The organism is Bacteroides sp. AR29, assembly GCF_900217715.1.
In the GTDB taxonomy this organism is placed as follows: Bacteria; Bacteroidota; Bacteroidia; order Bacteroidales; family Bacteroidaceae; genus Bacteroides; species Bacteroides uniformis.
Genome location: NZ_OBMS01000006.1, coordinates 1 through 57671 on the forward strand (window position 1 = coordinate 1; position 57671 = coordinate 57671).

Genomic DNA, 57671 nt, shown 5'->3' on the forward strand with positions numbered 1-57671 from the left:
CATGAAGCAAACATTCATGATAGTAAAGGGGCTGTGCCCACAATGGAAAAGCTTGCCTTCAAATTCCCAAGACTCTGCAAGATACTTGCTGACGGAGGTTATCAAGGGGATTTGGCTATGTGGACAAAACAAAAGTTCGGATGGGACTTGGAGGTTGTACTCAGACCCAAAGAAAACCCCAGAAAATTCAATGTAGTACCTAAACGATGGATTGTTGAAAGGACTTTCTCATGGTTGGAAAACTATAGAAGGCTCACTATTGATTACGAATTCCTGACGGAAACGGCAGAAGCAATGGTAACGGTGGCATTTATACAAATACTCCTTAAGAGATTTTTCTAAGCATTTCAAAACAAATTCTCAGTTCATCCTGCAACTTCTGGCGTGTAAAGAAGATGCGGCTTTTCACCGTTCCGAGCGGAAGGCCGAGGCGTTCGGCAATCTCACGGTACTTGAAACCGGACACGTGCATGGAGAAAGGGACTTTATAGTCGCGTGGAAGGGCATTGACGATGCGGTGCATTTCTTTCAGGTCGTAGGCACCTTCGGTACTGGCAAAACCGGAATCCTGGGGCATACTGAGGTGATACTGATTGTCCGTCTGGTCCACAAAAGTCTGTTCGCGAACTATTTTCCGGTAATTATTGATAAAGATGTTGCGCATAATGGTATACATCCAACCTCTGAAATTGGTGTCGGGTTCAAATTTGTCTTCGTTATCCAAAGCCTTGAGAGATGTCTCTTGCAACAAATCATTCGCTTCTTCCCGGTCGGCTGTCAACTTGTATGCAAAGCGAAGCAGTTCTTCTTGCACTGCAAGCAAATCTTTTCTAAAACTGTAAGTATTCATACTTTGCTCAATTTTTAAATAGTTAATAATGGTTTAGGTTTTATGATTGCAAGTATAAGGAAGATTTGAAGCCCCGGGGGACGGAATACGGTTTTTATTAGGGGTGAAAACTATCATTTGACAGTTTACACCCCCCTCTCTGATAGTTTACGGGTGATATTATATACTGAAAACTATCATTTTTCCGAAGATTTCGTAAATGTTACGTGATTTTTTTATAGCTTTGCCTACATATAGGAAAACACTTTTATTACATAAAAACACTTTATTTTATGAAATCATTTCAATTTAAGTCACTTCTTCTGCTGACTACCCTTATCATTTCCCTGCCCTCCTTCGGACAAGGACTGAAGGCGTTCAAGCTGAAGAACGGTCTTTCCGTATATATATGGGAAGATGAATCCAAATCGGACGTGTTCGGACTGGTAGGCGTACGTGCCGGTTCCATCAACGACCCCGAAGAGTACACGGGACTTGCACACTACCTGGAGCACGTCATGTTTAAAGGAACAGACAAGATAGGCGCGCTGAACTGGACGGAAGAAGAACCGATCTACAAGGAAATCATCGCCAAGTACGACCAGATGGCCGAAGAAGCCGACCCGGCAAAAAAAGAAGCCATCAGCAAGGAAATCAATGAGCTGACCGTCAAAGCTGGAAAATTGGGACTTCCCAACGAATACTCCAACCTGATGGAAAGCATGGGTGCCAAAGGGGTGAATGCAGGCACCTACTATGACTGGACCTTCTATCACAGCTCCTTCCCTGCCTATCAGATAAACAAATGGCTGGAAATCTCCTCACAACGTTTCCTGCATCCCGTATTCCGTTCCTTCCAGTCGGAGCTGGAAAACGTGTACGAAGAATATAACCGTTCACAAGATGACCAGGGACGTGCACAGAACCAGTTCGTGATGGAGAAAGCTTTTGAGGGACATCCTTACTCCCGTTCCATCATCGGCCTGCCCGAACATTTGAAGAATCCCCGCCTGAGCAAGCTGATTGAATTTTACGAACAATGGTATGTCCCCGAAAACATGGTACTGGTACTCGTAGGAAACATCAAAGCCCAACAAATCAGCGGACGCATCAATGCCGCCTTCGGACGTCTGGCTGCTAAACCCTCACCCGAGCGCAAGGTCTACCAGAACCTCGAAATAAAGGGCCGCAAACAGTATTCGGCTAAAGTAGGATTCTACCCGCAAGTGGCAATGGTATTCAATGGAGTACCTGCCGGACATCCCGACGAAGACGCTCTGGACATCGCCCTGGCACTGCTGAACAACAACAGTCAGACCGGAACTATGGACAAGCTGGTACTGGACGGTGAACTGACCAGCGCCGGAGCCTACACCCGTACTTTCCGCGAACAAGGACGCGCCATCGTAGCGGCCATTCCCCTCTACGACGAAAACCAGCGCCGTTTCGAGTCGACCAAGAGCGCCGAAAAGAAAGCCTTGAAAGCCATCCAGCAAATCGCCAACGGAGAATTCGAGGACTGGAAAATTGATGCCATCAAAGCCGAGAAATGCCGCCAGTTCGACCTGGAAATGGAGTCGAACGAGGACAAGGCCATGATACTGATGAACGCCTTCTACAACGAGCAGGACTTGGGCGACATACTCAATTACAAGGACAAGATTATGGCCATCACCACTGACGACATCAAGCGAGTAGCCAAGAAATATCTGTCAGACAATTACCTGGCCCTATATATCGAAAAAGGAAAGCCTGACAAGAACGCCAAGATTGAGAAGCCGGGTTACAAACCCGTAGAACCTCCGATAGGAAAAGAATCGCTCTATGCAACACAATTCAAAAACCTGCCCATCGGACAGATGGAGGAGAAATTCGCAGACTACGGCGAAGTGCAAATCAAGCAACTGAACGACCGTTCAAAGATGTACTACACACCCAACAAGGAGAATAACGTATTCCAGTTGGTTGTACAATACGGAGCCGGTGAACGCGAATTCCCAAAACTTGGCTATGCCGCCCAGTTGATGAACAACGCAGGCATCATGGGGGCCTACGAACCGCAAGAGTTGAAAGAAGAACTCAGCAAGCTGAACGCAACCTGCCACGTGACAGCCGATGATGACAACCTCTACATCATCATGGAGGGCTACGAAGCCACCCTGCCGCAAGCCTGCCAGCTACTTTCACGCCAGATTTTGATGCCAAAACTGGACGAAAAGCAACTGGCACGTCTGAAAGGTTCGGCAATGGGTATGCGCCAGCAGCGCAAAGACAACGTCAGCATCCTGAACGAAGCACTGCGGCAGTACATGCTCTACGGAGAGAAATCAGACTACATCAAGGAACTGACCGACAAGGAGATTTACGAATTACAGATTTCAGAACTGACGGGCGACATCAACCGCGCCTCCAACTACGAGGCAAAGGTGTTCTTCACCGGAACACTCCCCTTCGACCAAGTATACGATATCCTGAGCAAGAACCTCCCATTGGTGGCCAACGAACGCCCGTCCAACTCCCCACAGGCAAAGGACATGATGCCGGTGACCGAAAACACCGTCTACTTCCTGCCTAACAACGATGCAGAACAAGCCCAAATCCACCTCTACATCCCGATGCAGAAGGCTGACAAAAAGGACGACGTGCTGCGTAGCGCATTCAACCAATACTTCGGTCTTGACTTCACCGGCATCGTTCTGAACGAAATCCGCGAAAAACGCTCCATGGCCTATACAGCCTATGCATTCGTCGGCACGCAAGGCATAGCCGGAAAAGCAAGCTATCTGCGCGGCTACATCGGTACCCAGAACGACAAGGCAAACGATGCATTGGACGTACTGATGGGTCTCGTCAACGACATGCCGAAAAATCCGGAACGTATCGACAACATCAAGAGCTACCTCCGCCAAGCCATGCTGACCAGTCACCCCAGCTTCCGCAACAAAGCCATGGAACTGGTAGACTTGGGCTACAGAGGCTACACAGACGACCCAGCAAAGGAAAACCTGCCGAAAGTAGATGCACTGACCTTTGACGACATCGTGAAATTCTACGAAGAGAACATCAAAGACAAACCTTACTGCATTTCCATCATGGGCAACCCAAAGAACATTGACCTGAAGCGACTGGAAAAATTCGGCAAGGTAGTGAAACTGAACGAACGCAAACTTTTCAACACGAAGGATGCATTGTTCTAACCTTGTTTTATCCCTTTAGCAATCCCATCCTCCTTCCCCCTTATCAGGGGAACGAGGAATATGAAAGATTCCCCGACATTTCGGTTGCAAATGCCGGGGAATCTTATTTTTAACACCTGGAGTTCTTTTGCACATTGCCCGGAATTTCACCGGAAAATCCCTGAGATTCTCAGACAGCAGACAATGGACTACATTTCCCGCTCCTCCTCATTGCCCGAAAGGATAGGCAGGCAAATCCTATACTTCACCGCCAGTATGCGAGTAACGAACACCGTCACACCGCCCACAATCTGACACACGAAAGACTCCATCCCCAGAAGATGGCACATCCAGTAGAAGGTCCCTCCTACCACACAAGCCATCGCATAAATCTCCTTCCGGAATATCAGCGGAATTTCGTTGATGAATACGTCACGTATCACACCTCCCGCAGCCCCGGTGATGCTGCCCATAATGATGGCCACCCAAAAGGGATAGCCCAGCGCGATGCTCTTGCCCACGCCGACCACCGTGAACAGTGCCAGGCCAATACTGTCGAATATGAAGAACGTATTGTGCAGATGGATGAGATGTTTACCGAAGAGGATGACCCACAACAAGGCCAGTCCGGTACAAATCAAGTAAATGGGATCCGTCATCCAGCCCGGGGTGACGTCCAGCAACAGGTCGCGTATCGTACCGCCGCCAATGGCCGTCACAAAACCCACCACATACGCTCCAAACCAGTCGAACCGCTTGGCCGAGGCCAGGCGTATGCCACTGATGGCAAAGGCAAATGTGCCAATGAAATCGAGTATCTGAACAAATGTTGGCATTATCACTTTGAGAATTAAAAATTATAAATTAAACATTGAATAAGTGTGTATTTTCAACAGACACTCTGAAAATAATAGGCAAAGTAACAAATAATTTCCCTAAGAAAACGTATTTTTGTCGTATCATTTTTCACCAACTACGACAATGAGAATAACAATCGTATCGGGCGCACGCCCCAACTTCATGAAAATAGCCCCCATCTGCCGCGCCATCGACGCCGCCAGAGAGGCAGGAAAGAACATCTCCTACCGCATCGTCTACACCGGTCCGCAGGATGACACCAGCCTGGATGCCTCGCTCTTCTCCGACCTTTCCATGAGGAAACCGGATGCCTACCTCGGTGTCACCGGACACAACCACTCGCAGGTGGCAGCCTCCATCATGCTCGCCTTCGAGCGGGAGTTGGACGGGCATCCGGCACAAGTCGTACTGGTGGTAGATGACATGACCGCCACTATGAGCTGCTCCATCGTCGCCAAGAAGCGCGGACTGAAGGTGGCGCACGTCATAGCCGGCACACGCTCTTTCGACATGAACATGCCCCGCGAGGTGAACCGCACCATCGTGGACGCCATTTCCGACTATCTCTTCACCGCCAGCATGGTGGCCAACCGCAACCTCAACCAGGAGGGCATGATACCCGAATATATCCACTACGTGGGCAACATACTGATTGACACCATCCGTTTCAACCGCCACCGCCTGGTGCAGCCCATGTGGTTCTCCAGCCTCGGCCTGCGGAAAGGGAACTACCTGCTGCTCACCCTCAACCGCCGTGACCTGCTGGAGAAGAAGGCCGTACTGCACTCCCTGCTCCAGACCGTTATCGAAAAGGCCGGCGGCATGCCTATCGTCGCCCCGCTACACCCCTACGTGCAAAAGGCGGTGAAGTCGCTGGAAGTGAATGCTACCAACCTGCACATCCTGCCTCCGCAGAGTTACCTGCACTTCGGATTCCTCATCAACCAGGCACGGGGCATCGTCACCGACTCGGGAAACATCGCCGAAGAAGCTACCTTCCTCGACGTCCCCTGCATCACCCTCAATACCTATGCCGAGCATCCCGAAACCTGGCGCATCGGTACCAACGAGCTGGTAGGCGAAAATTCCTTCGCTCTCTCCGCCTCGCTCGACAAGCTGCTGCACGGAGAATGGAAGCACACCACCCTGCCCGACCGCTGGGACGGACGAACGGCGGAACGCATCGTACAGACACTACTGAACGGCAACAATTCATAATCCTCCATAAATTCTATCCCAAGCTTGCAAACGTCTATCCCAAACCTACGGACGCTTATCCCAAGCTTGGGTCTTTCTATCCCAAGGCTTGGGATAGAACTTTCTCCATACGTTGTGCAACTTTATCCTTTATATCCGGCAACTTTTCTATAAGGATTCTGTACGTTTTTTATCTGTATCCGGCAAACAAGACATACGACTTTCACGTTCATTTAACCATATCTCCCGTTTCTTTAGTCTATATTTGCTTCTTGATTAACCTTAATTTGTTAACTTTGCGCCCGAATTATCTGTAACTTATGAAGCAAAGATATACAATTTACGCCCTTTTCCTGCTGTCACTGTTCGTCTCCATCAGCGCATCCGCCCAGATAAAGGGTGTCATCACAGACTCCCTCACGAACGAACCGCTGATGTATATCACCGTACAGTATGAAGGGAAAGGTGTAGGCGGCATCTCCAACGCAAACGGTGAATACCAGGTTGAAACCCACAAAGGCTGGGATGAGCTGACATTCTCCGCTGTAGGTTATATCACCAAGAAAGTGAAACTGAATCCCGGTACCCGGGTGCTGAACGTCAAGTTGCAACCGGACGACATCATGCTCTCCGAGGTCGTCGTGAAGCCCAAGAAGGAGAAATATTCCCGCAAGAACAACCCCGCCGTGGAGTTTATGAAGAAGGTCATCGAGAACAAGAAGGCCCTGAAACTGGAAGAGAACGACTACTATCAGTATCAGAAATATGAAAAGATGAAGATGTCGCTCAACGATGTCACCCCCGACAAAATGGAGAAAGGTATTTACAAGAAATTCTCCTTCTTCAAAGACCAGGTGGAGGTATCGCCCAAGACCAACAAGATGATTCTACCCATCTCCATCAAGGAGACGGCGAGCAAGACCATTTTCCGTAAAAGCCCCAAGAGCGAAAAGACCATCATCGAAGGCATGAACTCCACTGGTATCGAAGAGTTCTTCAACACCGGAGACATGCTGGGGACCATCCTTACGGACGTATTCTCCGACATCAACATCTACGACGACGACATCCGGCTGCTGCAACGCCGCTTCGTCAGCCCCATCGGTCGCGGAGCCATCAGCTTCTACAAGTACTATCTGATGGACACACTCATGGTGGACAAGCAGGAGTGCGTGCATCTGACTTTCGTTCCGCAGAACCCGCAGGACTTCGGTTTCACGGGGCACCTCTACGTGGTGAAGGACTCCACCTATGCCGTGAAGAAATGTACCATGAACCTACCCAAGAAGACGGGTGTCAACTTCGTGGAAAACCTCGACATCGTGCAGCAGTTCGAACAACTGCCCGACAGCAACTGGGTGTTGACCGACGACGACATGACCGTGGAACTGCACTTCGTGAAAGGTATCCAAGGCCTGGAAGTACAGCGGACCACCAAGTACAGCGACTATCAGTTCACAGAGATAGAACCCCGCCTCTTCCGCCTGAAAGGAAATGTCATCAAGGAGGCGAACATGCTTGCCAAGAGCGACGAATATTGGGCGAAAGTGCGCCAAGTGCCTCTCACCAAGAAGGAGAGCACGATGGACGTATTCATGAACCGTATCGAACAGATTCCCGGCTTCAAGTACGTCATCTTCGGAGCGAAAGCCTTGATTGAGAACTTCGTGGAAACGGGCAGCAAGAAGCATCCCAGTAAGTTCGACTTCGGTCCTATCAATACAATGATAACCAGCAACTACGTCAACGGCACCCGTTTCCGTCTGAGCGGTATGACAACCGGTAACCTCGACCCGCATTGGAGCCTGAGCGGTTACGGCGCCTACGGAACCAAGGACAAGAAATGGTTCTACTCCGGGCAGGTGGCCTACTCCTTCAACAAACGCGAATACGTATTGTGGGAGTTCCCGAAGCACTACATCGCCTTCAAGTACACCTACGACGTGATGTCTCCCATGGACAAGTACCTCGCCACGGACAAGGACAACTTGTTTGTCGGCTGGAAATGGACCACGGTAGACCAGATGTCCTACATGCGCGACGCCACGCTGACCTACGAGCTGGAGACCAATACCGGCTTCTCCATCCAGGCCATGGCACGCCACCGCAACGACCAGCCTGCGGGGCAACTGCAATACTGGAAGAACAACGGAGAAACACCCGGACAGTGGGATGAAAAGAATACGCTGGTGCACGACATCACCACTACCGAGCTGGGTGTGACCCTGCGTTACGCTCCCGGCGAAACCTTCGTCAACACCAAGCAGCGCCGCGTGCCCGTATCGTTGGATGCGCCCACCTTCACCCTCTCCCACACCGCCGGATTCAAGGGTGTGCTGGGTGGAGAGTACAACTTCAACCTGACGGAAGCCAGCATCCGGAAGCGCTTCTGGCTCGGCTCATGGGGCAAGCTGGACGTAACGGCACGTGCCGGTGCGCAATGGAACACCGTTCCCTTCCCCCTGCTGAACCTACCGATGGCAAACCTCTCGTACATCACGCAGAACAACGAGTCCTTCAACCTCATCAACAACATGGAGTTCCTGAACGACCGTTACGCCTCCCTCAACCTAAGCTACGACATGAACGGAAAACTCTTCAACCGCATCCCGCTCATCAAGAAGCTGAAGTGGCGTGAGATGTTCCGCATCCGTGGTCTGTGGGGCACGCTGACGGACAAGAACAACCCATACAAGAGCAACAATCCCGACTTGTTCCTCTTCCCCATGCGCGACGGTGTACCCACCAGCCACGTCATGGGCAAGACTCCCTATGTGGAAGCCAGTGTAGGTATCTACAATATCTTCAAGCTGCTCCACATAGAATATGTACGTAGGCTGACCTATACGGACATACCGGGAGTGAAGAAGGGCGGTATACGCTTCATGATATTAATGATATTTTAAGAGTTACATACTATGCAACCATTAGCAGAACGGCTTAGACCAAGAACATTAGATGAATATATCGGTCAGAAACATTTAGTGGGACCGGGTGCAGTGCTGCGTAAGATGATTGATGCAGGACGTATCTCTTCGTTTATCTTATGGGGCCCTCCGGGAGTGGGAAAGACAACCCTGGCACAGATTATCGCCAACAAGCTGGAAACCCCTTTCTATACACTTAGTGCCGTGACCAGCGGTGTGAAGGATGTACGCGACGTGATAGAGCGTGCCAAGAGCAACCGCTTCTTCTCGCAAGCCAGTCCCATCCTCTTCATCGACGAGATACACCGTTTCAGCAAGTCGCAGCAAGACTCGCTGTTGGGAGCCGTGGAGCAAGGCACCGTGACGCTGATAGGCGCCACCACGGAGAACCCTTCGTTCGAGGTCATCCGCCCGCTACTATCCCGCTGCCAGCTCTATACCCTGAAGTCACTGGAGAAGGACGACCTGCTGGAACTGCTGCAACGCGCCATCACCACGGACACCGTGCTGAAGGAACGGAAAATAGAACTGAAAGAAACCACTGCCATGCTCCGCTTCAGCGGAGGAGACGCCCGCAAGCTGCTCAACATCCTCGAACTGGTGATAGATTCCGAAGCCACCGACCCTGTCCTCATCACGGATGACATGGTGACCGAACGCCTTCAACAGAACCCTCTTGCTTACGACAAGGACGGCGAGATGCACTACGACATCATCTCCGCTTTCATCAAATCCATTCGCGGCAGCGACCCGGATGGCGCCATCTACTGGCTGGCACGCATGGTAGAAGGCGGTGAAGACCCTGCCTTCATAGCCCGCCGCCTCGTCATCTCTGCCTCCGAAGACATCGGACTGGCCAACCCCAACGCGCTGCTGCTTGCCAACGCCTGCTTCGACACGCTGATGAAAGTGGGATGGCCCGAAGGACGTATCCCCCTGGCAGAAGCCACCATATACCTCGCCACCAGTCCTAAGAGCAATTCAGCCCATATGGCCATCAACAATGCCCTGGAACTGGTACGCGAAACAGGCAACCTCCCCGTCCCCCTGCACCTACGCAATGCGCCCACCAAGCTGATGAAGCAGTTGGGCTACGGCGAGAAGTATAAGTACGCCCACGACTACCCCGGCAACTTCGTCAAGCAGCAATTCCTGCCCGACGAACTGAAAGACCGCCGCATCTGGGAACCACAACTCAACCCTGCCGAGCAAAAGCATAAGGAACGGATGCAGCAACTCTGGGGAGAGGAAAAGAAATGGTAAACTATCAATTCAAATTAAAAATTGAAAATTAGAGATTAAAAGTCGGATACAGAAAATCCCCACAACAAATAACTCATAACTCATAACTCCATGAATATAGTAGTATTAGACGGCTATGCCGCCAACCCCGGCGACCTCTGCTGGGACGAATTGCAAGCCTTGGGCGAGTGCACCATCTACGACCGCACCGCCCCTGCGGAAGTATTGGAACGCGCTGCTGGTGCAGAAATCCTGCTGACCAACAAAACTGTACTCACCGCTGAACACATGGCGGCACTGCCCGAACTGAAGTATATCGGTGTGCTGGCCACCGGATATAACATCGTAGACACCACTGCCGCCAAAGAACGCGGAATCATCGTCACCAATATTCCCGCCTACAGCACCGACTCCGTAGCCCAAATGGTCTTTGCCCACATCCTAAACATCACCCAGCAAGTGCAACACCACTCCGAAGAGGTGCACCGGGGCCGCTGGACAGCAAGCAAGGACTTCTGTTTCTGGGACACGCCGCTCATCGAACTGCGCGAAAAGAAGCTCGGAATCGTAGGCCTGGGCCACACCGGTTTCACCACCGCCCGCATCGCCATCGGCTTCGGTATGAAGGTATGTGCCTACACCTCCAAGACCAACTTCCAGCTTCCTCCCGAAATCCGCAAGATGGAGCTGGACGAGCTGTTCCGCGAATGTGACATCATCAGCCTGCACTGTCCCCTCACCGACTCCACCCGCGAGATGGTAAATGCAGAACGGCTCCGACTGATGAAGCCCACCGCCATCCTCATCAATACCGGACGCGGCCCGCTCATCAACGAACAAGACCTTGCCGACGCACTTAACAACGGTACCATCTATGCCGCCGGCGTAGACGTACTCTCGCAAGAACCTCCCCGTGCCGACAATCCGTTGCTCTCCGCCCGCAACTGCTACATCACTCCGCACATTGCCTGGGCAAGCACCGCCGCGCGCGAACGCCTCATGCAGATTATGCTCGGGAACATCAAGGCCTACCAAGACGGCAAGCCGGTGAACGTAGTGAATAAATAAGCAAACAACATGGGAAAGTCCGCCGTAAAAGGTCTGTTCTACATCTGTCTGATAGCAGCGACATTCGTCTTGGCCACCATCACCATAATGGCAGCCTTCTCAGGAAATGTAGCTCCGGTCGATTCCGTCATCATGCCATTACTGGGGCTGGCAGTGCCCGTACTCCTGATTGTCAATCTGATAACGGCACTCTGCTGGGCATTGGCCCGTAAGCGCTGGGCACTGATTCCGCTGGTGGCATTCTTCTGCAACTGGGGATATCTGACGTCTGTCTTCCAGCTCAACCTGCCGAAAGACAAGACCCCGGCAGGCAAGTATCTGAAGATAGCCACCTACAACATACACAACTTTGGAGGTGAGATTACCGGTTATTCCTGCAAGGAGATAGCCCGGTACATGCAGCAGGAGGGCGTGGATGTGCTGTGCTTCCAGGAGTTCGGAGACAACAGTGACTTCCCCACAGACAGCATACGGCGCGTACTCTCGCATTGGTCACACGCGCTCATCCCTTCTGAAGACTCCGTCAAGGGCGTACTGCCTATCGCCGTATTCAGCCGCTATCCATTGGCGAACCACCGTTTCATCACTTACCAGCACAGCTCCAACTGTAGCATGATGTGCGATGTAGTGATGGGTACGGATACCATACGTCTGATAAACAACCACCTGCAGACCACCAGCGTTAGCCAGAAGCGCAGGAAGTGGGAACGCGAGCTGGCCACCGACGACACCCGCCGCGAAGTCCAGGCAGCCAAAGATGCCGCAGGCACCCTGCACGAAAACTTCATGAAGCGGGCCACGCAGACTTACGTCATCAGCCACTACGCTAAGACCAGCCCCTATCCCGTGCTGCTATGCGGCGACTTCAACTCAATACCTTCCTCCTACACCTACCATCATTTGAGGAAAACCCTCAAAGACGGATTCCGCACTGCCGGAAACGGATACATGTACACCTACCGCTATGCCAAACGCATGTTGCGTATTGACTACATCTTCCACTCCCCCAGCCTGAAGGGTATTGCATACTACTCTCCAGACCTGGATTTGTGCAGCGACCACAATCCAGTGATTATGGAGGTTGAAATACAATAAAGTAAAGAAAGCCAAAAACAATAAGGGCTGTCCCGGAAATCCCGGAACAGCCCTTGCCTTATCATATTCCGCCATTCAACGGAGGTTATCTGCACCCGATTAGTTGAACACGTAACGGATACCGACTTGCAGTTTCCAGCATTCGCTGTAGTTCTGATAGGTGTCGTAAGTCTTGGTAGGATATTCACCGTTCACCTTATACATGGAGAATACCGGAGTCAGGTCAGTGGCGCTCTTCACCCCTTCATACTTCAGGATTCGGTTGCTGTTGGAAACGGTGTTGGTCTTGGAGATACCCCATTTGGAGTTGATGAGGTTACCCACGTTCATGATGTCGAAACTCAACTGGAAGCAATGCTTAGTCTTGCCAATCTTGAATTCGAAGTCCTCCAGCAGACGGAAATCGAAACGGTGTACCCACGGAGCGCGAGCGGCATAAGCCTCAGCATACTGTCCTTTGTGATTCTTCAGGTACGAATCCTGCTCTACGAATTTCCAGAAAGCAACGCGGTCTTCCTCTGTCTTGAAGTTGATTTCACTATCATCCTTCGGAATATACATCAGGTCGTTGTTGATGCCGTCGCCGTTCATGTCGTTGGTGTAGCAAAAGCTGTAACCACCGGAAGAATAACCGGAATAGAACAGATTCAGGTGTGTGCCGCGAAGCAGGCCTTTGTGTCTGAAGGGAATGTAGTAGCCCACAGAAGCAATCACCTTGTCGGGAACCACATACTGTGAACGTTGTGCATCCACATAATTGGAACCGTCAATCGTGTTCAGTCCCTGCCAAGTAGAGATGGGGTCGCTGCCCGGAAGACCGGAAACTTCTTTGGACTCCGTGTGCGTATAGGCCAGCATCAGCATCAGGTCGTCCACCGGCTGGGCATTCACCGTGATGTTTGCCGTATAGCCGTAGCCTTTGGATGTATTGTCGAGTACCACGGCATTCTTGCCATTGTAATGCACGAAGTCGCCTGCATATTTCACATTCTTGTCGGGGTTGTCATAAAGAGAATAAGAGTACACCATACGGTTATCCGCACCATTGAAACGTTGCATACCCGTATGCAGCAGTTCCGTAGTTGTCACGTCTTTTCCATCAGCGCCCTTGACGGTGGTCAGCTTATTGTACTTCCATTCGTCGGGGTTCTTGATATTGATGTTGTTGATGGTAACGGCATTCACATTCTTCGTGAACATGAACTCTCCCGTCACGGTCAAGGGGAAAGATACGGGTACCTGATAGTCCACCGCGATAGACGACTTCCACACCTGCGGCATCTTGAAGTCCTGAGCCACACCGGAAATCTTGCTTCCCGCCACGTGTTTCTCAATCGTGGTGGGGAGGTTGAACTTGTCGATTATCTGGTTCATGTCCGTAATCATGCCGCCTGCCAACTGGTCCAGACGGGAATCATGGCCCACCACCTTTCCATTGTCATATTGGGTCTTAAAGGTAACGGAGTTCTGTACCATAGAAGCATTGGTCGGCATATTGGTGAAGAAAACCAACGGCAGACGTCCGGTAAACACACCCGTACCTCCACGTACTTTCAGCGACTTGTCCTTGAACACGTCCCAAACGAAACCTATACGGGGAGAAATCTGCCATCTGGAATCCGGCCACTTGCCAGTGTCGATGTGCTGCCCGTCGAAGTCAAGCTCATAGATGGCATCGTTTCTCTGGAGGTCGTCGTTGTCGAACATCAAGTTGTCGAAACGGATACCGTAGGTCAGTTTCAGACTGTTGCCGAGGTTCCATTCATCCTGGGCATAGAAACCAAGCTGGTTGAAGGTAACCTGAGCATTGGGGTTGGCCACACCGTTGAAGCCATAAGTCAAAGCGAATGATTCGGGAGCTGCGCCACTCAGGAAATCTTCCAGACTGTTATAGCGGTAATATCCCGTACCGTTACGCATATAGGCGTTGTTGGCAAACTGGTGCTCATAGCTAAGACCTGCCGTCAGCTTGTGGTTACCGGTGAAGAAGGTGAAGTTATCGGTAATGTTCGTAATCTTGTTCTTCACACCGTTGTTGTAGGTGAACAACTCGTAACCGGCGCTCATGTACGGTTCCAGAATCTGGTTTCCATTCTCGTCCTTGCCTGCCATGATGTCGATGAAGGGGAAAGGAGAAGAATTGGTGCCGCGCATGTCCTCTATATTGGTGTAGGTGAACAGCAACTGATTGGAAATCTTATCGGTGAAGCGGCTGTTCAAATCTGCCGCCCAAGACTGCACCTTGTTGTCCATGGAATACATGCTGTTGGCAAACGCCATAGACTGTGTACCTACGCGGTAAGTATTGTTCAGGCGATATCCCGTATCGGAAGAGTTGCCGTTCGGGGCATTCCAAGCCGTATTCTTCGTATTGTTGTAGCGGAGGCTCAAGCGATGGCGGTCCGTGATGTTCCAGTCGATGCGGGCCAGCAGCTTGGTGTTCTCCTCGTCGGCAGGGAAATTGGTGTAGGAGCCTGCATCATAGCCGTATTTGTCCTTCAGATGGTTGTACACCTTCTCCATGTCCGACTTCAGTGTACGGGACACCATACCTTTCGCATCTTCACCGTCCTCGCGCGCGCGATACTTTATAACCTCTCCCGGAGTCTTCTCTTTTTCGTAGTTCACAAAGAAGAACAACTTGTTCTTGATGATGGGACCACCCAGCGTGAAGCCGTAGGTAGTCTTGGACTCATCGGAACGTGCTCCCAGGTCCTCGCCGTTGATGCGGTTACCGCGCATGTCCTGGTTGCGGTAATAGGTATAGGCAGTACCTCTGAATGTGTTCGTACCACTCTTGGTGATGGCATTGATGCCGCCGCCGATGAAGTTCGTCTGGCGTACGTCGAACGGGGCGACAACTACCTGCACTTCTTCGATGGCATCCATCGAGATGGGATTTCCGCCACCGGGAAGGTTGGAACTCAGTCCGAAGTTGTTGTTGAAGTTGGCACCGTCGATGGTGAAGTTCGTGGAACGTCCGTCACCTCCGGCAAAGCTCATGCCGTTGGCGTAGGGAGAAAGGCGGGCGATGTCGCTGATACTGCGGTTCACGGTAGGGAGCTGCGTTATCTGTGCAGAAGAGATGTTGGTAGTGGCACCCGTCTTTTCGGCGGTAAACTTGGTCTTGGCAGCCGTCACAATCACTTCGTTCAGCAGCTCGGAAGATTCGCTCATCTCTACGTTCAGGTTATACACCTCGCCCAGTTGGAGAGTGATGTCCTTATAAATAACTGTCTGATAGCCGATATAGGAAATCTCTACCCGATAGGGACCACCGGTGCGCATACCCTGGATGGAATAGCGTCCGTCGACATTGGTCACGGTTCCGTAGCGCGAACCGGAAGGCTGGTGCACCGCCTGGACAGTGGCACCAATAATGGGCTCATTACTTGCATCCGTCACCTTACCCGCCATAGAAGCTGTGGTGACCTGCGCATCTACACCCACGGTGGCCAGTAACAGCAGCACCGTCAGTATAATTCTTACTCTCTTTAACATAATGTCTTTTAAATTAGTTTCTTAAAACGTTATATTTCTTAAAACATTGGCAAAGATACGCAAAATTATATATAAAGGCATTACAACGCGATTACATTTTTTAAGGATTTATTCAATACAAGGCAGTACCACTGTGAAACGGCTTCCACGGCCTTCCTCGGACTGGAGTTCGATGCGTCCTCCCATCTTTTCGACAATGAGCACACAGATGGACAAGCCCAGCCCGACGCCTTGGGAAAACTCGCTGCGCTTGTAGAAACGCTCGAAAATCATCTTCTGCTCGCTGTGCGGAATGCCTATGCCGGTGTCTTCCACATAAAGATGTACCTCGCTCATGCCGGACGGACAGCAATACCCCAGCCGGATGCTGCCTCCTTTCGTAAACTTGTTGGCATTGTTCAGGAAGTTGGTGAGTACCTGTGTCAGTCGCATGGGGTCTACATTCACCTGCACATCTTCGGGAGGGAAATCCTTGAGGAACTGCAACGGCGGCCGGATAAGCAGGCTATGCGTCTGATAGACGTCATCGAGCAACCGGCACACGCTCTCCCGCTGAAAGGTGAACGAGAGGTTACCCGACTCGATGCGCGACAGTTCCAGCACATCGCCCACCAGCTTCAGCAGCAGTTTGGTATTGGTGTTGATAATGTCCACAAACTCCTGCCGCTCTTCGTTTGAAAACTCCGGCTCATTGGCCAGCATATCCGAGAAGCCGACAATGGCATTGAGCGGAGTGCGGATCTCGTGGCTCATGTTGTTGAGGAACGACTGTTTCAGTTCGGCCTGCTCCGCCAGCTCGCGGGATTCTATCAGCTCCTGCTCGTGGTCTTTCAGTTCCTGGATATTCTGCAGCAATCCGGCTATGATGGGTGCGTGTCCGGGGGTGTGGATGGTATTGTAGCTGAACTCCCACCACTGGAACTCACCGGTGAAGTTACAGCGATACTGCCCCTTGTGGTGCGTGCGTTCATGCCTTGCCGCTATGTTCTTGCGGAAGGCGGGTAAGTCGTCGGGATGGATGTAGGGAGTGATTTCATCGAGCAGAAGACGGCCGGGGCGATGATGAATAAGCTCGCAAAACTGCGAGTCGCAGGACACGGAATCTCCCTCCAGTCGCCAGGCGTAGGTAGAATTTCCTTCGATGGCCAGGCAGAGGGTCTCATGCTCGTAGAGGAGGTTTCGCAATGCCTCACGCTTGCGCCTGCGTTCGCGCAGCAGGCTGAAGGAGAGCAAGACTATCACCGTCAGCACGAAGACTGCGCCCAAGATGGAACCGATGAGTATAGGATAGCGGTAGCGCTCCGAAAAAGGGATATACATCACAGTGTACTCTGCCGGAATGCTCTCGAGCGGGATGCCATACTTCTGCAGCACATGCCAGTTCAGCACGTACTGCTTGGCGCATTCCGTCACCTGCTGCCGGGGCATCCGCCCTTCGAGGCGTTCCTTGATACCGGTCGCCATGTATCTTATCTGGCTTTCCAGTGGAGTGAAATATCCTCCCAGCAAGTAGTCGGCAAAGCCGAAGCCCTCGTTGATGGTCTGAAACGTGGGATTGTCGAAGAGCATGCCCACACGCTTGGTGGTATAGTCTCGCTTGGTGTAGAGCAGCAACGTATTGTCGCCGCGTCCCAGCCACATCAGATGGCGTATCGCTATGGAGTCGCTCGTCATGCGCACAATCTTCGTGGTGTCCAGCAACACGTCTATGTTCTGCCGTTTCAGTATAGGGCTGATAGTCTCCCTCTCGCGCACACGGTGATAGGAGGAACCGGCAAAGTAAGCACCCTCGGTAGAGGTCACGATGGCGAACCCCTGCCCACGACACTGCTCATTCAACGCATGCCATATCTTGCGGTCCAGAAACACTTGTCCGTTCATCAGGCAGATGCGCGACTTTCCCATGATACTCTCTATCATGCGTATGGTACGCAAGTAATCGGGCGTGTCGGCATAGCCCGTGATGTTGGGGTATTGCAGGAGCAGAGATATGTTGGGATAGTTCACACCGCTGAACACAACGGGTATTTCATGCGCCAACGGGTGTCTGCATGCCATCAGCGCATAGGCAGCCTGGTCGTCGAGCACGGCTATCAACTCGGCTCCCCAGGCAGAGAGGTCGTCCACGAAACCGGCCATACGGAGGTTTTCTGCCTCCTCCATGTAGCGGTCGCAGTCCAGATAGTATTCGCGTACATCGCAGTCCAAGCCGAGAAGGCTGAACTCTTTTTGCAACAGTTCCAGAGCCTTCGCAGCAGGCGGATAGCCCGGCTCGAAAGAGTGTATCAGCGCAATACGCCGTGTCTCCGCATGGGCAGGGTGTGCACACACGAGGCAGAGAGAAAGAATCAATATGTATCCGGCAACTGCCTTTATGTGCTTCATATCCGGAAGGTCCTTTTCGACTTGTATCAGCAAAGATACGAATGTTTTTTAAGAATAATGGACTATTTCTTCTGTTTCTGTAACAAAGAATACGTTTTCTTAAATCATTGACACATCCCAACTTATCTTTCAGAGGATTTACCGAATATCCCTAAAGAACCGATTCTTCGTCCAGTATTCCAAAGTGGAGATCTATTTGTTCTTAACCTTCGGCAACACCGCATTCAGTACCATATATCCCAACATACCGGCAACAATCGTTCCCAGCAATACACCAAACTTCGCCTGGTTCAGCAGATCCGGATATTCTCCTGCAAAAGAAAGGTTGGCAATAAATAAAGATACCGTAAAGCCAATACCCCCCAACAAGGATACTCCGGCAACACTTCTCCAATTCATTCCCGGAGGCATTGAGGACAAACCACTCTTGACCGCCAGCCAGGTAAACAGAAAAATACCGATAAACTTGCCAAGAAGCAATCCTGCAGCCACCGCTATACTAACAGCTCCAACAACGCCACCGCCTCCACTGAACACCACACCGGCATTGGCAAAGGCAAAGAGCGGCAGTATCACAAAGTTTACCGCACCATGCAAATTGTCTTCCAGGGATTGCAAAGGACTAATTACATGATCAGAAGCGCGCTCCACTTGTTTTAGAGTGGCAATCTGCTCATTGGTCAATATAATATTATCTGATTTGGTAACCGGAAAATCACCGATAATGTCGCGGATGCGTTTAATGTATTTCCCGGCATCCAAACGGGGACGGGCCGGTATTACAAAGGCCAGTATCACTCCGGAAATAGTGCTGTGAATGCCCGACTGAAGGAACAAATACCAAATAATTACCCCGATAAGCAGGAAGAATATCTTCTGTGTCATACCGAATTTCCCCATATAGTAAAGGAAGAAATAAAGGACAGCAGCTACAATAAGATATCCGTATGCCACTTCGGAACTATAGAAAATGGCAATAACCAGAATGCCGCCAATATCATCGACCACAGCAAATGCCGTCAGGAAAATTTTCAGACTCAAAGGCACCCGTTTACCCAGCAGACTGAGTACACCCAATGAAAAAGCAATATCCGTAGCCATCGGTATAGCCATACCGCGCGTTTCCGGAGTACCCTGAACGACCAAAAGTGAATAGACAATGACCGGCACCAGCATACCGCCACATGCCGCTACAAAGGGTAAAGAGGCCTTACGAAAGGAAGAAAGTTCACCCACCAGCAGTTCCCGCTTTATCTCCAACCCCACAGCCAGAAAGAAAACAGTCATCAAGCAGTCGTTTATAAACTCAATCATTTTCAACGGATGACCGCCATGGGAGAACAAATTAAAGTCTCCGATGCGCAGATGTAGTTCCTGCAAAAGAAAGCCCTGATACAACGGAGCCATCGGCGAATTAGCAATAACGGCCGCCAAAATAGCCATCAAAAACAGCAAGATGCTCGCCGCTATATTCAGCGACGAGAAGTTTTTCACAGTACGTAAAATAATCATAAAGAAGTATATTTGATTTAAGATTTCATCCTTTCGACATCAATCCAGCTTCAAGACTGCCAGGAACGCTTTCTGAGGTACCTCCACATTACCAATCTGTTTCATACGCTTCTTACCTCTCTTCTGTTTCTCAAGCAATTTTCGTTTACGGCTCACGTCACCTCCATAACATTTGGCCGTTACGTCCTTACGCACAGCCTTAATCGTTTCCCGGGAAATAATCTTGGCACCGATAGCAGCCTGAATGGCGATATCGAACTGCTGTCTCGGAATCAGGTCTTTCAACTTCTCGCACATCCGGCGTCCCAATTCGTAGGCATTGTCAAAGTGTGTCAAGGTAGAAAGAGCATCCACCGGCTCACCGTTCAGCAAAATATCCAGCTTCACCAGTTTGGAAGGACGAAAACCGTTGGAATGATAGTCAAAAGAGGCATATCCCTTAGAGATACTCTTCAATTTATCATAGAAATCGATAACTATTTCGCCAAGAGGCATGTCATAGTATATTTCTACACGGTTACCTGAAATATATTCCTGCTTCACCAGCTCGCCACGCTTGCCCAGACAAAGAGTCATGATAGGGCCGATGTAATCAGTGGTGGTAATCACCGAGGCACGGATATAGGGCTCCTCAATACGGTCTATCATAGTAGGGTCGGGCATGCTGCCGGGGTTATGCACTTCGGTCATATTTCCCTGCTTGTCATAGATATTGTAGGAAACGTTGGGCACGGTGGTGATAACGTTCATGTCAAATTCGCGGTCAAGGCGTTCCTGCACAATCTCCATATGGAGCAGCCCAAGGAAACCGCAACGGAAACCAAAGCCCAAAGCCAATGAGGACTCAGGCTGGAAAGTCAGCGAAGCATCATTCAACTGCAGCTTCTCCAAAGAAGAACGCAAGTCCTCGAAATCTTCTGCCTCGATGGGGTACACACCGGCAAAAACCATCGGCTTTACCTCCTCAAAACCGGCGATAGCCTCTTCGCAAGGACGGGCAATATGCGTAATCGTATCACCCACTTTCACTTCCTTCGAGGTTTTGATACCCGAGATGATATAGCCCACATCCCCCGTACGCAACTCCGGACGTGGCATCATTTCCATTTTGAGCACTCCGATTTCATCCGCATCATATTCCTTGCCTGTATTGAAGAATTTCACTTTATCCCCTTTACGAATCACACCGTTCACTATCTTGAAATATGCAATGATACCACGAAAAGAATTGAAGACAGAATCGAAAATCAACGCCTGCAACGGAGCTTCCTCGTCACCCTCTGGATGAGGGATACGCTCAATGACCGCAGCCAGAATCTCTTCCACTCCCATGCCTGTTTTGCCGGAAGCACGGATAATTTCATCACGCTTGCAACCCAACAGTTCAACGATTTCGTCCTCCACTTCCTCGGGCATGGCGCTTGCCATGTCACATTTGTTGATGACGGGGATAATCTCCAAATCATGCTCAATCGCCATATAGAGGTTTGAAATGGTCTGCGCCTGCACTCCTTGCGAAGCATCTACAATAAGCAAGGCTCCTTCACAAGCGGCGATGGAACGTGACACCTCGTACGAGAAGTCCACGTGTCCCGGAGTGTCTATCAAGTTCAGAATATACTTTTCACCTTTATAGGTATACTCCATTTGTATGGCATGGCTCTTGATGGTGATACCTCTTTCCTTCTCAAGGTCCATGTCATCCAGCATCTGTCCGTTAGTAACTTGTATAGTATTGGTAAATTCCAGCAGACGGTCTGCCAAAGTTGATTTACCGTGGTCGATATGGGCAATAATGCAAAAATTTCGTATATTCTTCATTGTCAATAACTATCTATTAATTGGGTGCGCAAAGATAGTGAAAACAGAGCAAATAAAAAAAATGCGTTGATAACATATTCATGTACCAACGCATCTTTTTATAACATTCCAATCAATTCCTCGCTTAGTTCAGCTTTACAAACAATTCGCCTTCCACTTCAGAAGTAGAAACCTTGTCTTCTCTTAACAACCAGCCCAATCCCAGGAAGAAGTCCTTGTCAATCAGTTTAGTTGCTTTCTTGATTTGCTTGTGAGTCAAGCCATCTGTGCCATTCAGTGCAGTCCAAATCTGTCCTGCAACATTACCAGCTTTTTCTTTTAACATTTCTATTTGCTTTTAGTTAAACGTTATCCTCATCTCCAAAGATAGAGATGTCGGTGTTTTTATATCGCTGCAAAGATAGGTATATTTATGTTATACAACACGTTATTAGGCACTTTTTTTCTTACTAAGGGGTAAAAAAGTTCTTTTTTCTTACTTTGAGGACGTTTTTTCCAGGTATTCGGTCCAAATTTGGGCAGCTACCTCTACCATCTTGGCACACGGGCGTTTAGCATAATACTGCTCGGTACGGGCTTCCGGAACGGACGAACCTTCCGGTTTTCTCAACCCCAACAATTCAGCACATATCAAAGAGCCATTTCGTTTCTTGAATTCAGCAGCCAGCTCCTGCACCAACGCATAGTTTGCCGCCTTACCTTCACGGTCCTTGCCTTCCACAGCTCCTTTTTCCAATCCGGCCAATAGGAACATGCCGCATGCAGCACCGCATGTCTGCCTCATACGACCTATGCCACCACCAAAAGAGGCGGACATCCGGAAAGCCTGCTCTTCTGTAAAGCCATACATATCTGCAAAAGCTCCCACTACCGACTGCGAGCAGTTATAGCCACTCTTGAAAAGCTCCACAGCTTTTTCTATTCTGTCTTTTGTTTCCATCATCATTATTCTGTAATTTCCAACAACATCGGACAATGGTCCGAATGAACAACGTCACCCAATATTCTCGCCTCCTTCAACATCGGGCGCACCGGTTCACTCACCATGCAATAATCAATGCGCCACCCTTTGTTCTTGGCACGTGAATTAAAGCGATAGCTCCACCACGTATATTCCTGCTTGTCGGGATGAAGCCAACGGAAGGAATCTATGAATCCCGCATTGAGAAAGCGCGTCATCCACTCCCGCTCTTCAGGCAGGAAGCCACTGTTAGTGGCATTCCTGATAGGGTCGTGAATGTCTATTGCCTCATGGCAGATATTATAATCGCCGCAAAGAATGAGTTTAGGACGCGTACGTTCCAGCTCCAATACATATTCCTGGAATTTCTCCAACCAGACCATCTTGAAGGCCTGGCGTTCATCACCGCTGGTACCGGAAGGATGATAAACACTCACAACGGACACATCGCCGAAGTCGGCACGGATAAAGCGCCCTTCGTTATCGTATTCTTCAATACCCATACCATATTCCACATGGTCCGGTTCTTGCTTGCTCAAAATAGCGACTCCGCTATACCCCTTCTTCTGTGCAGAATACAGGTAATGCTTATACCCCAAAGCATCCAGCGCCTCTGCCGGATACTGTTCCGGTTGCAGCTTTGTTTCCTGCAAACAAAGCACATCCGGCTGCTCTTGTGCCAGCCACTCGGGAAAACCTTTTGTCACGGCAGCCCGTAGCCCATTTACGTTATATGTAATAATCTTCATACTACTTATTTGATTTCTTAAAAATGAATTATTCAAGATGTCAACTCGGATACCAGCAGCATGATATTCAGCACAGTGACCACCGCAGCAATGGCATAAAGTACAAATGTACTCCATTTGCTGTTTACATACTGCCCCATCACTTTGCGCGAAGAAGTCAGTCCTACTTGCAGGAAAACCGTAAACGGCAGCTGGATGCTCAGTATCATCTGTGAAATCAGCAGTCCTTTGAACGGGTCTCCGATAAAGAAAATCAGCAGCAGTGCAATACCCAATGACAGAATCACACCCACCTGCGAGTGACTGTCTTTGATATGATAGGATTCTCCGAAAATACCGGCAAAGATAGAACCTGCCGCCATACCGCTGGTTATCGTGGAAGATATACCCGCCATCAGTAATGCCAATGCAAAAACCACGGCAGCACTGTTTCCCAGCAACGGCTCCAGCAAGGATTTGGCCTGCTGCAACTCTTCCACCTGAATACCGCTTTTAAAGAAAGTTGCCGCAGCCAGCAGTATCATGGCACTGTTGATGGCCCATCCCACAATCATAGAGAACAGCGTGTCGAACAATTCATATTTCAACACCTTACGGATGGATGCATCATCTTTCTTATTATATTCATGGCTCTGTATCACTTCCGAGTGCAGAAACAGATTATGCGGCATCACCACCGCACCGAGCACACTCATGATAATCAGCATGCTCCCATGCGGGAACGAAGGTGTCACCCACCCTTGTGCGGCCAGCGGCCAATCTATCTTCACCAGAAACAGCTCATAGATAAAGGAGAGCCCGATGACCGAAACAAAAGCAATGATGGAACGTTCTATCTTCTTGTAGGAATTAGTGAAAAGCATGACGACTACAAATACGGTAGTCAAGATAGAGCCCCATATGATGGGAATGTCAAACAGCATCTGCAAAGCGATGGCACCTCCCAATATCTCTGCCAGCGAAGTCGAGATGGAAGCCAGCACTGCTGTACCCAATATGGGACGCGACACCCAGGAAGGAGTATATTTGGTAGCGGCTTCGGACAAGCACAAGCCGGTTACAATGCCAAGATGCGCCACATTATGCTGCAATACAATCAGCATGATAGTGGATAAAGTCACGACCCACAGCAATGAATAGCCAAATTCAGACCCTGCCGCAAAATTAGATGCCCAGTTCCCCGGGTCAATAAAGCCCACAGTCACCAGCAGTCCGGGACCTATATATTTAAAAACGTCCAGACCGCCCAGATAGCGTTTGTGGTCTCTCCGTTTCAAGTCTTTAAAAATATTCTTCATTGTGTCTGTTCAATTAAGAGCGTAAAAATACTCAAATAATAACAAATACCTCCATGTTAGGTTCAAAAAAAGCCCCTGGCATCTTTCAATGTCAAGGGCTCTCATCCATTCTTTCAGGCAGTAGGCTCAATACCCCATCTCGTGCAATGCCTTGCACAATTGGTCGGGGCAGGAAGTGGAACGTCTTCCGCAGCGAATTCCTTCCAAACGGGCAATCACCGCATCTACCGGCATGCCTTTCACCAAACGTGAAAGTCCTTGCAGGTTTCCATTACATCCACCCCAAAATGCCACTTCTTTCACAATACCATCTTCCACATTCAGTTCGATGTTACTGCTACACGTACCTTGCGTCTTGTATGTATATGTCATTATTCTCCGCCTTCTTCCGGTTTCATGTTAGTATAAACCGTCTGTACATCATCAAACTCTTCGAGACGCTCTATCATCTTGTCGATGGTTTCACGTTGCTCGGGAGTCACATCCTTCATATCGTTCGGGATATAGGTAAACTCACCGCCGACATCTTCAAAACCGCACTCTTCCAAATGTTTCTGGATAGCTGCATAGCTTTTCGGATCACCATAAATAGTGATAGTACCTTCTTCTTCATCCTCTTCGTAGTCTTCCTCTACGTCATAGTCTATCAAGTCAAGAATGAGTTCTTCCATATCGATACCGTCTTTCTTCTTGAAAGTGAACACGCACTTGTGGTCAAACAAGAAAGCCAGTGAACCCATTGTTCCCAAGTTACCGCCGAACTTGTTGAACACGGAACGCACATCGGCTACTGTACGGGTAGTATTATCAGTCAGCGTATCCACAAAAACAGCTACACCGTGAGGACCGTATCCTTCATAAGTCATACCCTTATAGTCGCTCTGGTCCTTACCCATCGCATTTTTGATAGCACGTTCAATATTATCCTTCGGCATGTTTTCACGCTTACAAGTAGCGATAACCGAACGCAGTGTCGGGTTGTTTTCCGGCTCCGGACCACCGGCCTTCACCGCAATAGCAATTTGTTTACCCAGTCTTGTAAAGGTCTTTGCCATGTGACCCCATCTTTTCAATTTGGCAGCTTTTCTATATTCAAACGCTCTTCCCATTGGAACTGTATTTTAAATTATGAATTATAAATTCTGAATAATGAATCAACGCAGCTTGGCATTCAACTTGTCCTCCAGGTTCTTCACTAGTTTGGACATAATCTTGTCAATCTGCTTATCGTTCAACGTGGCATTCTCATCCTGCAGCAGGAAGCTCACCGCGTAACTCTTCTTACCGACTTCCAGATTCTTACCCTCGTAAACGTCGAAGAGAGAAACCTCCTTCAGCAGCTTTTTCTCCGTCTCGTAGGCAATCTTCTCGATTTCCGCAAACTGCACTTTCTTGTCGAGCAGTAACGCCAAGTCGCGTTTCACGGCAGGGAACTTGGAGATTTCCGTATAGCTCACCTTCACATTGCGGATAGCCTTCAGCAATTCTTTCCAGTTGAAATCGGCATAGTAAACCTCGTTGTCAATATCGAATGCCTTCAGCAGCTTCTTTGTTACAATACCGAAAGTAGCCAACCGCTTTCCACCCCTTGTCTGTACGGATAAACCGGCAGCATAGATGTCATCAGTCAGATTGCCGACAACCAGATCATGCATATGCAGCCCCAATCTGGCAAAAACATTCTCAACGTATGCCTTCAGCTCATATACCGAGCTGTTCTCATCCGGATGAGCCCATGAGTTGGTCACCCTCTTGCCAGTCACCCACAAACCAAGATGATAGTCTTCGGAATAAGCGGCAAGCACTTTCTCCGGATTCTTCTTTTCCTCGTTGAAGTGATAACAATTACCGAATTCAAAGAATTTCAGGTCTGCATTCTTACGGTTGGCGTTGTGCGAGATGCTTTCCAATCCACCGAAAAGCAGTGTCTGACGCATGGCATTCAAGTCTGCACTCAACGGATTCAGCAACATTACCAGATTCTTTGACGGATAAGACTCCAGGTTGTCATAGTAAGCGGCACGGGTCAACGAGTTGTTCAGAATCTCATTAAAACCACAGCCCACCAGCTGCTCGGCAACCAGGTTCTGCAGTTTGTTGGATTTATCATATTCACCCTTGGTAGTCAGACAAGACTTCAAGGTAGTCGGAATCTCCACATTATTATATCCGTAGATACGCAGGATATCCTCTATTACATCGCAATCGCGCTGCACGTCCACACGGTAAGGAGGAACATCCAGTGTAAGCCCTTCGGCTGTCTCGTCTACAATCTTCATTTCCAGACTTGTCACGATGCTCTTGATGGTATCCACCGGAATAACTTTGCCAATCAGTGAGTTCACTTTCTCATAGGCAAGTTCCACACGGAAATCCTTGGCAGGAGCGGCGCACACATCTTTTATTTCAGAAGAAATGGTACCTCCGGCAAGTTCCTTTACCATCAAAGCAGCCAGCTTCAGGCAGTAAATAGTGGCATTCGGGTCAATACCTCTTTCAAAACGGAAAGAAGCATCTGTGTTCAATCCATGACGACGGGCTGTCTTGCGCACCCATGTGGGATGGAAGTAGGCACTTTCAAGGAACACATCCTTGGTGGTTTCCGTAGAACCGGAATCCAGACCGCCGAACACACCGGCAATACACATCGCCTCTTCCTTGTTGCAAATCATCAGGTCGCGTTCGTTCAATTTACGCTCCACGCCATCAAGAGTTACAAACGGAGTACCTTCCGGCATGGTCTTTACAATCACCTCACCGCCTTTAATCTTATCTGCATCGAAGCAGTGCAGCGGCTGGCCGAAAGCATGGACTATATAGTTGGTAATATCCACCACATTATTGATAGGACGCAGACCGATAATACGCAACTTGTTCTGCAACCATTCGGGGCTTTCTTTCACTGTAACCCCTTTCACCGTAACGCCGGCATATCGGGGACATGCCTCGCTGTTCTCTACAGTTACTTTAATATCCAAATCGTGATTTTCTACCGCAAAAGCGTCTACCGAAGGTTTCTTTAAAGTAGCCGGCTTACCGTTCTGTATCAAGTAGGCATACAAGTCACGTGCCACCCCATAATGTGAGCAAGCATCGGCACGGTTGGGAGTGATGTCCACTTCCAGCACGTAATCGCTCTTGATGTTATAGTAGTCCTTGGCAAGCGTACCCGGAACAGCTGTCTCCGGCAGTACGATGATGCCCGCGTGGTCTGTACCGATACCGATTTCATCCTCAGCACAAATCATGCCGACAGATTCCACGCCACGAAGTTTTGATTTCTTGATGGTAAAGCATTCGTCACCGTCATACAGTTTTGTACCCAACGTGGCTACTACCACTTTCTGTCCGGCAGCTACATTCGGAGCGCCGCATACAATCTGCACGGGTTCACCTTGTCCCAGGTTCACCGTAGTGATGTGCATATGGTCTGAGTTAGGATGAGCTTCGCATGTCAGCACTTCGCCGATGACCAGTCCTTCCAGTCCGCCTTTAATGGTTTGCACCTCTTCCACACTTCCCGTTTCCAGTCCGATGGAGGTCAGTGCCGCAGCAACTTCATCCGGTGTCAAATCGAAATCGACATACTCTTTCAACCAATTATAAGAGATATTCATATCATTATATTTTTATTGTTTCCAAAAGTGACTTGCAAAGGTAATAAGATTTTTTGGTTGGCAGGGAATTATAAATGAAGAAAATAACAAAAAGGCGATGAAGTGCTTTTCCTTCACCGCCTTTCTCCTAATATTCTATATAAATCTACAATTTATACATTCATTGCATTGGCGCCTAAAGCTCCCAATATGGCGGAAGCAACAGCTATCACTACCTTCAAAATCTTGTCCCAAACGTTCTTTTTCATAGTTTTAATCTTTCAAAATTAGTAAATACATCTTATCCTAACGGGTTCTCTCCCTGGTCACCGTCGGAACCGCCACCGGAATTACCACCATCACCGGCATCATCCTTACCGTCAGTCACCACTCCCGTCCATTTCTCAAACTCCACACCCTGGAGCAGGGCACGCGTAGTGCCGATGGCAGCCGGGCGCGTATATTCCGGAGTAAACTGGCAGCGTAGAGCAGTCACCTGATTGGGATTCACGTCTTCAAATTTGACCACTCCTTTACCTCGCGTACGGGCCTTCATGGTGAATGTGCCTAAGCCATCCAGACGCACCGTACGGCTGTTCAGCAACTGGCTCCTCATTACCGTCATCAGGTTACGGATTACATTATGTACGTCACCCGGAGTCAGGGAAGACTTCTCGGCAATCACCTCAGCCAGCTGTTGTGCATCCACGGCTCTTCCCACTTTCTTCAAACTCAGATGCCAAAGTTTGGCACCCTCTTTTGTCGCCAGAGACGACTGTCTTGCATAATAAAATAAAGGCATAGTTTCTTTCTCCTTTTTACATTTTTAATTCAACATGGTTTTTAATCTCGTTTTGTTGATCAACAATGCAAAGGTGAGGATATATTTGCCTGTAAACAAAGAAAACAGCCTCGCTGAAGCTGTTTTCTGAGATAAGTTCATAAAGTATTGATTTACAAGCTGACAGATTAGGCAAGCCAACTTAATCAAGATATCCTACGATGATGATTGCCTGTACTGCCATATAGGTCGAAGATACTATGACATGGGGAATCTTCAGCTCATTCGCCATAATCTGATAAGATGTTTGCGATGCGGTAGTCCGATATTCTCATGAAGCATCAGGCGGTGAATATTTGGCACGCTTGCAGAAATTGAAGAAGCAGAAGACTAGAACGGAACAGACAACGGTATAGATGAAATCCGCATTGACAAACGTATTGGCAACCGACAGCGTTGTCAAGGTCGTAGTTAAAAAAGCAGTATTTTCATCTATTATTTTACTATGGCCTCTTTTATACACTCCACGATATAATATACATCTTCATCAGTCACCCACGGCCCGGCAGGAAGGCACATACCGATTTTAAAAATAGCTTCGGATACCCCATTGATATAAGCCGGAGCATCCTTATAGACCGGCTGCTTGTGCATCGGTTTCCAAACCGGACGTGCCTCTATTTTTTTGCCAAGCATAAAAGCACGCAAAGCCTCCACATTCTCGTTGGGCTGGCAATCTGTTGTAGCACAATCTACGGCATGAATCACACCTGCAGCACCACCTACGGCAGTCCTGACAACATCCTTATAAGCATTTTCCTGCCCTTTGATGCGAAGTGAAGAATCCAGAGTGATTGTACAAAGCCAGAAATTAGAGTCATAATCAGCCGAAGGAGCTTCATGCAGCAATACCCCCTCCACATCCTTAAGCAGTTCCTTATAGAGAGCCTGCACATGTCGGTGATGTGCAATATGCTTATCGGCAACGGTCATTTGACCACGACCAATACCTGCACATATATTACTCATGCGATAGTTATACCCTATCGCCTCATGCTGGTAATAAGGATAAGCCTCACGAGCCTGCGTGGCATACCACATGATTTGATTCTTGCTTTCGGCATCTTTACAAATCAACGCACCACCGCCACTGGTAGTAATCATCTTGTTACCGTTAAAGCTCAGCACCCCGAACTTGCCGAACGTCCCCAGTACCTGTCCCTTAAAACGGGAGCCAAAACCTTCGGCAGCATCTTCCACCACTGGAATAGCATACCTATCGGCTATCTCCATGATACGTGTACAGTCATAGGGCATGCCGTACAATGCCACAGGAACAATAGCTTTTGGCTTTTTTCCAGTCTTGGCAATGCGGTCCTTGATGGCTTCTTCCAACAGTTCCGGAGACATGTTCCAAGTTTCTTTCTCAGAATCCACAAATACCGGAACAGCCCCCAGATAAGTGACCGGATGCGAAGACGCACAGAATGTGAAGCTTTGTACAATCACTTCGTCACCCTGTCCCACTCCGCAAGCCAACAGAGCCAAATGTACTGCCGCCGTACCGGCCGAAAGTGCCACCACTTCCTTGCCTTCGCCTACAAAACGTTTCAAATCCTCTTCAAAAGCATTCACATTAGGACCAAGAGGAACCACCCAGTTCGTATCGAAGGCTTCTTTTACATATTTCTGTTCAATACCCTCCTCGCTCATATGGGCAAGGCAGAGATAAATAGTTTTATCCATAAATATATATGTGATTATTTAATGATCAGACTCCGGATTCCTCACATAGTGGGGAATAAAAAGAAAGGAAACGGCTTTATAAATCTTTTCCTGATATCGGGATAATTTACTCATAAATGTTTCCATGACCGGGATACAGACTGCAATCTTTTGTTAATTCCATGATACGTTCTTTCGAGATCCGTGCATCTTCCCTATCGCTATTAGGGAATGAGGCAATGACTTTAACACCCGGGATATATGAATCACCCGAGAAAACATTGTTCTCGACTTTATAGGTAAGGCAGCTTTTATCATGTCCGGGAGTTTCAAACACTTCCACGAAAATTCCCGGAAATATTTCCACTTTATCATTCTCATGTAAAACCGTCACATTATCTCCCATCCATATTACAGGATCATTGTGATAACGGGAAAAATTAAGTTTATCCGAACCTAAAGCCTCCTTACCGAAAGAGGAAGTGTAAACTGTGCAATCAGGATACAATCGTAATAAATCTTTTATACCATAAATATGGTCGTAATGAGTATGAGTCAGAAACAAGGCTTGTACCGTTCCGCACTTTTCCTGAACACACAGCTTTATAGGAGCAATATCCCCAATATCTATCAATACATGCCCATCTTTCCCCTCAACAGACAGTATATAAGCATTGGAGGTGAAAACAGAATTGACAATCTGATGGATGTTCATTTCAGTTATGACCGTTGAAAGCCTCAGTGGTAGCATTACCTTCCTTATTGATCCCTTCCCTAACGAACACTTTCTTTATGGTTAGCATAATAATCTTCACGTCCAACCAGAAAGAAATATGATCCACGTACCACACATCCAGTTCAAACTTACGTTTCCAACTGATATCATTCCGCCCGTTTACCTGTGCCCACCCCGTAATTCCCGGACGGACTTCATGACGACGGAACTGTTCCTCCGAATATAAAGGAAGATACTTCGGCAATAAAGGACGGGGACCAACTAATGCCATATCCCCCTTTAATACATTTATTAGTTGTGGTAATTCATCTATGGAAAAAGAACGGACTATTTTCCCAATCTTTGTCAAACGTTCAGCATCTGGCAACAAATTTCCCTCTGAATCCCGCTCATCTGTCATTGTCTTAAACTTTATGGCTTTGAATATTCGAGCATTTTTTCCGGAGCGATCCTGGGTGAAAAAGACACCGGCACCCTTATTGGTGAAATGGAGGAAAATTATCAGAAGAAGTAATATGGGCCAGATAACCAACAGAGCTATAAAAACAATTACAAAGTCTAACCCAGGCTTTAATCCTCTTTTATACATAAGCCTACAATTTCATTGATCAAAAGAGTTCTCTTTCTTTATACGATACCCCGCATCTATTATTTGTGTATTATCACTAATTACAATTCCTTTTTTTATAATTCGTGCAGGGTTTCCAGCTATTAAACAATGATCGGGAAAACTTTTAGTTACGACAGAACCGGCTCCTACAAAAACATGATTTCCCAATGATACTCCTGGTAATATTATTGCACGTCCTCCAATAACACAATGATGCCCAATATATGTATCACACCACATGTTTTTCCCTCTAGAATAATCATGAGCTATAATCAAAGCTTCCAAAGCCACCCTACTATTATCGCCAATATGCACACCTTTAGGATTAGCTCTATCAATTGTAGCTCTCCAAGATATCTGGCAATTAGTTCCTAAGTCAATTCTCCGTACTTTCCGCAAATAAAAACTATAAGTCAAACTAACTAATCTACTTATTCTTTGTCTATAAGATAATTTGTCCTTTCCCATTTTAGAATCTGCATTTTAGGTATCACCATAGGTTTCGTCTTCATCCACATTGTCCCCCAGCTTAATCCAAGCCCAAAAGAGGACATCAACAAGGTAGTCTCTTCCTGCATCAGCCGTTCACGCAAGCGGCTCACCATTAATGAAGGAATAGAAGCTCCACCCAAGTTTCCAAACTCCTCCAGGTTATAAGGAACCTTCTCTTTGGGCAACTTCAACTTCTTCACAATACGATCCACAATCATCTTGTTCGCCTGGTGAATCAAGAAATAGTCTATATCCGTTTCACGATTAATTTTATAATCATCCAAAAAGGCCTCGACGGATTTAGGAGGACGGGATATCGCGAAAGAAAAGACATTCATTCCATTTATCAATGTATGAATGGGAGCACGCACAATGCCATTGCCAAAATCTTCATATTCAAAGGAAGCAGGTGTAGCCGGATGGCGGAAACCACCATGAGGGGTCATCAAAGCTTCATATCCCTTGCCATAAGTATGAAAATCAACCACAATATCACTGGCAGTCTCATCATATTCCAAAGCTATGGCTGTACCGCAGTCACCGAATAAAGGTACACGGCTTTTGTCTTTCATGGACCCCATCCGCAAAGCCGTATCACCTACAAGCAACAAGGCACGTTTTACATTACCTGCCGTCAACAGATTACCGGCAACCGTTATAGCATACATGCACCCGCAACACCCCATCGGAATATCCATACAGAAACAATTTTCCGACAAGCCAAGCCTGTCTTGCAATATGCAGGAAGTAGGAGGAGTACGATAATCACCCGTAACAGACTCAAACAGCAATACATCAATGCTGTCCTTCTCCCAACCCAGCTCTTCAAGCAGTTTCTCAGCGGCAGCCTGGCACATATCCGAGGCACACATTGTGTCCGGAGCGATATGCCTTTCTTTTATACCGACTGTATTGTCAAATACATCAGCTTCCTCTTGGGAAAGAAGTCCCAGTTCGGAAGTTTTTACCACATTCTCCGGAACAGCCATTGCCACTCCCTTCATGCCGACATTCTTAATTTCCCATCTTGCCATTACCTTGACCCTTAAAGTTCGACTTCGTATTTTTTCAAGATTTCACGTCCCTTTCCATAGGAAGTAAACTCCATGATATCCTCCGGGTCAAACATTACGTCAAAGGACTCTTCCAGCAATGCGATTATATTCAGTTGGTGAACAGAATCCCAGGATTCCACACTGTCTTTTGAAAAACTATCGTTCAACACTGCACTGTCCACACCAAACACTTCTACAAAAGCGTCATTATACTTTTCAATATTTGTCATCGTTCCTGTCTTTTTTATGAATTCAACTTACTATACAATATTTTTCCCGCCTCATTCTTGGGTATGTCAGCTATCACTTTTACCTCAAAAGCCGAGGCTACCAGCTTGGTCTTTTCAACCAGTACTTCCTTTACAGCCACTGCATATTTCTCATCGGTCAGATAGACGGTCATCTTATCGTCCGTACCCACACAAGCGCATTCTATCGGATATTTCCCTTTGATTATCTGTTCACACTCATCCAGACCGATACGCATGCCAAACAGCTTCAGGAAACGTCCCATACGCCCTACAATGTAATAACAGCCGTCCTCATCCCTGTAAGCCAAGTCACCGGTACGCATAAAGCCATTACGCTCATCACCCAGCAGCAAATCTTCCCGACTACGGGCATATCCCATCGTCACATTCTTGCCACGGTAGCACATTTCACCTTCCGTGTGAGAACCTTCTATCACATTTCCGTCACTATCTATCAGGGACAGTTCCGCATTGGGAACTGCCCGACCTATGCTCCCGCATTTGGATATTGCATATTCAGCAGGAAGATAGGCCATGCGGGCAGTACCTTCAGACTGGCCGTAAGTAGCTATCCAGCGTTTGCCGGTGTCACGGCAATATTCAGCAAACTTCAGATTCAGCTGGCGAGGTATCTTACCGCCACCCTGAGTAAGCAAGGTCAAATCAGGCAAATCCATACGGAAGAAACGCATCAGATTCAAAATCTCAAAGCTGTAAGGCACTCCTGTAAAACTGGTGGCCCGCTGCTCCTTCATGAAACTCCAGAAAGCTTTATCGGTCATACTTTGATTGGTTATCAACACAGTAGCCCCAACATAAAGATGACTGAATACCACTGACAGCCCCATAGTATAATATAATGGAAGGACAAGCAAAGGACGGTCATTGGAAGTCAAGCCAAAGAAAGTAGAGATATTTAAGGCCGCTGCTTCTATATTACTATATTTATGCCGTACCAACTTAGGACTACCCGTTGAACCGGAAGTAGGTAGAAGATGAGATAGATCCGGATGCATTGCACAATCCTCCATTCCTGTACGCAAGAGGGTATAGCCATAATATTCACACACCACTTCATAATGCAGGTCAACCGCCATCAACGAGGGCACACAAACATAAGAAGGGCGATAAATGTCAAGCAAATTATAAAGAAGTTCCTTTTCAATATGTGCATTCAATATTAAAGGAACATTGCCGGAATTGATACAACCTACACTCCAGGCTATACCTCCGACATTATTTTCTGTCAATAAGAATAATAAGGAACGACTGGGAAGAATGGTAGATATATTCTCGGAAAAATCCAACAACTCACCATACTTCAAGGTATTCCCCAAAGCATCAACTGCAGCAAACGCATCCTGCGCCTGCTTATTTAAATTCAATATCATTCGGTTATTTTATTCTAAATGGAAGCACAGCCATCAACTCCCAATATCTGGCCTGAAATATAAGAAGAACGGTCTGAAACAAGAAAAGCACAAGCATTAGCAACATCTTCAGGAGTTCCCAAGCGTCCTAAAGCAATCTTTTGAATACGAGTATCGATTTTTTCGCCACTTTCTTCATAAAGTTCTGAAAAACGTTCCGTTTTAACAATACCCGGTGCAACTGCATTCACACGAATCCCCTGAGATGCCAGCTCTTTGGCTGCAGATCTAGTAAAAGCCATAATTGCCCCTTTAGTTGCAGAGTAAGCAGATTGTCCCGGTGAGCCTAGTACTGCCGTTACCGATGCAATGTTTACAATAGATCCACTATGATTGCGAGCCATCAAACGAGAAACCAGCTGAATCATTTCAATTACAGCTATTACATTCACACGGAACATCAGTTCTGTTTCCGGACGCAATATCATACCGATTTTCTTATTAAATACCACACCCGCATTGTTAACCAGTGCATCAATACGACCTTCTAGTTTGAATACGGACATAAAGGCTGATTTTACAGCAGTAGCATCCGTCACATCAAAATACAAAGGAAGCACACGGGTATGATTATCTTCTGAACAAGCCTTCGCCCATTCATCCATAACTCCTTCAGCACGGTCGCAAGCATAAACTATTGCACCATCTGAAGCAAAACGTTCAGCTATAGATTTACCGATGCCTTGTGCGGCACCGGTAACAATACATATCTTATTATATAAAAGCCTTTCCATACAAATTATTTCAGACTACGACCTCCATCAATTACCAAGTTAGTACCTGTAACCCATGCAGAAGCATCGGAAAGTAAATAAATTATAGCATGAGCCACTTCTTCCGGCTTGCCATAACGCTTCATCGGATATTGTTCTATGTCTTTAGTCACATCTTCCTCTGATAGCAAACGATTAGAAATCAAAGGAGTATTGATTCTTCCCGGCTGTACAGCATTACATCGAATCCCCTTCCCTGCCAACTCCAAGGCAGCATATTTCATATAAGTGCTCAAGGCACTCTTTGAAGTTCCATAAATACCATTTGCAGGCGCCACATTATTATAACCAGAAATTGATGCAGTAAAGACTACTGAAGATGAATTTCTCAGTTTCTTTTTCTTCACCAACAATTTCAGTAGCAGCATAGGAACAAAACAATTCATCTGAAATACTTCGTTTAGTACATCCAAAGAGTAGAATTGCAATGGTAACATTTTTCCTATTCCCGCATTGCAAACAAAGCCATCCAATACTGGTAATTGAGCCACCAATTTCTCACAGGATTCTTCTATTCTTAAATCAGCAACCAGCATTAAATGCTCTTTATTTGAATCAGATAGCAACTCTTTAGTTTCTTGCAAAGCACTCTCATTCCTACCTGTCAGAACTAAAGTTGCTCCCAGCTTCGAACATTCAATGGCAGTAGCTCGTCCGATACCGGATGAAGCACCTGTAACTAGTACAGTCTTCCCTTCTAAAGAAAAAGGATTATACATTACAAACGGGAAGATACCAAATTATACAAATCACCAATAGTTGCCTGCTGTTTCATATCATCACCAGTAACAGTGACATCATATTCCTCATCAATCATTGTAATAATCAATAGAGCAACCAGCGATGTGTAACCATCTAACTCGCGAAATTTAGTTGTAGAACTAAGTTGTTCTACATCTACATCATCAAATTGCTCAGCAAATTTTTCAATAAAGTCTACTAATTCCATCTTATTTATTATTTATATTAATCTTTTAGCAGGATTTCCCATAACAGTAGTACCAGCTTTAACTCTGCGTATAACAAAACTACAAGCGCCAACATGAGCATTATCTTCTACAACAACTCCATGATTTAACACGGAAGAAGTATAAATATCTACCTCATTTCCAACAACCGTACCACCTACACAAGTGACATGTGTATCAATACGATTCCAATCACCCAAACGAACATCATGCCCCACTACTGTATAAGATTGTATCATATTATAATCACCTATCACAGCATCAGCACCAATGCTTGTATAAGCACCGATAATATTTCCTTCACCCAATTTTACATTAGAACCAATTCTAGCAGTATGATGGATTAAGGAAATAAAACGTCCTCCTCTATTAATAATTTCACCCATACATTTTTTACGGGCATTTCCACCTATAGAGCAGACAAAAACATCATCGTTCTGTGGTATATAAGTACTAATCTTATCTATTACCGGAGGATAATTTGGAAAGTCATTCAATGCGGACAAATTATCATCAATAAAACCTTTAATGACAAATTCTGTTGCAAAACCTAAACTTTCACGTGCCATATCATATAAAGTACGACCCATACCACCGGCGGCAATAATTATAAGATTCTTCATGACATTTTTTTCTTTTTTTCGACTGCTTTTTGGAAAACATCTACCAATTTATCGGAAATCACAGAAGGTGAAAATCTATTATAACAATCTTGAGCAATTTCCTGACTATCATATTCACCCAATGTATCATACATTTTTTTCATAGCATCAGCTAATGCTGGTACATTTTCAACAGGAACTAATAACCCATTTTTTTCATTAATACACTCCTTAACTCCGCCACAGAGAGTTGCAATAACAGGTAAACCTACAGCTAATCCTTCTAATATTGATACTGAAAAATTTTCGCTACGTGAAGGTAATATGAAAACAGAACTATCACTTAATATTTGGACAATCTCACCCTTTGTTTTCTTTCCTACCAAATGAATATTATGCGAGAGTTTTAAATTATCTATCTGCTTTTGCAAATTTTGTCTTTCTACTCCATCACCTATTATAACTAAATGTATATCTTTATTTCTTCTATTAATAAGAGAAAATGCCTCTATTAATAAATCAAAACCTTTGCCGTAAACTAAACTCCCTGTAGATACGAAAGAAAAGCTATTTGTTTTTTCGACTTTCCTTACAGAATCGAAAAATATATTATTGACTAAATTATGGATAACATAACTATCTCTTTTAAAATGATATAATATCCTTTTTCGCAAAGTTTGAGAGACCGTTATTATTTCGTCAGCATTTGCATAAGCATTAGTTGCCATCCATTTTGTAATCGAATCTAGCCGGTCAGAATTAAATCTACCGGCATGTTCTATACCAACTAACGGCAAATTGTACTTTTTTTGAAGATAAACTCCTATGTCAGTATTAAAAAAGAATTGTCCATATACTACATCTGGTCGTCCATACAAGAACTCAACTTTCTTATATAGTTTATCCACTTGGCATTTTTTTATGAAAACATTAAATTTTCGACTTATAGTCCTCGTCAAAACACCTGGAAACCAAAAACTATTATAATAATTTACGCCATTTTTGCTATAATGTGTTATTCCTACTTTTCTGAATTTCCATAAAAAACGGCTATCAACACTAAGAACAACAACTTGGTGACCATTATTACATAATGCTTCAGCTTGATCTTGTTCAAAGCATCCCCATTGAGGGTCTTCTTCAGTAGGATATCCACGAGCAATCATCAATATATACATAATCTTAAAATCTTTTGATTATAGATTGATATTGTTTCCATAAACCACAATTGTGCAATTGCTGAAAATCATGATCAGCATTATCATTACCTTCTATCAATAAAAAGTGACCTCCACTCTGTATTACAATATCCCAACCTATATATCGAACACTTGGAATATGTCTTGCTGCACGCTCAACAAAAGTTTTGCACTCTTCCCAATATGGAATTTGAGCACCTATTATTTGCTTTCCTGTAATCGGATGTACTATATAAGTGTTATTATGTGCATCATAACCAATTGTATCTATGATGCCTGTTTCTATATTTATATTTGCACCAATTCCACTAAAATGAAAATTATCAACATTATTTTTTTTGTTCCCCATTCGTAAACGAGCATTCATAATATGAACTTTATCATTTATCGTATCATAAACCGTTACTATACGTATCGTATTGATTGACCAAGGATGAAAGTTTGCCAGTTCACTAATTTGGGTTATTTGTTCTTCTGCTATATAGTGAGAATTTATATCTGAAATCAGTTCATTATACAAGTCTTTTGCATTCAAATTCTCCGTCTCTATTTTACGAGTACCTATACCCCTATATCCATTAATTTCTTTAATAAAAATTACAGGATATTTATGACAAAATGAGATAAACAGCATCTCATCAACATTATTTACATCAATCCAATCACGCCCTAAAAACTCTTTAAATAATTCATTAAATTTATTTTTTTCTCGACATAAACATCTATCTGAAACTTTATTGCATTTATTTTGTATAACATGATAACGCCTATAAGTTATATACTCCTTTCTTCCCTTATATCTAAGTTTATAAAAACCATAAGCAAAATAATCACTAATAGAAGCCCCATGAATTATGAAAGCAAAAACATAATCTACAGCATAAAAGATTTTATCTAGAAAAGAAACTTTCGTTCCAACATAACAAGTTCTCATTTCACGAAATCGTGTACAAAAACGTTTCAGATTCATATATAAACAATTAAACGATTTTCTTTAATACATCTAAAAAGCCATGACCATACTTTAAGTCTGGCTCCACATAATTACCCTCTGCCCATTCATTCCATGACATTAAGAAAGTAATTTTATGTTCATCTTCTTTATCTGACAATAAATCCACTACAGATTTCAATTGCTCACTAAATACTTCCGGAGTACTACCCGTATAAACTCTTGCTCTTGCTCCACTTCTTGCAGTTCTATCCCAATTAGGCAACAAAGTAGGAAATACATTTTCCCATCTATCTTCCTTGACATAAAGATATTTATTTATATTCTTCTGCTCACACCTTGAAACAGGAGTGTACTTAAATAAGCGCATACAGATACTACGCCACAAAACTTCTTTCAAAGAACGGCAATAGTAATCGGCCCGATGATAACCTCGCGAATTAACAGCATCATATCCTGCATTTAACACAGCTTTATAATATAAAGCCGATTTATCTGCTATATTTTTCAAAATAATATTTTTTAAAGTCCAGTCCTGTGGAAGCATATTATAGGCAATTCCTACAAAATAAATACCCTTAAGGCCATTTTCTTGTGCCATTGCCTGCCATAGTTCAATAAATTCACGAGGATTGGGTATCTCCAATGGTCTAAAAACAAGAAACAAGGGTTTACCATCTACTTGAATATACCTTTTATCCTTAAAAGCTGGCAATACTTCATAAAAATGCTTTATATACTCTTCCTTATTATAAATCATCTCCATCAAAGTAGCCTCTTTGACCTTTTTAGTTCCCACTTCCCAAGATTTGTTAGTCCAGCTATGGTTTGCCCAACCAAGACAAAACGGAAAATCAGGTTTTCCACTGAGAAGTACCTCCTGAAAAGGTCTTTCTAACAACTTTTTCCCATTACCAAACCAATAATGCCAATAGCAAAAACCTTCTATACCAGCTGCACGTGCCATCTCAGCTTGAGCTTCTCTAACTTCAGGCATACGCAAATCATAATACCCTAAATCTGCAGGAACACGGGGCTGATAATGTCCTTTAAACAAGGGCTTAGCTTTTCCGACATTAGTCCATTCTGTAAAGCCTTTTCCCCACCATTTGTCATTTTCTGGAATAGGGTGAAATTGTGGAAGATAAAAGGCTATAACACGAGTTTTTTTTGTCATACTACTTATTCTTACCTATTACTAATCGTTTAAAAGTAAAGTATTTAAATACAAATATCCAAAATATGGTATAAATAATAGAAAGATTGCCACTTATCTCTGAATACGGAAATAAAGTAAAACCGATTACCACTATATTATAAGCCAAGGATAATATTAATATTGTTCCAAAATCATATTCATTAGTGATGATCTTTTTATAAAAATAATATGCTGCCAAAGAAATAATTATAAATGCTAAAATAGGACCAAAATCAATAACAAACTCTCCAACAAAAAATGTAAACTGAGAATCATCTACCTTCAAATTCGGATATAACAAGCGACGTGTTTTGTAATCACCAGCCGTATCTAATCCTAACAAGACTCTAATTAGAGGAAAAACCCTATCACCATACCTACATCCTCCCACATCTAATACAAAATTATCAAACTTTATAAAATTAGATGAAGCATAATACAATACGATATCCATAATAGTAAAATCTGCAGCATCATTAAAACGCCCCAATGTTAATGCAGCTCCTCCTACAAATATGAGAATGACAAAAGCTGCCACTGTAAAAAGATATTTTCTCCGCATTTCTTGGCTCATCAAAGGAGAAAACACAAAATAAACAAATGGAACTTGCATAATAATAAAAACCAACGGACCTCGAGCTCCCCATGCCAAACTAGTAAATACCGAAATGATAATTGCTATAAATACACCAATAGTCAACAATTTCTTCTTCTGAATCCAATTGTACATAAACAATATCCACAGAATACTATTAAAAATATTTTTCAGTATCCCAAAAATATTTACTTTCCCATCATTGTATCCAACATTATCTGATTTTGTTTCATAATTTTCTGCTAAAGTCATTGGATCAAAAAGATTCGACAGAGAAAAGTTTGAAAGTATCGTTTGGAAAAAGAAACATAAATAGACAATTATCACTACTACAGAAATCATACTCATCACCATATCATCCGGCATTTTTATATTGCTCATTTTTTTATTGGAGAATTTCAACAAAGGATAAAAAGAAATCATCAAAACAATATATAAATATACCAAAGGAAAAATCGTGATAGTTTCAAAGGTCCAAACACTATCTATATTATACAACCAAACACTACCAACAGAAAGTAAAGAATAAAAAAGTAAAATAAAACTTCCCATCTGAAATGTTCTCATACGTATCTGATACATCACAAATGCTGTTATATAGAAAAGTGAATTTATAATTAAAATGACAGTGCTTGCATCCATAACACATAATCAGAATCTAAGCTTTCTACACAAAAAACTCTTCTCTATTGGAGTTAGTACAACCAAATAGCCACTTATCCCAATACACGACAAAGAAACCAAACATACTACAACAAATTGTACAAATCCACCAGAAATGACAGATTGAATATAAAAAGCAGGTAGTGCTGAAAAAAAAGTTACCAACATAGTTGGAAAAACAAATTTCTTCCAATACTCTTTAAAAGAAAATGTCACAACTTTAGCAAAAACAAATAAACGTATGATATGCGCTATCATAAGCATAACAACAGCAACCAGCAAGCTAACCTCTGGCGGACACCCAAATTTTAAGAATACGTATGACAAAGGTAAAGTAAGTAATACAAAACTATCCACAATACCATGATATAATTTCACTTTCTTTGCCGCTTGCATAATGATAGTTATGGGATTCCCTATTGCCAAGACAAGGCAATAAACTAAAATCAACTTAGTAAAAGAAATCATATATTCTCCTACATCGCCCAACCACAATTTCAAAATAAATTCAACCTCCAATATCAATGGTAATATAACGGCGTACAACAATAAAAAAGAAAAACGGCTACTCAAATAAAATAATTGCATCATATCAACATAATTCCCCTCTGCATAGCTCTTTATTAAAGGAGGGCGAATAGCCATGAAAAAATTTCCTGAAAATTGTTGAATAACCGTACTGACTTGCTGGGCAACCGAATAGGCAGCATTAACAACAGGTCCCCAAAAAACATTCAACAGCAAATTAGTACCTTGCGTATTAGCAACTCCTGCCATTGTTCCAAACAAACTCCATGAAGAATATGAGAAAATAGATTTGAAAAGTGCTTTGTCCCAAAATAGTGAAATTCGGGATTCTTCATATTTTTTAAAGCAGAACAAAACATAAATAGCCGAAACAATACAGGTCACCGCGAACGTCAATACAGCATATAACTTCAATTTATCTATTGCAAAAACTACTAATAAATAAACAATCAATAATTTAAGAAAAGCCTCTACAATACTAACATATGCGTAAATCTTCATATTTTCACGAGCAATAATCACTGCATTATAAGGATTTGTCAATATCTTAACTATAAACGATAGTAATGCAAACTGATAAACCCAATTAGCCGCTTCCAAACGATTGACTGGTATAGTCATTACATTATTCAAAAACCATAATCCTAAAGTTTCAGCGATAAATAATATCGCCAAAACAATAATTATATAGACTATAAAAATCATGCTAAAAGTATGTCTCAATTGACAAAAGTCTTTTCGCCCTAACTCATAAGCGAAAAAACGTTGAGAAGCAGAAGCTATTGTCTGAGATAAAAAAGATAGTGCCAATACAATACCACCAACAGCCATATATATACCATAATCCGTTACATTAAGTGTTCTAATAACAACTCTAACAGTATATAGAGATACGATTATTATTAGAAACATTCTAACATATAAAAATAAGGTATTTTGAGCTATTCGCTGTTTATCCGATGCCATGCTTAAAATATTATTTCTGCCAACTTAGGATGTGACTTATCTTTTTCACTTAAAAGGATTTCGTCAATAGAAATTTGCCAGTCTATTCCTAGATCTGGATCATCCCATGCAATAGCGCCTTCACTCTGAGGAGCATAAAAATTATCACATTTATACTGGAAAATGACTTCTTTACTTAAAACTGAGAAACCATGAGCGAAACCTCTTGGAATAAAAAATTGTCGATGATTATCTTCTGTTAACTCTACAGCTACATGCTGACCAAAGGTTGGAGATCCCTTTCTTATATCAACAGCTACATCTAATACCGATCCTTTCACTACACGGACTAATTTACTTTGAGCAAAAGGAGGCTTTTGAAAATGTAAACCACGAATTACTCCATAACTAGATTTACTTTCATTATCCTGTATAAATGTGGTTTTACATACTTTTTCTTGAAATTCCTTTTGATTAAAAGATTCAAAAAAATAACCACGTTCATCTTCAAATAGACGAGGTTCAATAATTATAACTCCTTCAATATTTGTTTCTATTATATTCATTGTAAAACATTACTATACATACTTTTCACCTCTGAAAGTATCAATAAACCTCCTTCCCAAGAGTATCCAACTAACACATACTATACCGACCAGAAATACAACACCCAAAAGTATCATAACTTTATTAGGTTTTGACGCCTTTACAGGAATTGTCGCAGGCTCAACCACCGTATAAACAGGAGTAATTTCCTGCACCTTTGCCTCCGCCATTTGCAACTGCTGCGCAACGCTTGTATATACTTGATAAGCAAGATTCATTTCATTCTCCAATCGCACTTGTTCGGCACGGTAACTCTGGAGGATGATATTCTTGTTGGCATCGGCAAACTTGGCATAGTTTTCTTGAGCTTGTTCGTACTCCTTCTTCTTACGCTCAAAAAGCTTTTCTTGGAAATGAAAATCCTTACGGGCTTTATTAGTCCGATAATCAATAATGTAAGACTGCAACCTGTTCACAACAGTATCTGTCAGACATGCTGAAATACGGGGATCCTGCATCGTGACGGAAATTGTAGTAACCCCGGTCTTTTTATCTACCGAAACACCTATATGATCACTCAGTGCTTTCACAATATCAGTCTGCTCTTTTGTCAGCTGAAAAGGATCTAATTTATCCACCTCTTCTTCTGATTCCTTAAACAGAGAAATAGTCCAACTTAAAGCCTTGAAAGGGGCAGATATGATATACGACCACCATGGCATACGCTGGTATTCGTCCATATAGTCATAAAGTGTGGTGTTTATCTCCCCATCCATATCACGGACTGGGACATCAAACAACCCTGTCACAAAAGGAGTGGAACTCACAATATCCGGATATAAATCAGGATAAATCGCATCAGATCCCGAAGATGTATTCAGATTGATGCCAGCCAAACTTGCCAATGAGGAAAGCCCTCCGCCTTTATTATCAGAAGCTTCCGGAGCAATCATTACACTTGTCGTATATTCCTTGGGAATACTGAAAGCAATCACCAGCCCCACAATCACCGCATAGCCGCAACACTTCAATATCCACCTGCGCTCCGCCCAGACCTTCAAGGCAAGCTCAAGCAAATCAATCTCCTCTTCCTGTGTATGTTTATTCTGTTGTTCGTCACTCATACCGGTATCTTTTCTTTTTATATCTTCCACTTGTTTCTTATTTAAAAGTATTAGCCAAAGTAGCCACCATCGCCGCAATAGTCGCAGTCGTGGAGCTCAGACCCATAATCTCGGAAAGCTGGAGACGCTTCCTCTCAGACTTCGTGGGAACCACAATCTCACAACCCGGCTGGATTAAATCACTGTCACTCTTCTTAGCACGGGCTACCGTACCATTCAGATAAATGATGTATGCTTTCTTCTTTTTCGCATTTTCGCCATAACCACCTGCCATATTGATATAATGTTTCAGCTTGGCATCTTTCTCCCAGGTTACTGTATTAGGATACATCACTGAACCGCTGATCTTCACCGTATTGACGTATTCAGGAATATAAACGATATCTCCCTCACGCAGGACAATGTCATAGTCACTTCCCGGATTAAACAGAGCCTTTTCCATATCGATGCCTACTGCATAAGTCTCAGAGATGGCAAGCTTGTCCACAGAGATGCTATCCTTCCCCTCACCACCCTGAGCTATGCGAAGCACATCCGTCTCACGCCGACGTTCCTCATCATTGCGCTTGCGAATCAAACGTCCCCCCTTTATATATGCCGCCGGAGTAATTCCGCCTGCACGACCTATCACATCACTCAGACGTTCATTCTTTTTCAACAACGAATAGCTGCCGCTGAAAAGCACCTCACCCGCAATTGTCACCATGCGCTGAACTTGGTAGGCAGGACTGCGACGAACTTGGACTACATCGAAAGGTTGCAGGTAGAAACTACCGGCACCCGTCAGAAGACCGTCCTTGATGTCAAAGGTGAATGTCTCCGCAAGCTTGCTGCTGTAGGCAGTACTCTTGGGATCCTTGATGCGGCGCGTCACGCTCACACAGGTAGTGGCGGCAGCCTCAGTAAGACCTCCCGCCTGGACAATCATATCCTCTATCGTTAAGTTGTCGGAGTACAGGAAAGTACCGGGATTGAGCACCTCACCATAAATGGAGACCGTCTCGCTCTCCTTCAGGTCATGGATACCGGGAACATACAGATGGTCGTTCTTCTGAAGGGGTATATCAGAAACCGTACCGTTCATGATACCCTCTAGATCAACGGCAACCATTTCGTGCGTAAGATCTTCACGCTCACGGTCCAGAAGGACCCGGGCAAGGAAAGCATCTCCCCGGAGTCCCTCAGCCTTCTTTATCAGCTGCTTCACCGTATTCACCTCACCGTCCAACTGATAAAGCCCCGGACGATAGACGGCACCACTGACCTCAACCTTGTTCTCAAAACGGTCGAGTACGGCGTCAACCGTCATTAAGTCACCGTCGTCTAAACGGAATACAGAATAGTCCATCTCATCCACATTATATACTTGATGTTCACGTCCGCTTTTACGGATGATGCGTACAGCCTTCTTATAGGCATCTCCCATAAAGCCACCCGCATACTTCAGTAAGGAAGCAACCGTCTCGGCAGGCTTCATTTCATAATACATGGGACGTTTCACCTTACCTACTATCTCGACCAACGACTGGTAGGGACTCACGATAATCACATCGCCCTCCTGCAGACGGACATCGTCATTCATCTTGCCCTGCATGATGAACTCATAGACGTCCAAATGCTCTATCGTCTCTCCGTTACGAACCAGACGGATGTCACGCAAGCTACCGATATTATTCACACCACCGGCACGGTACAAGGCATGGAAAACCGTAGAAAAAGCCGAAAGTGTATAAGTACCCGGCACCGTGACCTCACCCATAATATGAATCTGAATGGTACGTATATCGCCTAAAGTCAGACGGATCTGTGAATTGGGATCCCCCCCTCCGATACCGGAATAGATCTTGGACAGTTCCCGTTGCAGATAAGCGTTGGCTTCTTTAACAGTCATGCCGTTCAGATAAACGGGACCGAGGTCTTTCACCTGGATACTCCCCTCGGGACTGATGGTCTGGCGGATGGTATTCTCGGAAGCTCCCCAGATATCTATGATCACCTCGTCACCGGGCCCCAGCCGATAATTTGCCGGAGTAGCCAAATTCACACTAGGTTCAAAGGAGAGATTACGGTTCTGGAACAGATTATGACCGAAAATCTGTATGCCGGCAGCCTCAGGGGCGGACTGGCTTTCAAGTCTCTCATCAACAACCGCTTTCTGGTCATCCAGTTCGGCAGCCTCGTAGGATTCTCCCACAGCAACCGAACGCTTGCGCATCTGTGAGGGAGCTTCGGAACCCGGGACAGCAACACCCGAGTTCTCATATTTATCCTTGATGCGGAGCACCTGTTCGCGGGTCACACCACGGCGCAACAGTTCGGCAGTCATCTGCTTCTGAGATTTTCCGGCTGCCTGTGCTTGTTTCACATATTCAACCACTTGCTCGTCGGACATGCGCTGGGCATAGGCAGAACCGAAGAAAATAAAAAGACATAAAATCAGAAATAAGATTCGACGCATAATTTAATGTTTGTTAGATTCTTATATGTCACACACTGAAAAAATCAAACTAATCCGGGAAGGTGGAACCAAAGGTGATTTATATTTATTACTTCGCGTAGTAATGAAAGAGTTAGTACCACGCTTCCCGGATATTCAATAGATATTGGGCATCTACTAAAGGGGGTATAACCCACTTTGAGTTATATTTTTAATCAAATAATAAGTTATTTTACTATATTCATTGGCAGAAATGCCATATAATCCGTTTCTCTGGAGGCTATTTTTCGTAATACAATGCGTGGAATCCTTTTCACTCATTACATGAATATATCACTTGTATGTTTAGCTCTATATGCCTTTAACTTTTCCCGTGTCTCTTACATTCTCCACTCCATTTCTTTTTTTGCCTTGCGAGAAAACTTTCACCTGTTTTAGTCCTCAAGATATTCCCACGGATAGGGATTGTCAACTACATTCCGGAATTCCTCGACAGCTTCCTGCTGTTCGGCAGTGAGCGATGCGGAGTCCCAGGAAGAAATAATCTTCCGGGCTTCGTCGACCAGGAGCTCATCGAACACTTCTCCATAACAGGCAGTAAGCAGACGGAGTTTCAACAGCGAAGCGGGAAGGGTATCAAGGAGATTCCAACAACGGTTTAATATCTCCTGGAGGTGATCCTGCTTCTCGCCATGGTCAATGAACGATGCGTTATAACCCATCAAGAGAGCAAGACAGACGTTTGCCTGTTCTTCCGTAGTAGTACCTCGAGCACTGGAACCATACAAAGCCGCAGTCAAGCGGTAAACCTCACCGTTGCGGCGGGAAAGGTCATCACTATAGATAGGACTACCGTCCATACCTAAATACATCAGTTCGTGCGCAGCACGCTGGAGATTAATTGCTTCTTCGAAAAGGGAGGAGGACATTTTTTGAATTATGAATTGTAAACTATGAGTTGTAAATTATGAATTATAATTCAGCCGATCACTTCTATAAGGTCCGGATGGATGGTGGCCATGGCAACAGCAATGACACCTTGTATCTCTATAACCACACGACGGTCACGTGCACCCTTTACTTTCAGAAAAATACCCTCCTGACCTGTAAAGTCGCCACCCGTAATACGGACTCTAGTTCCTTTCGACAGATTCAACTCTTCGGGCTGGAAATAAAGCAAATGGTCGTTATAGGTTCCGGCAACGGCGATGAAGCGCTGCATCTCATGGTCGGGAATAATTATCTTCTGACCACTGCGAGTATCGGTTATATATTGCAAATAAGTAATTTGAGACTTAACACGTTGTACGTCGGAAGGACGTGCATGGACAAAAACCAGATTACGGATGACGGGAACCAAAGTACGGACTTTCTTACCCTTACGGATACTTACCTTATATTGCATGGGGACAAAACAGCCGAGGTTCTCCTTCTCGAGAAGATGCACCGCATCAAGCTCTCTGCGGTATGTGGCACGCATGGCATGCCAGACTTCAACCTCGTTATCCGTTTCCATTTTCGTTGTTTTGTTCACAAAAGAGTGTTCCTCTGGGGCTTTGAACCCTCGGTATATACCTGGTATCCAATCATTTGCGAGCACCTTATTAAAATACAGCAAGCATTGTGCCCTTCTTGCCAACAGTTTTTTTGCAGTTCGTCATTACCTTCTGGTAAGAGACTATAAACGAGCGGATTACAAACAAAAAGCGTTTTTTAAACGTTCGTTTAATGGACGCAAAGATAAGACTGTTTTTTATATCCTCAAAATGTTTAATAAAAATATTTTGGAAAACCCATCGTATCTCAGTTTAATCTACAGTAATTCAGTATGTTAAGTATCTTATTTAATATTTAAAATTTCCATTCCCTTTTATTAACTCATTCCCTATTTCATTTCCTGAAATTTGACGTCCATTAAACGAACGTTTAAAAAACACTTCCAAGTCAAAGTCATTTCCATTTATATATCAACGCATTAACCCATCATAAAGATAAAACCCAGCTTTTTATCTCCATCCTTACTCCGCAAAAACAAAAAACTTGATATACCTTTGCATTTATTTTACAAACTACAGTAATTTTAATTATTAACCCAAAAACATTAGAAAATGAAGGCAAAAGAGACACTCCAAAGTAAGGAAAAAAAACAAAAAGAGACACCCTTAAAACGGATGTAAAGCACGGCATATCAGCTCCTAAAGCAGGAGTAGGACGTCCCTCAAGCGGGGAGGTTATGGGAATATTGCCACAATATAGGAAAGAAGTCATTAAAGACATCATCCTATGGAGAAAATCAAGATACTTTATAGAAGAAAAGCCGACAAGCAACAAGGCATTGGCACAATGGGCATACTCACATTTCGACTTTAGAACGCCAGACTATAAAAGACTGTCAGAAAACACTATAATACAAGAGTTCGGTGAAGTGTGGCGGGAAATGAAGGTAGCAGGAGAGATATAGGGAATAAAACAAAAAAGGGCAGAAACCACGAAACTTATTGACAACAATTAAATATAAACAACTTAAGGAATAAACCACTTATCTTTGCCGCCACTTTGGTAAGGATGAAGCCACACCGCCTATAGATGCCGCTTTCTCAACGAATGCGGCATCTTTTTTATATACAAGCGTACCTCCTGCCAAACTAATACAATTATTAATTTTAAAGACAACAAGATGAGAAAGTCGACAAAGAACGCTTCACTTCACGAAGCACTGAGAAACCTATGGAAAATACGTATCATGCTGGAAAAGAACTACACGGAAACATGCGCCACATGGATGGCCCAACGGATAGAAAGCCTGATAGACCACATGCAATACGGACACGCACTCATAGCCTACCACAAGCAGGACGGGACATTCAGGCTGGCGAAAGCCACCTTACTGCCCTACAAGGCAGACTTCAGAAAAGATTATGACATCACAAGAGTGACAAGCACCATAGCCTTCTGGGACGTGGAACTGCAGGCATGGAAAACCTTCCAGCTGGAAAACGTCCTCGAATGGAGCCCCATATGCTAACCATTAACCATTAATCACTAATCATTAAACACTAAAAACAATGGCCATGATGTATGGGGGAATGCTATATTTCCCCCTCAAAGTAAATCTATTCGAAGAGATAGCAGTGGAACTGGTGGAAGCCAAGTTCGGACTGAAAGGAACCGCAGCGGTAATGAAACTGCTGTGCAAGATACATAAGGAAAACGGATATTACCTGAAATGGAACGCGGAGCAATGCACACTGTTCACAAACAAGGCGGGAAAGGACATCAACGAGCAGGAGATGCAGGGAATCGTGGACATCCTGGTGGAGAAAGCCTTTTTCGACCCCAAAACCTATAAGGAGCAAGGGGTGCTGACCTCTACCGAGATACAGAAAATATGGCTGGAAGCCACCAAAAGAAGAAAAAGGGACCTCACCACCCTACCCTATCTGCTGGTAGAGACGGAGGAAGATAAACCGGACAAGGACGAGACTTGTACGCAAAAACGGGAAAATTGTACGCAGGATGCGGACATTTTCCCCGAAAATGCATACAATTCCAAACAAAGCAAAGAAAGCAAAGTAGAAGAAAGCAAAGCAAAAGAAAGTAAAGCACTTCCCCCTCTTACTCCCCCGGGGGAAAGCGGAGGAGCGCAGGGAAATCCTGATTTAGACATTCCCGGATATGCCTACAACAGGAATACGCACAACCTGGAATGCCTCATGCTGAATCTGGAAAAGCTCTACATCACCGACCGGGAGGAAATCAGGAAGATTCTGAAGTTATCGGACTACGGCAGGCTGGGAAACTACGTCTGGAAAATATTCAATGGAACAAACTGGAACAAGGTGAACAGCAAGGGAGGGTACATCATCTCGGTACTGGCAAGGGAGAAGCGGAGTACGGGAAGCTGATTCCACAGGGCACAAGCTATCAATAACATGTCATGCAGGAAATCAACAACGTGTGATACAAAAAACAAATATCGTGTCGGCAGGATATTAATTCCTTGCCGACACGATATTCATTCCTTCTTCGTCCTTAAAATTGTGACTTATAATTATGCCGGTATTCAGTGCAAAACCTCTGCAATTCAATAAAAAATGGCTGGAACACAGCAAACAGTTCCTCATCGTGCTCTTCAAGGTAACGAATAGCCTTGTCTACGGATATATCAATATGATGATATTCCACCATGATGTTCAAAGACTCTCTTATTCCGTTCAGAGTGGCGTATTTCCGCAAACGGTCGGTCAGGATAAAATGCCAGATGAAACGTTTGAACCGTACCGGAAGATAGCGGTAATTGATGAGGAGGGAAAGATAGAAAGTCCGGGTATACCTCCTCAAGGAAACTCCGGAGAACGACTCGAAACGGGAAGCCAGCAAATAATCGAAATAAATATCCAGCAATACCCCCGAATAGCGTCCGAATTCAGGTTGAAGCCTATGCACCACCTCGCAAACTGCCGGATGATGGTCGGTATAGTCGTCAATAGCGCGGTGAAGCTGAATACCCTTGGCTATATCCGGCGGATAATTCTTATAGGAGCTTCCCTTTACAGCATCGCCTACAAAATTGCCCAACTGTACTTTTCTGTTCGGACCGGAAAGGAATACATGTGCCAGATAGTTCATGACAAAAGATTTACCAGCTCCTTGCAAAGACACTCCTTCACCTCTTCCATCGGCACCTCGTGTCCCAGCTCTTTCTGCAAAGAAGTGACACCCTTGTCTATGAATCCGCAGGGATTGATATAGCTGAAATAACGTAAATCGGTATTCACATTCAGTGCCAATCCATGCATGGTGACAAAATGGCTGCTGCGCACGCCGATGGCACAAATCTTACGGGCACGGGGAGTATCGCCCTCCAGCCATACGCCCGTTGCCTTCTCCAGGCGTCCGGCCGCGATGCCAAACGAAGCACAAACACGGATTACCGCCTCTTCCAACAGATGCACATATTCCTTCAACCCCAAAGAAAAGTCGTCAAGGTTCAGAATAGGATAGCAGACCAACTGTCCCGGACCATGATACGTAATGTCTCCGCCACGGTCAATATGATAGAGTGTAGCCCCTATCCTGCGCAGTTGTTCTTCTCCCAGCAGCATATTCCTTTCTTTTCCGCTACGCCCCAATGTATAGACATGGGGATGCTCGCAGAGCACAATATGATTGACATAGCACTCTCCTGCCTGCTTGGCATGTACAAGTGCGTCAAACCATTCCGTCTGCCGGCTCCATGCTCCGGCATAAGGAATCATGTTCCAATCTGATATTTCCAGTTTCATGCAAGCAAATATAGCACTTTTTTGAATTCTAAAAAGAACATTTCATTTTAAAAACAGAATGTCTTCCGTTACTTTTTTCCCGGAAAAGAATTACCTTTGTGCGAACTCTAAACGACAAAGCGTATGGAATTTCCCCAAGTCGACCTGCCAGTAGACATGATTGCATGGACTGAAGTAACGGAAGACATTCTAAACATATACAAACAGTCGTGCCGCCTGAAAGCATGCATCTTTGCACTATGCATAGAAGGTTCCATCACGGTATCCATCAACTTGATGGATACGGAAATCAAGCAAGGGGATTTTATCACCCTGCTTCCCGGAACCATCATACAGTTTTACGAACAAAAGGAAAAAGTGTGCCTGGGATTCGTGGGGTTTTCTTCCCATTGCCTCAATGGAGTCAACCTCATCCAGTCTACATTGAGCTCCTTCTCCAACATACTGGAGTATCCGGTACTGGCTGTCAACCCTACCGTCGCCTCCTATTTCAAGGACTATTTTGCCTTATGGGCACGCATCACGACCGGTCCCTATCCTCCCGATACAAAAATGGCTCAAAGCACATTGAACTTGCTCCTCAGCGGCATAGACAGAATGTATTGCCACCGTCCGCAGATGCAAAAAGGGAACAAGAGCCGGAAAGAGGAAATATGCCGCGAACTGGTGCAGCTCGTCATCGAAAACTATACCCGCGAACGCCGCGCGCAATTCTATGCCGACAAACTGGGCATCTCCCTGCAACACCTCAGCACCACCGTGAGGCAGGTGACCGGCAGAAATGTATTGGACATCATCGCCCACGTCGTCATCGTAGACGTGAAAGCCAAGCTGAAATCAACCAACATGACCATTCAGGAGATTGCCTATTCCCTGAACTTCCCCAGTGCTTCCTTCTTTGGAAAATACTTCAAGAGGCACATGGGCATGAGTCCGCTGGAGTATAGGAACAGCTGAGAATACAGCCGTCAGAACCTGGAACTCAGACGAAGGCTGCTCAAAGCCACGGATACACAGGAAAGAGCCATGGCAGCACCTGCCAGCGCAGGACTCAGCAGGATGTCATAGACGGGATAGAGTACTCCGGCCGCGACAAAGATACCCACTGTATTATAGATGAAAGCCCAGAACAGATTCCGGTACATGAGGCTCACAGTCTGGCGAGACAACCGGAAAACTTTGGGCAACAGCAGCAGGTCTGAAGTCCTGAGAGTAATCATGGCGGTGTCCATCAACGTATCGGTCCCCTTTCCCATGGCAATGCTTACATCAGCACAGCTCAAGGCTTGCGCATCGTTCACGCCGTCACCTACCATGGCGACCGTTTTACCCTGAAGCTGCAGCTTATGGATGAAATCCTCTTTGTCGTCGGGCATGGCATCAGCCACAAAACGCATGATACCCAAACTGCCGGCCACGGAAGAAGCTGTACGCTCACCGTCTCCCGTAAGCATGCATATCTCGATGTCCTGGATACGCAGTTCCCGGATAGCTTCCATAGAAGTCACCCGCAACTGGTCCTTGATGGCAATAACGGCAAGTAAATCGTTCTCACGCCCAAAGTAGACAATACTGTTTCCGTCCGATTCATATTGTGTCAGCATATCGGCCAGGATATCCGACAAATTGGCTTGATAATCTTTCAGCAGTTTATGGCTTCCTACCCAATATTCCGCACCCTGATAGGCCACTCTGACACCTTTTCCGGTAATGTTTTCAAAACCGTCCAGGTGGGCAGGGATAACCTGCTCCTCCCCTTCCAGGGCCGTAACGATTGCTTCTGCCAGAGGATGGTCCGAAGTAGACTCGGCAGCAAGCAGTACATCTTTATAATGCTCCTCCTGCCCTTGCGCCCACAGCCAGCCTATTACCGTAGGATGTCCTTCTGTCAAGGTCCCGGTCTTGTCGAATACCACCACATCCACATTGCGCATCTGCTCTAAAGCGGAAGTGTCCCTGATAAGGATATGATTGCGGGCAGCTTTATTAAGGCCCGCCGCCAAAGCTACTGGAGTGGCCAGCCCTACCGCACACGGACAAGCCACCACCAATACGGACAAAGCGGCAAACAGACCGTGTGACACTACATCTATGCCTCCGAAGAACACCCATATAAAAAAGGTCAGCAGGGAAATGATGAGAATGACCGGGACAAAAAGCTCGGCAACGCGGTCGTCAATGCGTTGCTTCTCCGGCAGTACGCGGGCTGCGTTATGCTGCCAGCCTCCCAACCGGCAGATAGCCGCCGACACATTTCGCCGGGCACGTTCCTCCATAAACTCGCCGGTCAGGGAAAAGGCGATGATGACGGCGGCAACCCCATAATAGACATGCGGTTCCAGCCCGATGCCCAGCCAATAATCCGGGAAGAAAGTGTTGAACACACTGAACAGAAAAGCCACAGAGGTGGTAAGCGCCACCAGACGGTCTATATTGTTGCGGCCCGACCGGGTTCCCTTCCAGGCACCGGCATAAAAAGGAGCGCCGAAAAACAGCAGTACCGGAATTGCCAGTACCATCTGTATTTCACGGGTATAGGGTACATGCACAAAGACTGTAGAAAACAGTATCAGTACGATGGCAAAAAGCCATGCACCGACGACGCGCAATCCCGTGCTGTGCATATCCGGCACGGGATGTGCCTTAGTAATTATATTGCTCATTCGATTTATTTTTTAGATGGTTGTTGTTCCGCTTTAATAAAGCAACAACTGGAATGAGCAGTTTGTTCAATTACTTCTTATCGTCCTGCTTGGTTTCCTTGACAAACTCCGCTTCATAATGGAACTTTTGGAAACCTTCTTTCAACTTTTCCACATTGGTCTTGTCGGCATCATACGTGATGGTTACCGTCTTTGTCTTCAGGTCTGTGTGGAAGTCCTTCAGTCCCTTCTCAAAACGGATGTTATTGTTTATCTTCCTTACACAGTTCTCACACTTCATCTGTGCCACCTTGAACACGGCTGTACGGATGTCTTTTGCCATTGCGGCAGATGCACAGAAGAGTACAACTGCCAAAGTCATTAAAAATCTTCTTGTTTTCATTGTTTCGCTATTGATTTAATAAATAATATTATATTCTCGGCAAGTTAAAACGAACACCTACATAGGCTTTTGCTCCATGCATGGGTCCCCACACCATCGTAGCGTCAAAGTTGCTTCCCCAGGGATTGGAAGCATCAATGATGGGGTTTTTCTGCTTGAAGTTTGTCAGGTTCTCGCCACCGACGTATATAGACCAGCGACGGAAATAGCGCGTCACCTGGGCACTCAACTGCTCGAAGCCGCCATAGCGCCTTTCCCACGACCAGTTGCCGTCTGTCAGTTCGTATGGAGCCGGCATGCGCCCGCCACCGTTCAGTTGCAAAGTCACATCAAACTGCCACAATCCCAAAGGTGTCTGATAAGAAGCCGTCAGCAAACCTTTATACTTGCTGGTAAGGGGTTTCTCCATCAGCTCTCCGTTGTAATTCGTTTTGGCATCCGTCCAACGGTAAGCCGCGGTAAAGGTGAAACCCGGGAAGAACGGATAGCTTGCCTCCACCTGCACTACCTGCGAATAGGAACGGCCGTGAAGGTTGTAGAACAGAACGGCATGCGGGTCCGTATCCATATCCACCACCACCTGCTTGCGGAAATCCGTGTAATAGTATTCCGCATTCAGGTTCAAGGTTTTGCCGAACAAGGGAATATAGGTGGAAGTGCTTGCGCCATAGTTCCAAGCCTCATTCTGGTCAAGACGTTTGGCGATGTCTATCCGGCGGCTGCTTGCCAGCAGGTAGTTATTCTCGGCCAGCACATGGTTCGTGCGGTATCCCTTTCCTGCCGAAAGACGGAAATGTACATACTCGTTGGGATTGTACTTCACATGGAAACGCGGAGTGACGAAATAGCCGTACTCGCTGCTATGGTCGCCGCGGATGCCACCCATCAGCACCAGTTTATCGTCCCAGTTGTAGGTGTACTGCACGTAGGCGCCGGGGACGGCTTCTTTGGTGAATTTCTTCGTCAAAGGCTGTGCGGCGTCATTGTCCAGGCGGTAGTGCTGGTCGTAGGAGTCATAGTTGAAGCTCAGTCCGGCAGAAAGGCTTTGACGCTTGGTCAGTTCCGTCTCGAACAGCAAGGAGGCATAAGCGTTGTGCTGGTCCACATCGTAGATTTTCCGTCCGTACAAGGCATCCTGCTTGTGCAGGGAGCCGGAAAGAATCAATGCCAGGTTGGTGTTCTTCTCCTTATTAAATATATAGGCGTTCTTGGTGAAGGCTTCGTAGCGGTCGGTACCTATACTTATCTTATAAGGGTCTGCCAGGGACGTTTTGCCATGGCTGACTTGCCCGCTGTTGCGGTCTTCTGTAAGCACTTTGATGCCTGCCTGGAAGACGTAGCGGTCGCCCATGTATGCCCAGCGGTTCCAGAGGTTGTACTGCTCCACACGGGGGATGTCGGCAAAGCCGTCGTCGTTGCTGTCGTGAGCTTTGGTCTCATTCTCGTAATGCGCCAGCAAAGAGGTGCTCCAACGTTTGGAGAGTTTCACCGTGGCATCGGCATTGGCTTCATAACG

52 protein-coding genes and 1 pseudogene (1 of these 53 running past the window's edge) are annotated in these 57671 nt (G+C 45.7%); 11 read left to right on the forward strand and 42 right to left on the reverse strand.

Features of this window, described 5'->3' with window-relative positions; genetic code table 11:
• The coding region (locus CSD97_RS05145) for a transposase (protein ID WP_143272410.1) at nt 1-342 on the forward strand (342 nt) is incomplete at its 5' end.
• On the opposite strand, the gene CSD97_RS05150 is transcribed toward CSD97_RS05145, so the two are convergent.
• A complete protein-coding gene (locus CSD97_RS05150; protein ID WP_098032038.1) occupies nt 326-850 on the reverse strand; it encodes an RNA polymerase sigma factor in 525 nt (174 codons plus the stop codon). The genes CSD97_RS05145 and CSD97_RS05150 overlap by 17 nt on opposite strands.
• 272 nt (nt 851-1122) lie before the next feature.
• On the opposite strand from CSD97_RS05150, the gene CSD97_RS05155 reads away from it, so the two are divergent.
• On the forward strand, nt 1123-4026 hold the full coding sequence (locus tag CSD97_RS05155; RefSeq protein WP_005836442.1) for an insulinase family protein: 2904 nt from the start codon (nt 1123-1125) through the stop codon (nt 4024-4026).
• Between the two features lie 188 nt (nt 4027-4214).
• Here CSD97_RS05155 and CSD97_RS05160 read toward each other — a convergent pair whose 3' ends face one another.
• The gene (locus CSD97_RS05160) at nt 4215-4841 is read right to left on the reverse strand and encodes a trimeric intracellular cation channel family protein (RefSeq protein WP_098032039.1); all 627 of its coding nucleotides are present in this window, start codon (nt 4839-4841) and stop codon (nt 4215-4217) included.
• A gap of 145 nt (nt 4842-4986) precedes the next feature.
• On the opposite strand from CSD97_RS05160, the gene CSD97_RS05165 reads away from it, so the two are divergent.
• The 5 genes from CSD97_RS05165 to CSD97_RS05185 all read left to right on the forward strand — a co-directional run bounded on the left by CSD97_RS05165 (nt 4987) and on the right by CSD97_RS05185 (nt 12392).
• Complete coding sequence (locus CSD97_RS05165) at nt 4987-6081, forward strand: UDP-N-acetyl glucosamine 2-epimerase (RefSeq protein ID WP_061411857.1); 1095 nt, start codon at nt 4987-4989, stop codon at nt 6079-6081.
• Between the two features lie 299 nt (nt 6082-6380).
• Nucleotides 6381-8966, forward strand: coding sequence for a DUF5686 and carboxypeptidase-like regulatory domain-containing protein (locus tag CSD97_RS05170; protein WP_061411855.1), 2586 nt, complete (start codon nt 6381-6383; stop codon nt 8964-8966).
• Nucleotides 8967-8978: 12 nt separating this feature from the next.
• Nucleotides 8979-10250: a replication-associated recombination protein A gene (locus CSD97_RS05175; RefSeq protein ID WP_098032040.1), complete on the forward strand. Its 1272-nt coding sequence runs from the start codon at nt 8979-8981 to the stop codon at nt 10248-10250.
• 90 nt (nt 10251-10340) lie between these two features.
• On the forward strand, nt 10341-11297 hold the full coding sequence (locus CSD97_RS05180; protein WP_061411854.1) for a D-2-hydroxyacid dehydrogenase: 957 nt from the start codon (nt 10341-10343) through the stop codon (nt 11295-11297).
• 9 nt (nt 11298-11306) lie between these two features.
• On the forward strand, nt 11307-12392 hold the full coding sequence (locus tag CSD97_RS05185) for an endonuclease/exonuclease/phosphatase family protein (protein WP_044467293.1): 1086 nt from the start codon (nt 11307-11309) through the stop codon (nt 12390-12392).
• Nucleotides 12393-12491: 99 nt separating this feature from the next.
• On the opposite strand, the gene CSD97_RS05190 is transcribed toward CSD97_RS05185, so the two are convergent.
• From CSD97_RS05190 to CSD97_RS05355, 35 genes and pseudogenes are all read right to left on the reverse strand, one after another.
• On the reverse strand, nt 12492-15893 hold the full coding sequence (locus CSD97_RS05190; protein ID WP_055288401.1) for a TonB-dependent receptor: 3402 nt from the start codon (nt 15891-15893) through the stop codon (nt 12492-12494).
• Nucleotides 15894-16001: 108 nt separating this feature from the next.
• Complete coding sequence (locus tag CSD97_RS05195; RefSeq protein ID WP_044467298.1) at nt 16002-18278, reverse strand: PAS domain-containing sensor histidine kinase; 2277 nt, start codon at nt 18276-18278, stop codon at nt 16002-16004.
• A gap of 192 nt (nt 18279-18470) precedes the next feature.
• Nucleotides 18471-19790 carry a Na+/H+ antiporter NhaA gene (nhaA, locus tag CSD97_RS05200; RefSeq protein ID WP_005828276.1) on the reverse strand — a complete coding sequence of 440 codons (1320 nt, stop codon included), beginning with the start codon at nt 19788-19790 and terminating at the stop codon, nt 18471-18473.
• A 39-nt stretch (nt 19791-19829) separates the two neighbouring features.
• Nucleotides 19830-21611, reverse strand: coding sequence for a translation elongation factor 4 (gene lepA / locus CSD97_RS05205; protein WP_098032041.1), 1782 nt, complete (start codon nt 21609-21611; stop codon nt 19830-19832).
• Between the two features lie 124 nt (nt 21612-21735).
• Nucleotides 21736-21936, reverse strand: coding sequence for a winged helix-turn-helix domain-containing protein (locus CSD97_RS05210; protein ID WP_005828272.1), 201 nt, complete (start codon nt 21934-21936; stop codon nt 21736-21738).
• Nucleotides 21937-22086: 150 nt separating this feature from the next.
• Nucleotides 22087-22557 (reverse strand): C-GCAxxG-C-C family protein, encoded by a 471-nt coding sequence (locus tag CSD97_RS05215; protein ID WP_035457924.1) that lies wholly within the window; start codon nt 22555-22557, stop codon nt 22087-22089.
• Nucleotides 22557-23321 (reverse strand): exodeoxyribonuclease III, encoded by a 765-nt coding sequence (locus CSD97_RS05220; RefSeq protein ID WP_005828268.1) that lies wholly within the window; start codon nt 23319-23321, stop codon nt 22557-22559. Before CSD97_RS05220 ends, CSD97_RS05215 begins: the two co-directional genes overlap by 1 nt.
• A gap of 32 nt (nt 23322-23353) precedes the next feature.
• Complete coding sequence (locus CSD97_RS05225) at nt 23354-24619, reverse strand: Nramp family divalent metal transporter (RefSeq protein WP_005836422.1); 1266 nt, start codon at nt 24617-24619, stop codon at nt 23354-23356.
• A gap of 126 nt (nt 24620-24745) precedes the next feature.
• On the reverse strand, nt 24746-24991 hold the full coding sequence (locus CSD97_RS05230; protein ID WP_005836420.1) for a TIGR03905 family TSCPD domain-containing protein: 246 nt from the start codon (nt 24989-24991) through the stop codon (nt 24746-24748).
• On the reverse strand, nt 24991-25728 hold the full coding sequence (locus CSD97_RS05235) for a YebC/PmpR family DNA-binding transcriptional regulator (RefSeq protein ID WP_005828265.1): 738 nt from the start codon (nt 25726-25728) through the stop codon (nt 24991-24993). Before CSD97_RS05235 ends, CSD97_RS05230 begins: the two co-directional genes overlap by 1 nt.
• A gap of 45 nt (nt 25729-25773) precedes the next feature.
• Nucleotides 25774-28236, reverse strand: coding sequence for a phenylalanine--tRNA ligase subunit beta (pheT, locus tag CSD97_RS05240; RefSeq protein WP_098032042.1), 2463 nt, complete (start codon nt 28234-28236; stop codon nt 25774-25776).
• 152 nt (nt 28237-28388) lie between these two features.
• The gene (locus CSD97_RS18820) at nt 28389-28484 is read right to left on the reverse strand and encodes a smalltalk protein (RefSeq protein WP_005828262.1); all 96 of its coding nucleotides are present in this window, start codon (nt 28482-28484) and stop codon (nt 28389-28391) included.
• A 32-nt stretch (nt 28485-28516) separates the two neighbouring features.
• Complete coding sequence (locus tag CSD97_RS05245) at nt 28517-29017, reverse strand: HU family DNA-binding protein (RefSeq protein WP_098032043.1); 501 nt, start codon at nt 29015-29017, stop codon at nt 28517-28519.
• A gap of 187 nt (nt 29018-29204) precedes the next feature.
• Nucleotides 29205-29432: pseudogene (locus CSD97_RS05250) on the reverse strand (hypothetical protein); the annotation flags it as partial.
• A gap of 59 nt (nt 29433-29491) precedes the next feature.
• Nucleotides 29492-30742, reverse strand: coding sequence for an aminotransferase class I/II-fold pyridoxal phosphate-dependent enzyme (locus CSD97_RS05255; RefSeq protein WP_005836416.1), 1251 nt, complete (start codon nt 30740-30742; stop codon nt 29492-29494).
• Nucleotides 30743-30848: 106 nt separating this feature from the next.
• Nucleotides 30849-31436, reverse strand: a complete 588-nt coding sequence (locus CSD97_RS05260) for an MBL fold metallo-hydrolase (protein WP_098032044.1) — start codon at nt 31434-31436, stop codon at nt 30849-30851.
• 1 nt (nt 31437) lies between these two features.
• On the reverse strand, nt 31438-32046 hold the full coding sequence (locus CSD97_RS05265) for a sugar transferase (RefSeq protein ID WP_098032045.1): 609 nt from the start codon (nt 32044-32046) through the stop codon (nt 31438-31440).
• A gap of 12 nt (nt 32047-32058) precedes the next feature.
• The gene (locus CSD97_RS05270; RefSeq protein ID WP_098032046.1) at nt 32059-32535 is read right to left on the reverse strand and encodes an acyltransferase; all 477 of its coding nucleotides are present in this window, start codon (nt 32533-32535) and stop codon (nt 32059-32061) included.
• A complete protein-coding gene (locus CSD97_RS05275) occupies nt 32499-33593 on the reverse strand; it encodes a ketoacyl-ACP synthase III (protein ID WP_098032047.1) in 1095 nt (364 codons plus the stop codon). Before CSD97_RS05275 ends, CSD97_RS05270 begins: the two co-directional genes overlap by 37 nt.
• 11 nt (nt 33594-33604) lie before the next feature.
• Complete coding sequence (locus CSD97_RS05280; RefSeq protein ID WP_009126887.1) at nt 33605-33844, reverse strand: acyl carrier protein; 240 nt, start codon at nt 33842-33844, stop codon at nt 33605-33607.
• A gap of 14 nt (nt 33845-33858) precedes the next feature.
• Nucleotides 33859-35256 (reverse strand): AMP-binding protein, encoded by a 1398-nt coding sequence (locus tag CSD97_RS05285; RefSeq protein WP_016273549.1) that lies wholly within the window; start codon nt 35254-35256, stop codon nt 33859-33861.
• A 14-nt stretch (nt 35257-35270) separates the two neighbouring features.
• Nucleotides 35271-36029 carry an SDR family oxidoreductase gene (locus tag CSD97_RS05290; protein ID WP_016273548.1) on the reverse strand — a complete coding sequence of 253 codons (759 nt, stop codon included), beginning with the start codon at nt 36027-36029 and terminating at the stop codon, nt 35271-35273.
• Between the two features lie 5 nt (nt 36030-36034).
• A complete protein-coding gene (locus CSD97_RS05295) occupies nt 36035-36787 on the reverse strand; it encodes an SDR family oxidoreductase (protein WP_035457922.1) in 753 nt (250 codons plus the stop codon).
• A complete protein-coding gene (locus tag CSD97_RS05300) occupies nt 36787-37017 on the reverse strand; it encodes an acyl carrier protein (RefSeq protein ID WP_016273546.1) in 231 nt (76 codons plus the stop codon). The genes CSD97_RS05295 and CSD97_RS05300 overlap by 1 nt, the downstream gene beginning before the upstream one ends.
• 12 nt (nt 37018-37029) lie before the next feature.
• A complete protein-coding gene (locus CSD97_RS05305; protein WP_016273545.1) occupies nt 37030-37659 on the reverse strand; it encodes an acetyltransferase in 630 nt (209 codons plus the stop codon).
• Nucleotides 37656-38816, reverse strand: coding sequence for a glycosyltransferase family 4 protein (locus CSD97_RS05310; RefSeq protein WP_016273544.1), 1161 nt, complete (start codon nt 38814-38816; stop codon nt 37656-37658). The genes CSD97_RS05305 and CSD97_RS05310 overlap by 4 nt, the downstream gene beginning before the upstream one ends.
• Nucleotides 38817-38820: 4 nt before the next feature.
• Nucleotides 38821-39807 carry a sugar-transfer associated ATP-grasp domain-containing protein gene (locus CSD97_RS05315; RefSeq protein WP_016273543.1) on the reverse strand — a complete coding sequence of 329 codons (987 nt, stop codon included), beginning with the start codon at nt 39805-39807 and terminating at the stop codon, nt 38821-38823.
• A 10-nt stretch (nt 39808-39817) separates the two neighbouring features.
• Entirely contained in the window at nt 39818-40966 is a 1149-nt protein-coding gene (locus CSD97_RS05320) for a glycoside hydrolase family 99-like domain-containing protein (protein WP_016273542.1), read from the reverse strand.
• Between the two features lies 1 nt (nt 40967).
• Nucleotides 40968-42134, reverse strand: a complete 1167-nt coding sequence (locus tag CSD97_RS05325; RefSeq protein WP_192914857.1) for an O-antigen polymerase — start codon at nt 42132-42134, stop codon at nt 40968-40970.
• Nucleotides 42135-42233: 99 nt separating this feature from the next.
• Nucleotides 42234-43739: a lipopolysaccharide biosynthesis protein gene (locus tag CSD97_RS05330; protein WP_098032048.1), complete on the reverse strand. Its 1506-nt coding sequence runs from the start codon at nt 43737-43739 to the stop codon at nt 42234-42236.
• A gap of 2 nt (nt 43740-43741) precedes the next feature.
• Nucleotides 43742-44284 carry a dTDP-4-dehydrorhamnose 3,5-epimerase gene (rfbC, locus tag CSD97_RS05335; protein WP_016273539.1) on the reverse strand — a complete coding sequence of 181 codons (543 nt, stop codon included), beginning with the start codon at nt 44282-44284 and terminating at the stop codon, nt 43742-43744.
• A gap of 12 nt (nt 44285-44296) precedes the next feature.
• Complete coding sequence (locus CSD97_RS05340) at nt 44297-45388, reverse strand: Wzz/FepE/Etk N-terminal domain-containing protein (protein ID WP_016273538.1); 1092 nt, start codon at nt 45386-45388, stop codon at nt 44297-44299.
• A 37-nt stretch (nt 45389-45425) separates the two neighbouring features.
• Nucleotides 45426-47846, reverse strand: coding sequence for an SLBB domain-containing protein (locus CSD97_RS05345; RefSeq protein WP_016273537.1), 2421 nt, complete (start codon nt 47844-47846; stop codon nt 45426-45428).
• 413 nt (nt 47847-48259) lie between these two features.
• Nucleotides 48260-48754 carry a UpxZ family transcription anti-terminator antagonist gene (locus CSD97_RS05350; RefSeq protein ID WP_016273536.1) on the reverse strand — a complete coding sequence of 165 codons (495 nt, stop codon included), beginning with the start codon at nt 48752-48754 and terminating at the stop codon, nt 48260-48262.
• Nucleotides 48755-48804: 50 nt separating this feature from the next.
• A complete protein-coding gene (locus CSD97_RS05355; RefSeq protein ID WP_035457919.1) occupies nt 48805-49341 on the reverse strand; it encodes a UpxY family transcription antiterminator in 537 nt (178 codons plus the stop codon).
• Between the two features lie 717 nt (nt 49342-50058).
• Here CSD97_RS05355 and CSD97_RS18715 point away from each other — a divergent pair.
• The 3 genes from CSD97_RS18715 (at nt 50059) to CSD97_RS05365 (ending at nt 51730) form a co-directional block, all read left to right on the forward strand.
• Nucleotides 50059-50286 carry a hypothetical protein gene (locus tag CSD97_RS18715; RefSeq protein ID WP_143272411.1) on the forward strand — a complete coding sequence of 76 codons (228 nt, stop codon included), beginning with the start codon at nt 50059-50061 and terminating at the stop codon, nt 50284-50286.
• A gap of 216 nt (nt 50287-50502) precedes the next feature.
• Nucleotides 50503-50850, forward strand: coding sequence for an SH3 beta-barrel fold-containing protein (locus tag CSD97_RS05360; protein WP_098032049.1), 348 nt, complete (start codon nt 50503-50505; stop codon nt 50848-50850).
• Nucleotides 50851-50890: 40 nt separating this feature from the next.
• Nucleotides 50891-51730: a DUF4373 domain-containing protein gene (locus tag CSD97_RS05365; protein WP_098032050.1), complete on the forward strand. Its 840-nt coding sequence runs from the start codon at nt 50891-50893 to the stop codon at nt 51728-51730.
• Nucleotides 51731-51857: 127 nt separating this feature from the next.
• Here CSD97_RS05365 and CSD97_RS05370 read toward each other — a convergent pair whose 3' ends face one another.
• Together CSD97_RS05370 and lipB are read right to left on the reverse strand one after the other, a co-directional pair.
• Nucleotides 51858-52454 (reverse strand): ACP phosphodiesterase, encoded by a 597-nt coding sequence (locus tag CSD97_RS05370; protein ID WP_098032051.1) that lies wholly within the window; start codon nt 52452-52454, stop codon nt 51858-51860.
• Nucleotides 52451-53110, reverse strand: a complete 660-nt coding sequence (lipB, locus tag CSD97_RS05375) for a lipoyl(octanoyl) transferase LipB (RefSeq protein ID WP_057281256.1) — start codon at nt 53108-53110, stop codon at nt 52451-52453. Before lipB ends, CSD97_RS05370 begins: the two co-directional genes overlap by 4 nt.
• Nucleotides 53111-53233: 123 nt before the next feature.
• Here lipB and CSD97_RS05380 point away from each other — a divergent pair, with 123 nt between their 5' ends.
• Nucleotides 53234-54067 carry a helix-turn-helix domain-containing protein gene (locus tag CSD97_RS05380; RefSeq protein WP_005836344.1) on the forward strand — a complete coding sequence of 278 codons (834 nt, stop codon included), beginning with the start codon at nt 53234-53236 and terminating at the stop codon, nt 54065-54067.
• Nucleotides 54068-54078: 11 nt separating this feature from the next.
• On the opposite strand, the gene CSD97_RS05385 is transcribed toward CSD97_RS05380, so the two are convergent.
• The 3 genes from CSD97_RS05385 to CSD97_RS05395 form a co-directional block, all read right to left on the reverse strand.
• Nucleotides 54079-55773 carry a heavy metal translocating P-type ATPase gene (locus CSD97_RS05385; protein ID WP_035448221.1) on the reverse strand — a complete coding sequence of 565 codons (1695 nt, stop codon included), beginning with the start codon at nt 55771-55773 and terminating at the stop codon, nt 54079-54081.
• A gap of 70 nt (nt 55774-55843) precedes the next feature.
• Nucleotides 55844-56155: a heavy-metal-associated domain-containing protein gene (locus CSD97_RS05390; RefSeq protein WP_035457917.1), complete on the reverse strand. Its 312-nt coding sequence runs from the start codon at nt 56153-56155 to the stop codon at nt 55844-55846.
• Nucleotides 56156-56183: 28 nt separating this feature from the next.
• A protein-coding gene (locus CSD97_RS05395; protein ID WP_098032052.1) for a TonB-dependent receptor crosses the window boundary here: on the reverse strand, nt 56184-57671 show its 3' portion. The gene runs 729 nt beyond the window's last position; 1488 of the gene's 2217 nt are visible here — the last part of the coding sequence; its start codon lies beyond the right edge, outside the window; the stop codon is at nt 56184-56186.

Coding starts and splice junctions, on each gene's coding strand:
- CSD97_RS05150 (WP_098032038.1), bottom strand. CDS start 850: ATGAATACTTACAGTTTTAGAAAAGATTTGCTTGCAGTGCAAGAAGAA.
- CSD97_RS05155 (WP_005836442.1), top strand. CDS start 1,123: ATGAAATCATTTCAATTTAAGTCACTTCTTCTGCTGACTACCCTTATC.
- CSD97_RS05160 (WP_098032039.1), bottom strand. CDS start 4,841: ATGCCAACATTTGTTCAGATACTCGATTTCATTGGCACATTTGCCTTT.
- CSD97_RS05165 (WP_061411857.1), top strand. CDS start 4,987: ATGAGAATAACAATCGTATCGGGCGCACGCCCCAACTTCATGAAAATA.
- CSD97_RS05170 (WP_061411855.1), top strand. CDS start 6,381: ATGAAGCAAAGATATACAATTTACGCCCTTTTCCTGCTGTCACTGTTC.
- CSD97_RS05175 (WP_098032040.1), top strand. CDS start 8,979: ATGCAACCATTAGCAGAACGGCTTAGACCAAGAACATTAGATGAATAT.
- CSD97_RS05180 (WP_061411854.1), top strand. CDS start 10,341: ATGAATATAGTAGTATTAGACGGCTATGCCGCCAACCCCGGCGACCTC.
- CSD97_RS05185 (WP_044467293.1), top strand. CDS start 11,307: ATGGGAAAGTCCGCCGTAAAAGGTCTGTTCTACATCTGTCTGATAGCA.
- CSD97_RS05190 (WP_055288401.1), bottom strand. CDS start 15,893: ATGTTAAAGAGAGTAAGAATTATACTGACGGTGCTGCTGTTACTGGCC.
- CSD97_RS05195 (WP_044467298.1), bottom strand. CDS start 18,278: ATGAAGCACATAAAGGCAGTTGCCGGATACATATTGATTCTTTCTCTC.
- nhaA (WP_005828276.1), bottom strand. CDS start 19,790: ATGATTATTTTACGTACTGTGAAAAACTTCTCGTCGCTGAATATAGCG.
- lepA (WP_098032041.1), bottom strand. CDS start 21,611: ATGAAGAATATACGAAATTTTTGCATTATTGCCCATATCGACCACGGT.
- CSD97_RS05210 (WP_005828272.1), bottom strand. CDS start 21,936: ATGTTAAAAGAAAAAGCTGGTAATGTTGCAGGACAGATTTGGACTGCA.
- CSD97_RS05215 (WP_035457924.1), bottom strand. CDS start 22,557: ATGATGATGGAAACAAAAGACAGAATAGAAAAAGCTGTGGAGCTTTTC.
- CSD97_RS05220 (WP_005828268.1), bottom strand. CDS start 23,321: ATGAAGATTATTACATATAACGTAAATGGGCTACGGGCTGCCGTGACA.
- CSD97_RS05225 (WP_005836422.1), bottom strand. CDS start 24,619: ATGAAGAATATTTTTAAAGACTTGAAACGGAGAGACCACAAACGCTAT.
- CSD97_RS05230 (WP_005836420.1), bottom strand. CDS start 24,991: ATGACATATACATACAAGACGCAAGGTACGTGTAGCAGTAACATCGAA.
- CSD97_RS05235 (WP_005828265.1), bottom strand. CDS start 25,728: ATGGGAAGAGCGTTTGAATATAGAAAAGCTGCCAAATTGAAAAGATGG.
- pheT (WP_098032042.1), bottom strand. CDS start 28,236: ATGAATATCTCTTATAATTGGTTGAAAGAGTATGTCGATTTCGATTTG.
- CSD97_RS18820 (WP_005828262.1), bottom strand. CDS start 28,484: ATGAAAAAGAACGTTTGGGACAAGATTTTGAAGGTAGTGATAGCTGTT.
- CSD97_RS05245 (WP_098032043.1), bottom strand. CDS start 29,017: ATGCCTTTATTTTATTATGCAAGACAGTCGTCTCTGGCGACAAAAGAG.
- CSD97_RS05255 (WP_005836416.1), bottom strand. CDS start 30,742: ATGGATAAAACTATTTATCTCTGCCTTGCCCATATGAGCGAGGAGGGT.
- CSD97_RS05260 (WP_098032044.1), bottom strand. CDS start 31,436: ATGAACATCCATCAGATTGTCAATTCTGTTTTCACCTCCAATGCTTAT.
- CSD97_RS05265 (WP_098032045.1), bottom strand. CDS start 32,046: ATGTATAAAAGAGGATTAAAGCCTGGGTTAGACTTTGTAATTGTTTTT.
- CSD97_RS05270 (WP_098032046.1), bottom strand. CDS start 32,535: ATGGGAAAGGACAAATTATCTTATAGACAAAGAATAAGTAGATTAGTT.
- CSD97_RS05275 (WP_098032047.1), bottom strand. CDS start 33,593: ATGGCAAGATGGGAAATTAAGAATGTCGGCATGAAGGGAGTGGCAATG.
- CSD97_RS05280 (WP_009126887.1), bottom strand. CDS start 33,844: ATGACAAATATTGAAAAGTATAATGACGCTTTTGTAGAAGTGTTTGGT.
- CSD97_RS05285 (WP_016273549.1), bottom strand. CDS start 35,256: ATGATATTGAATTTAAATAAGCAGGCGCAGGATGCGTTTGCTGCAGTT.
- CSD97_RS05290 (WP_016273548.1), bottom strand. CDS start 36,029: ATGGAAAGGCTTTTATATAATAAGATATGTATTGTTACCGGTGCCGCA.
- CSD97_RS05295 (WP_035457922.1), bottom strand. CDS start 36,787: ATGTATAATCCTTTTTCTTTAGAAGGGAAGACTGTACTAGTTACAGGT.
- CSD97_RS05300 (WP_016273546.1), bottom strand. CDS start 37,017: ATGGAATTAGTAGACTTTATTGAAAAATTTGCTGAGCAATTTGATGAT.
- CSD97_RS05305 (WP_016273545.1), bottom strand. CDS start 37,659: ATGAAGAATCTTATAATTATTGCCGCCGGTGGTATGGGTCGTACTTTA.
- CSD97_RS05310 (WP_016273544.1), bottom strand. CDS start 38,816: ATGTATATATTGATGATTGCTCGTGGATATCCTACTGAAGAAGACCCT.
- CSD97_RS05315 (WP_016273543.1), bottom strand. CDS start 39,807: ATGAATCTGAAACGTTTTTGTACACGATTTCGTGAAATGAGAACTTGT.
- CSD97_RS05320 (WP_016273542.1), bottom strand. CDS start 40,966: ATGACAAAAAAAACTCGTGTTATAGCCTTTTATCTTCCACAATTTCAC.
- CSD97_RS05325 (WP_192914857.1), bottom strand. CDS start 42,134: ATGGGAAGTTTTATTTTACTTTTTTATTCTTTACTTTCTGTTGGTAGT.
- CSD97_RS05330 (WP_098032048.1), bottom strand. CDS start 43,739: ATGGCATCGGATAAACAGCGAATAGCTCAAAATACCTTATTTTTATAT.
- rfbC (WP_016273539.1), bottom strand. CDS start 44,284: ATGAATATAATAGAAACAAATATTGAAGGAGTTATAATTATTGAACCT.
- CSD97_RS05340 (WP_016273538.1), bottom strand. CDS start 45,388: ATGAGTGACGAACAACAGAATAAACATACACAGGAAGAGGAGATTGAT.
- CSD97_RS05345 (WP_016273537.1), bottom strand. CDS start 47,846: ATGCGTCGAATCTTATTTCTGATTTTATGTCTTTTTATTTTCTTCGGT.
- CSD97_RS05350 (WP_016273536.1), bottom strand. CDS start 48,754: ATGTCCTCCTCCCTTTTCGAAGAAGCAATTAATCTCCAGCGTGCTGCG.
- CSD97_RS05355 (WP_035457919.1), bottom strand. CDS start 49,341: ATGGAAACGGATAACGAGGTTGAAGTCTGGCATGCCATGCGTGCCACA.
- CSD97_RS18715 (WP_143272411.1), top strand. CDS start 50,059: ATGGGAATATTGCCACAATATAGGAAAGAAGTCATTAAAGACATCATC.
- CSD97_RS05360 (WP_098032049.1), top strand. CDS start 50,503: ATGAGAAAGTCGACAAAGAACGCTTCACTTCACGAAGCACTGAGAAAC.
- CSD97_RS05365 (WP_098032050.1), top strand. CDS start 50,891: ATGGCCATGATGTATGGGGGAATGCTATATTTCCCCCTCAAAGTAAAT.
- CSD97_RS05370 (WP_098032051.1), bottom strand. CDS start 52,454: ATGAACTATCTGGCACATGTATTCCTTTCCGGTCCGAACAGAAAAGTA.
- lipB (WP_057281256.1), bottom strand. CDS start 53,110: ATGAAACTGGAAATATCAGATTGGAACATGATTCCTTATGCCGGAGCA.
- CSD97_RS05380 (WP_005836344.1), top strand. CDS start 53,234: ATGGAATTTCCCCAAGTCGACCTGCCAGTAGACATGATTGCATGGACT.
- CSD97_RS05385 (WP_035448221.1), bottom strand. CDS start 55,773: ATGAGCAATATAATTACTAAGGCACATCCCGTGCCGGATATGCACAGC.
- CSD97_RS05390 (WP_035457917.1), bottom strand. CDS start 56,155: ATGAAAACAAGAAGATTTTTAATGACTTTGGCAGTTGTACTCTTCTGT.